This window comes from Kitasatospora sp. NPDC101155 (assembly GCF_044768305.1).
Taxonomy (GTDB): domain Bacteria; phylum Actinomycetota; class Actinomycetes; order Streptomycetales; family Streptomycetaceae; genus Kitasatospora.
Window position 1 is genome coordinate 202758 of sequence record NZ_JBIWPN010000002.1, and the last position, 55516, is coordinate 258273.

A 55516-nucleotide genomic window follows, 5' to 3' on the forward strand; every position below is an offset into this window, starting at 1 on the left:
GGGATCCGCACTCTCGCGGAGGCCGGCATGGAGTCCAACTCCAACACCATCCTGGTGTCGGTCTCGCTCGGGGTCGGCATCGTCCCGATCGCCGTGCCGGCCTTCTACGACTCCTTCCCGGAGGCCGTCCGGACCCTGATGCACTCGGGGATCTCGGCCGGCTGCGTGATGGCCGTCCTGCTCAACCTGCTCTTCCACCACGTCGGAGCCGCCCGCCGGACCAGGTCCGGCCAGACCTCCGGCACGACGGTGCCGACGGCGACACCGTCCTGACCGGTCCGGGCAGGGGCGCGTACCAGCAGGTGCGCGCCCCTCCTGGCCCTCCCCCATAGGAGTGACACCATGGCAGTCCAGCCCCCACCCGCCGACCAGCGGATCGTGATCGAGAACGTCGCGATCGCCACCGTCGACGCGGCCGACACCGAGTACGCCCGAGGCCATGTGGTCATCCTCGGCAACACGATCGAATCCGTCGGCAACGGCCCCGCCCCGGCGTGGCTGGACAACGTGGTGCGCCGGATCAACGGCGAGGGCCACCTGCTCACCCCGGGCCTGGTCAACACCCACCACCACTTCTACCAGTGGATCACCCGCGGCCTCGCCCAGGACGACATCCTGTTCGACTGGCTGGTCGCCCTCTACCCGACCTGGGCGCGGATCGACGAGAAGCTCGTGCACGCCGCCAGCCAGGGCTCGGCCGCCGCCCTGCTCAAGTCCGGCTGCACCACCGCCTCGGACCACCACTACGTCTTCCCCAAGGACGGCGGCGACGTCCTCGGCGCCTCCATCGAGGCCGTCCAGGAGCTCGGCATGCGCTTCACCGCGCTGCGCGGCTCGATGGACCGCAGCAAGAAGGACGGCGGGCTGCCGCCGGACCACGCGGTCGAGGAGCTGGACGACATCCTGGCCGCCTCCGAGGCCGCCGTGGACCGCTACCACGACACCTCCTTCGGCTCGATGCTGCACATCGCGCTGGCGCCGTGCTCGCCGTTCTCGGTCTCCACCGACCTGCTGCGCCAGTCCGCCGAACTCGCCCGCCGCAAGGGCGTACGGCTGCACACCCACGGCTCGGAGACGGCCGAGGAGGAGCAGTTCTGCAAGGAGCTGTTCGGCATGGGGCCGACCGACTACTTCGAGTCGGTGGGCTGGCTCGGTGAGGACGTCTGGATGGCGCACTGCGTCCACATGAACGACTCCGACATCGCCAAGTTCGCCGAGACCGGCACCGGCGTCGCGCACTGCCCCTCCTCCAACGCCCGCCTGGCCGCCGGGATCGCCCGGGTACCCGACATGCTCAAGGCCGGCGTGCCGGTCGGGCTCGGTGTGGACGGCACCGCCTCCAACGAGTCCGGCGAGCTGGGCACGGAGCTGCGCAACGCGCTGCTGATCAACCGGCTGCACGGCTACCCGACCGCCCTCACCGGGCGCCAGGCGCTGCGACTGGGCACCATGGGCGGCGCCCGGGTGCTCGGGCGTCAGAACGAGATCGGCTCGATCGAGGTCGGCAAGCTCGCCGACCTGGCGCTGTGGAAGATCGACGGGATCATGCACTCCTCGATCGCCGACCCGGTCGCGGCCCTGACCTTCGGCGCGTTGCCGCCGCTGGCGGTGCTGTTCGTCAACGGCAACGCCGTGGTCGAGAAGGGCGAGCTGACCACCGTCAACGAGGACCGGATCGCCCGCGCCTGCGCCCGCGCGGCCAAGGAGCTCGCCTCCCGGCCGCTCTGACGCGACGGCGTCCCGATTCCCTGCCCGCTCCCTGTACTCCGGGCCGCCCAGGGACGGTGCGTGACCCGGACTCCGCGCGCCTCCGGGCGGCGGACAGCTGGCAGCTGACAGATTTCGTCATCTGTCATCTGTTCGCTGCCATCGGTGCGCGGACCGCAGCCCCGGACCCACGGCGAGGGTCCGGGGCTGCGGGCGCGCCCGGGAACCGACCCTCACGCGGCCGAGCGCCGGACGGCCAGGGGCGCCAGGCGGCCAGAGGCGCCGGGCGGCCGGCAGACGACGGCGAACAGCCGACGGATAACAGATAGCAGATGACGAAAGTTGTCAGCTGTCATCTGTCATCTGTCGACTGCCAGTCAGGCCCTCGACCGTCAGGCCGTGCGCCCGAGCGTCGCCAGGTAGGCGCGCCAGCCGCCGTGGTGGGTGATCTCGCGGTGCACACCGCGCTCCAGCTCGCCCCGGGCGAGCAGCATGGACAGGCACGCCGAGCCGTCCTCCAGCTTGATCACGCCCAGCTCCAGCTCGCGCGGCTCGCCGGGCAGGACGACGTCCCGCAGGCGCTCCAGGCTGATGTCGTACAGCTCGCCCTCGATCGCGGTGTCCACCGCCGGGTCGGCCAGCAGCCCCGGGCAGACGTCCGTCCCGCCGCTGTGGTCGATGGAGAAGAAGCGGTAGCCGGGGGCGGTGCGGGCCGGGCCGATCAGGGCGTCGGCGACCTTGGCGTGGAACGGTCCGCCGACCATCGCCTGACCGTTGAAGAAGATGCGCGCCATGGATGGACTCCTCACAGATTCAAAGACCGTGACAAAAAGACCGTTCCGCACGGCGACGAGAGGACAGGTGGATTTCGTCGCCGTACGGAACGGAGCAAAGGAGCGGCGGAACTGCTACAGCCCGGCAGGCGGCAGCGGCGGCGCCGGCGGATAGATTGGTGCTCAGCCCAGCAGGGGAAGCGCGGGAAGGGTCAGGAAGTCCGCGAAGTCCTCGGCCAGGGAGACCTGTTCGAAGAGCTGGGCAGCCTCGCGCCAGCGGCCGGCGGCGTAGGCCTCGGCCCCCAGCTCGGCGCGGAGTTCGGCCAACTCCGCGGCGACCAGGGTGCGGACCAGCTCGGCGGTGGCCTTCTCGCCGGTGTCGGACAGCACGACCCCGTTGTGGATCCACTGCCAGATCTGCGAGCGGGAGATCTCGGCGGTGGCGGCGTCCTCCATCATGTTGAAGATGCCGACCGCGCCGAGCCCGCGCAGCCACGCCTCGATGTAGCGGATGCCGACCTGGACGGCGTTGTGCAGCCCGGCGTGGGTGCAGGTGCCGCCGGCGCAGGCGATGTCGAGCAGTTCGGCCGCGGTGACCGGCTCGGACGGCCCCGGGTTGTCCTTCTGGTTGGGGCGCTCGCCGAGCACCGCGTCGAAGCAGGCGCGGGCGACCGGCACCAGGTCCGGGTGGGCGACCCAGGAGCCGTCGAAGCCGTTGCCGGCCTCGCGGTCCTTGTCCGCCTTGACCTTCTCCAGCGCGGCGGCGTTGACCTCCGGGTCCTTGCGGCTGGGGATGAACGCGGCCATGCCGCCGATCGCATGGGCCCCGCGCTTGTGGCAGGTCTGCACCAGCAGCCGGGTGTACGCGGCCATGAACGGCGAGGCCATGGTGACGCTGTTGCGGTCCGGCAGGATGTACTGCTCGCCGGCGTCCCGGAAGTTCTTGACGATCGAGAACAGGTAGTCCCAGCGCCCGGCGTTGAGGCCGGCCGCGTGGTCGCGCAGCTCGTAGAGGATCTCGTCCATCTCGAAGGCGGCGGTGATGGTCTCGATCAGCACGGTGGCGCGGACGGTGCCGTGCGGAATGCCGAGTTCGGCCTGGGCGTGGGTGAACACGTCGTTCCACAGCCGGGCTTCGAGGTGGCTCTCGGTCTTCGGCAGGTAGAAGTACGGACCGGAGTTGGGGTCCTCGGCGCCCTTGGCGAGCAGCCTGGCGGCGTTGTGGAAGAAGTACAGGCCGAAGTCGACGAACGCGCCGGCCACCGGGACGCCGTCGACCAGCAGGTGGTTCTCGTCCAGGTGCCAGCCGCGCGGGCGGACCACGACCGTGGCGAGTTCGGCGGCGGGCTTGAGGGTGTAGGCCTTGCCGGCGGCGCTGGTGAAGTCGATCCGGCCCTCGAAGGCGTCGATCAGGTTGACCTGGCCGCTGACCACGTTCTCCCAGGTCGGGGAGGTGGCGTCCTCGAAGTCGGCGAGCCAGATCTTCGCCCCGGAGTTGAGCGCGTTGATGACCATCTTGCGGTCGGTGGGGCCGGTGATCTCGACCCTGCGGTCCTGGAGGGCGCGCGGCGCCTCGGCGACCTTCCAGTCACCGGCCCGGACGTCGGCGGCCTCCGGGAGGAAGTCCAGCGTGCCGGTACGGGCGATCTCGGCGCGGCGGGTCTTCCGCCTGGCCAGGAGCTCCTGCCGGCGTCCCTCGAAGGCGCGATGGAGGCCGACGACGAAGGCGACCGCCTCCGGAGTGAGCACCTCCTCCGCCCGGTGGACGCGCGGACCGGCGACAGTGACGACCGGAGCGGCGGGGGAGGCGCCGACGGGCCCCTGATCTGCAGCCATGAGCAGGACACTCCTAAGACGGTTGAGCCTGGCGAAGGGAGCTCCGATGGGAGCCCCCTCGGGAACTTCCTCGATCGTTACCCGCCTGTCGGCGAGTTCGATTCTGTAAGGTGGAGACTAGTTTCCGCGATACAGAATTTCAACGGTTTGTTGAAGAGGTCGCCGGGACTCTACTCCCCCCGACAGCGAAGGGAACGCCGGTGGTTGCGACCCCCGACACAGCATCGACGACAGGCGCCGACCGCGCGAGCGGCGGCGTGCAGTCCGTCGAACGCGCCTTCCAACTCCTGGAGGCGCTGGCCGACTCCGGCGGCGTGGCCACCCTCAGCGAGCTCTCCACCAGCTCCGGCCTCCCGATGCCGACCATCCACCGACTGGTTCGTACCCTCGTCCAGCAGGGCTATGTCCGCCAGGACACCGCGCGCCGCTACACCCTCGGCCCCCGGCTGATCCGCCTCGGCGAGACGGCCGGCCGCCTGCTCGGCAGCTGGGCCCGCCCCTACCTGGCCGAGCTCATGGAGGCCACCGGCGAGACCGCCAACCTGGCGGTGCTGGAGGGCGGCGAGGTGGTCTACGTCGGGCAGGTGCAGTCGCGGCGCTCGATGCGGATGTTCACCGAGGTCGGACGGCGGGTGCAGCCGCACTGCACCGGCGTCGGCAAGGCACTGCTCGCCCAGCTCCCCGAGGAGGAGGCGCGCGCGATCCTGGGCCCCAACCCGCTGCCGGCACACACCGAGTACACCGTCACCGACCCGCAGGAGCTGATGGACCAGCTCGCCGAGGCGCGCGAGCGCGGCTACGTGGTCGACGACCAGGAGCAGGAGATCGGCGTCCGCTGCATCGCGCTCGCGGTCCCCGGCGCGCCGACGCCCACCGCGCTCTCGGTGTCCGGCCCGGAGGCCCGGATCCGGGCGCTGGAGGAGCAGGCCGGCGCCTCCTCGCTGGTGCCGGTGATGCGCCAGATCGCGACCCGACTGGGGCAGGTCCTCGCTCCCTGACATCTCCTCAATAAGCGTACTGAGCGTGGGAGATGGATCCAACCTTCCGCCCCGCTCTCGACCTGCCCGCGTCCTGCGGGCCCCGTTCGACGTCCCTCGTTCGACGGACGGGCGGGCGGGTTGCACCGTGTCGGCGGCCGCCGCTGCGCCACCCTGGTGCGGATGTGGCCCGCGACGGCGCGGGCGGCCGCAGCGCGAGGAAACGGTGAGCGGCGATGGAGCGCAGGCAGGGCAGGCGTACGGGGCTTCGGGGCGGATCCGGCGGTGCGGCCCGCAGGTCCGACCGGGCCGCTGGGTTCACGGCGGTCATGGCGGCGGGTTGCGCGCTCGCGGTGCTGACCGCCGGACCGTCCTGGGCCCTGTGGCCCGATCCCCGGCCCGATCCCCGGCCCGATCCCCGGTCCGCGCCCCGGCCGGACCTACGGGTCGCGCCGCTGAGCCCGGCCGCCGTGCCGTCCGACTCCGACCTGGAGGTGGTCCGGCTCGACCCGGAGGCCGCCCGGCCCGGCGGCACCACCACGATCCACGCCTTCGTCGCGAACCGCGGCCCGGACCCCACGGCCTCGCCGTTCACCGTGATCGTCACCCTGCCGGACGGCGTGACACCGGAAGGCCCGTACTTCCCCGCGAACTGCGAGGAGCTGGGGGGCGGCCAGCGGGTGCAATGCGTCTTCGAGCCCGGACTGAAGGAGCGGCGCAGCGCGACCGCGCTCGTCCCGGTGCGGCTCTCCCCCGGCCTGCCGACGGGCTCGCCCCCGCCACCATGGCACCGCTGATGGCGAGCGCCCCGGTGGCGGCGAGGGCCGCGTTGCGGCCGCGGTGGGACGGGCGTGGCGCGGCGCGCGGCGGCGGCGGCGGGCAGGCTGGTGCATGGGAGTCCTCTGCGACGCCTGCGAGGTGAGCTGTCGGATTCGGGCTGCAGTTGCCCGGCCGCCTGTGGAGCGGCTTCACCCCTAGCCGCGGCCCGCGCGCGAGAACGCACGGGCCGGGCGCTGACCTTGGTTCCCCCGCTCCCGTCCGCTGTGGTGCTCGGTTACCCGCCGGCGGGTGGACAGGACTCGGCGTCCCGGCGGCGGGGTCCGCAAGGGCGGACGACCGTTGCAGGCTAGGCAGGCCGTCCCTGAACGGCCAACTCCGTCGGGCCGGTTGTCGCACAGCTCACAGTGGTGTCGATCAACGACGGTGTGTGGTGGCCAAGTTGATCAAAAGTGCCGGTCAGACACGGCGATCAAGCACGGCGATCGAGCGCGCCGAACAAGCGCGGCGATCAGCCGGAGTAGAGCTCGCCGCTGCCGAAGCGGGTGCGCGGGCGACGCCCATGTGCCGGTCACACACCGCGACGGGTGGCGCGGTGGCGGACAGTGCTGTGGCGCGGGGCCGCCCAAGTCGGCCGGGTCGGATAAATTGGAACCCTGACGTTTTCCGCCGTGCACAAGTACCCGAGCCCGATCCACACGACCCGTACGACCTGCACCGCCTGTACGACCTGCACGCCCCGCACGGTCCGCCCCACGCTCTCGAAAAGAGGTCCCGCCCCACCATGACCGCGTCCCTGCCCGCCTTCGCCGGCCGTACCTACGTCTTCCGGGCCGACAACGGCGCGGCCTTCCGCAACACCTACTCGGCCGACGGTAAGCGGCTGCGCTGGGAGGGCCTCGGCGAGTCGGCGGGCCAGTGGGAGGACGTGCTGCTGCACGTCGCCGAGGTCGCACCGGAGATCTACTTCGTCAGCTGGACGGAGCAGAGCGGGATCACCGTCAGCCACGTCATGGACCTCAACAAGCTGACCGTGCGGGCCTTCTGGACCTTCGAGGGTGAGGGCGGCCGGGTCGGGCAGCTGCACGCCGGGACGCTGGAGCGGGTGGCCTGAGCCCGGCCGAGCCTGAAATTGAACCCCCGGAGCCGGCGGCTCCGGGGGTTCAATTTCAGGCTCAGGTTCTCTCCGTCCGGCGTCAGACGGCCTGGTTCGGCACCTTGAGGTGGTCGGACAGCCACTCCAGCGAGGACGGCAGCAACGCGCTCCAGGTCTCGAAGTTGTGACCGCCGTTCTCCAGCATGCTGTAGGAGACCTTCATCGGGCTGTGCGCCGCGTCGATGAAGGCCTCGGTGTCCTGCCGGTAGTTCCCGTCGCCCTTCTTGGTACCGGCCAGCAGCACGGAGACCTTCGGCTGGGGCATGTTCTTCAGCCGCCACATCAGGTTGGCCTCGTCGCGGCGCTGCTTGCTGCCGCCGAAGAGGTCGCCGGTGGTCGGGTCGTCGGCGGCGTCGTAGTAGGCGGACAGAGCGACGGCGGTCGGGAAGATGTCCGGGTGGCGCATGGCCAGCTTGAGCGCGCAGTAGCCACCGGTCGAGTTGCCCATGAAGGCCCAGGCCTGTGGGTCGACCGAGACCCGGAAGCTCGCCTGGATCGCCGAGGGGACGTCCTTGCTGAAGTAGGTGTCGGACTGGGCACCGTTCGGGATGTCCTCGCACTCGGTGTCCTGCGGCAGGGCGGGTGAGGGGCGCATCAGGACCATGACCGTCGGCTGCATCCGGCCCTCCTGCAGCAGCTTGAGCGCGGCACCAGGGTAGTTGAACCGGGTGATCAGGTTCTCGGCGATCCCGGGGAAACCGGTGCTGACGATCACGGCAGGGAACTGCTTCTGCGCGTACTCGGGCTGGAAGTACTGGGGCGGCAGGTAGACGTAGCCCTCGGTGGACAGCTTGCTGGCCTTGCCGTCGATCCGGACCTTGCGGATCTCACCGGACTGGCTGGGCTCGCGGCCCAGCGCTCCCCCGCCCTGCACCGAGGCGTGGCCGATGGTCTCGACCATGAGGCGGCCGGCGGCGTCCGCCTTGTTGTGGATCACCACCGGGCCGGTGCTGCCGGTGCCCAGCAGGTCGTCCCAGCTGCTGTAGAAGGCGAAGTAGTTGTTCGCCACCAGACCGAGCGCGGCGAGCACGGTGAACTGGGTGGCGAGCAGCGCTCCGATCCGGCCGAAAACCGCCTGCCAGGACTTCTTGGCGAGTCTGGGCCACAGCCAGACCGTGCCGGCCATCATCACGACGGCGATCAATATGGCCAGCGCCAGCACCTTGTGGCTCGTCAGACCCATGTCCTACTTGCTCCCACGCCTCGAACTCCCCGCCCCCTCCGTCCAGGACATCCGAGGAGGTCACCCCGGTTCCCCCGCCGGGGTGCGCGATCACCAACCCTAGCGGGAGCTGGGAGAAAGCTGACCGCTGCCCGACAGTCAGCGGGGAGCGGGCGGGGAGTCGGCTGGGAACACCGGCGGGGAACAGATGACAGCGTTCAGATTTCAAACAACAGATGACAGATGACAGATGACAGATTTCGAAATCTGTCATCTGAACGCCGAACGCTGAACGCTGAACCCCGTCGGCCGCCAGCCGAGCCCCCGCTACTCCCCACCCATCCGCACCCAGAGCCCCAGCCCCGCCGTGAGCTCGCGCATGCAGCGGGCGCCGAGCTCCTGCGGGGAGCCCGGGCCGGCCACAGGGGCGTCCGAGGAGGCCCACTGCTCCAGGGCCACCCGGATCGCCGCCGTCGCCGCAGCGGCGGCCAGTCGGAGCTCCAGCGGGTCGGTGTCGGCCGGGCAGCGGTCGGCCAGGACCGTCCGCAGCCGCTCCTCCGAGCCCGCATGGACCCGCTGCCAGGTGCCGTCCAGCCTCGGGTCGCGCAGCAGACTGCGGGTCCAGTGCATTGCCTCGACCGCCGCGTCGTCGGCCGGGGTCAGCGACGCGACCGCCGAGCGCTCCAGCGCCTCGTGCAGCGACAGGTCCGCCGCGCTCTCCGCCAGCAGGTCCACCCAGCGCTGCCCGCCGGCCGCCAGCAGCGGCGCGACGGCGTCCTCCTTGACCGAGAAGTAGCGGTAGAAGGTGCGCAGCGAGATGCCCGCGGCGAGGGCGATCTCCTCCGCGGTGGTCGCCTCGGCACCCTGCTCGGCGAAGAGCGCGGCGGCGGTGCGGGCGATCTCCAGCCGGGTGGCTTCACGGCGGCGCTGGGTCAGGGAGGGGCGTCCGGTCACAAGGGCCAGCGTACGCAGTCGCCCCAGTTGATGACACATCGCGACGGAAAGTCGCATCGAGACTTGTTGGCATGTCGTGCCACATGGGCGTACCGTGTCGCTTGAGGTCGAGAGACCACGAACGAACGGAGTACCACCTTGGAGCGCTTCAGCGGACGGAACGTCCTGATCACCGGCGGCGGCTCTGGCATCGGCCAGGCGACCGTGCACCGGATCCTCGCCGAGGGCGGGAGGGTCGTCGCCGTCGACGTCAACGAGGACGGCCTGAAGAAGACCCTGGACCGCGCGACCGCCGACGGCACCGCGGACCGTCTGACCATCCAGGTCCTGGACATCTCGGACGAGGCCGCGGTCGTATCCGGCGTGGCCGAGGCGATCGCGGCGCTCGGCGGCGGCCTGGACGTGCTGGTCAACGCGGCCGGCATCCTCCGCTCCTCGCACACCCACGAGACCACCCTGGAGTTCTGGAACAAGCTCCTCGCGGTGAATCTGACCGGCACCTTCCTGATGACCCGCGAGGCGCTCCCCGCGTTGCTCACGACCGGCAAGGGCGTGGTGGTCAACTTCAGCTCCACCTCCGCGAGCTTCGCCCACCCCTACATGGCCGCGTACGCCGCGACGAAGGGCGGCATCCAGTCCTTCACCCATGCGATCGCCTCGGAGTACTCGAAGCAGGGCCTGCGCGCGGTCTGCGTCGCGCCGGGCAGCATCGACAGCGGCATGACCAACAACCCCGGTCTGCCCGGCGACGCCGACTTCAGCCTGCTCGCCAAGCTCTCCCCCGCCATCGGCCAGGGCTTCGCGGGTCCGGAGACGGTGGCCGGCGTGATCGCCATGCTGGCCTCCGACGACGGCGCCTTCGTCACCGGCACCGAGCTGCGGATCGACGGCGGCACCCACATGTGACCCGCCGGTCCGGCGGACGACACGACGGGGCCTGTGCCTTCCCCCGTACGGCACAGGCCCCGTCGCGCGTACGCCGGCCAGTCAGGCCGGCGGCTTCGCCGTCAGGCGGCTTCACCGTCAGCAGTTCGCGGCCGCCCCGTCGGCCGGCGGTTCGCCGGGCTCCGCGAGCGCGGCGAAGTCGTGGCGGCGGTGGAGCGCGAGGGCGGGTTCGTCGCTTCGGAGCACGGCGAGGCGCAGCACCCGGCCAGGGCGTACGGCGGCCACCGCAGGGACGCGCGGCGCCGCCGTCAGTCTCCGTCAGTCTCCGTCAACCTCCGTCAGCCGGTGCGGGCCGGGCCTGACCGCCGGGCGGCAGCGCGCCCTGCCGGGCGTCGCGGTGGGCGGCGAGGGCGTTGCCCACCGCGGCGACGGCGGACCCGACCAGCAGGAAGGCCACCGTCATCAGGAAGCACGCCCCCGCGACCCGGCGGTAGCCGCCGTGCCGGGCGGGGTCGAGGAAGGAGTACGGGTACCAGTCGACGGCGTGGCCGCGGATCAGCACGTACACCAGGTAGACCAGCGGGAACGCCAGCCAGCTGAGCACCACCGTCGGGCGGATGCGCTGGACGGGCGGGTCGATCAGCCAGTCGGCGAGCACCACGAGCGGTATCGCGCGGTGGACCACGTCGTCCACCCACGGGATCACCAGCACCGCGGGGTACTTCGCCAGCAGCGTGCCGTAGGCCAGGCCGGTGATCGCCAGGTAGAGCACCACCGCCCCGCGCACCGCGTCCGGCACGGGCCGACGGCCGGTCAGTCCGGCCCAGCCGCCGTAGCCCAGGACTGCCATCCCGGAGAGGTTGCTGAGGTTGGTGAAGTAGCTGAAGAAGTTCACCACCCCGGTGACGGCGGTCGCCGCGTGGTAGCCGAAGAAGCAGAGCGCGACGGCGAGGAAGGCCGCGACAGCGAGCCGGGCGGGAGCGAGCCACGGGTGCATCGTCGGGACCGCCTCTCTGGGGCGTGGTCCGGCAGGGCTTACTCGGATTCAAACCCCACCGAGCGGACTCGGCCACAGGAGGGAGCGCCCCGCAGGCCTCGGACGGTCTCGGAGGGCCCCGGACGGTCTCAAGAAGTGCGCCAGTCGACGGCCAGGGCCGCGGCCGGGTTGGCGACCAGCAATCGCTCGGGCAGCTCGGGCCCGAAACCGCGGGCCAGCCGCGGGGCCAGGTCGGTGAGCAGCCGGGCGGGGCCGCCGGCCTCGCGGGCCGTCCGGGTGGTGGTGTCGGCGCCGAGCAGCAGCTGGTCGGCGTGGCCCGTCTCGACCAGGTCGGCGATCACGTCGAAGGCCTGGAGGTCGGCGGGGTGGCCGATCCGGGAGGGGCTGTCCAGGGCGAGGAAGACACCCTCTGCGGCCAGGCTGCGGTGCAGCGTCCGGTCGGTGAAGCGGGTGAGGTGGCCGAGGATGATCCGGTCGGGGCGGACTCCGTACCGTCCGTGGAGCTGGCGCAGGACACCGTGCGGGTCGCCGTCGGGTTCGAGGTGGACGGCGATCGGGGCGCCGGTGGCGTGGTGCGCCTCGGCGGCCGCGGCCATCGTCCGCCGGGTGTGCCCGGTCCGGGGGCCCGCATCGTCGGCGATCTTGATCAGGCCGGGCCGGACGCCCTCGGGCGCGCCGGGGAGTCCGGTGGTGAGCTCGGTGACGAAGCGCTCGGCGAGGTCGGCGTACGGGGCGGTGCGGTCGCCCGCGTCGTCGCCGGGGGCGGGGAAGCAGCCCGGGGGGTAGTGGGCCGTCTGGTGCGCGCCGGTGGCGGCGACGATGTGGACGCCGGTCGTGCGGGACAGCCCGGCGAGGGCGTCCGCGCCGCGGCCCATGCCCCACGGGGTCCACTGGACGAGGGTGCGGCCGCCGGCGGCGGCGTAGGCGCGCAGGACGTCCTCGGCGGCGGCCGGGTCGTCCAGCTCCTGGCCGGGGAACCGGGGGCTGCGGATGAACAGGTGGTCGTGGGCGTCGGTGACGCCCAGCTCGGCGGGGACGAGGTCGCCCAGGACGGTCCGGACCGTGCGGGTGGTGCCGGCTGTGGTGGTCATCGCCGACCCTCTGAACCGTCTGTGCCCTCGGTGCCCTCCGCGTTCGCTGCGGGAGCGTCGGCCGGGGTGTCCGCCGGGCTGTCGACCGCCGCGAAGGTGGCGGTGGCGACCCGGAGGCCCGCCAGGGTCTTGGGAACGCCGACGTAGGGGGCCAGGTGCACCAGGACCTCGGTGATCTCCTCCCTCGTCATCCCGATCCGCAGGCTGTTGCGCACGTGGTCGGCGAGCTGCGGCTCGACGCCGCCGAGGGCGGTGAGCGCGGCCAGGTTGGCGATCTGGCGGTCGCGCAGGGCGAGGCCGGGGCGCTGGTAGGTGCCGCCGAAGAGGCTGGTGACGATCCAGTCGGGGAAGCCGGGGGCGAGACCGTCCAGACCGCCGAGAGTGGCCGCGGCGACCGGGCCGGCGAGCTCGGCGAGCAGGGCGTAGCCGGCTTCGCGGTCGAGCGGGGCGGGCGTGAGGTCGGCGGGTGCGAGCTCGGTGGGGGTCATAACGGTGGCCTGGGCAGTGGGCACGGCACTGGGCATGGCAGTGGGCATCGCGGTGGGCATGGCAGTGGGCATGGCGGTGGTGGGTCCTTTCACCAGTGGCGGCCGGTCGGCAGCCGGTCGAGTTCGGGGCGGGACAGGTGCAGCACCTGGTAGCGGGTACCGGGCTCGTCCTCGGGGGCCGGGCCGTGCCAGAGGGCGAACCGGAGCAGCTCCCAGCGGCTCGGATCCACGGCGACGGCGGCGGTGTGCAGGGCGGGGTGGGCGGGCAGTTCGGCGAGGGCCCGCTCGACGGCCGCGGCCGGGTCGGCGGTCTCCGGGAGTCGTACGGTCACGCGGGTGGCGCTGGTCGGGGCGGCAGTACGGGAGCCCTCGGCGAGTCCCGCGCCGAGCCAGTGGTGGACGGCGGGGCGGCCGAAGTCGGCACTCAGTCCGCGGAAGCCAGGGCCCCAGAGGAAGCTGTTCATGCCCTCGGCGGTGTGCCAGAGGTAGAACGGCGCGTACTGGTTGACCGGCGAGCCGTCCCGGCCGCGCTCGCGGACCAGGTAGGCCTTGAGGCCGAGGCCGGAGTGGGCGTCGAGCAGGTGGCCCTTGTCCGCGACGCGTTTGCGGATGACGCCCATGTCGTAGTCGGCGGGGAGGGTGATCTCGTACTGCATGGCGTGCACGGCGGGGCTCCTCGGGGTGGTCTTCGGGCGGACCTCGGGCGATACGACTCCGGCTTGTGCGGCCGGTTCGTCGTGGCTCTCCGGTGTCAGGCCCGGCGGTACGCACCGAGCAGGCCGAGGGCGCCTCGGATGGCCTGCTCGAAGGGCTCGGCACTGTTCGAGGCGCGGGCCAGTACGTAGCCGCCCTGGACGACGGCGACCACGGCGGCGGCGGTGTCCGCCGGGTGGAGGCCGGGGGCGAACTCGCCGTTCGCCTGGCCCTCGGCGACCAGGTCGGCGATCCGGCCTCGAAGCCAGTCGAAGGTCTCCTCGACCGGGGCGCGCAGCTGCGGGTCGGCGATGACGTCCGGGTCCTGCGCCATCCGGCCGATCCGGCAGCCGCGCAGCACCTCGCGGTCGCGGTGCAGGTAGGCGGCGATGCGGTCGTAGGCGCCGCCGGGGACGGCGAGGTCCGCCTCGGCAATGCCGCGCATCTGCTCGGCGCTGCGGCGCAGGGCGGCGGCGGCGAGGTCGGGCTTGCCGGCGAAGTGGTGGTACATGCTGCCCTGGCCGACCCCGGAACGCTGCTGGATGGCCTTGGGGCTGGTGCCGACGTAGCCGCGCTCCCAGAGGAGGGACTGGGTGCTCTCGATGAGGCGGTCCTGAGTGCTCATGTGGATCACTGTACATACCAGTAGGTACAGAGCGCCAGGGATTTCCCGCCCGGGGACTCCGCATGCCGGAAATGATTGAGGGCCGTGCGCCGCCCCCCGGCGGCCACGGCCCCTCGACCGTTCGTCATCCCCCGTGCCGGCAACGGGCATTCCGCCACGGCCGGTGGCGCGCGTCACGTCACGCACGGTGGCAGACGCCACCCCGGGTAGGGGTGCGCGGCGCGTGCGCGGGCGGGTGGGCGCTCGGAGGCGGCTCGGGGGCGGCTCGGGGGCGGCTCGGGGGCGGCTCGCGGCAGGCCGGGGCGGGATTACCCGGCGTCAGTCACACCAAGGGCGGCCTGGCAAAGCGCAGTTCGCGGCGGGCCTCGGGGCGAGGGCTTGATCGGCCGCTGACGGCTGGCAAGATGTCCGGCATGAGCTACCTCGCCTCGGATGACCGCTATGCCTCGATGACCTACCGGAAGGCCGGCCGCAGCGGTGTGCAGTTGCCCGCCGTCTCGCTCGGACTCTGGCACAACTTCGGAGACGCCCAGCCGCTGGAAGTGCAGCGGGCGGTGCTGCGCCGGGCCTTCGACCGGGGCGTCACCCACTTCGACCTGGCGAACAACTACGGCCCGCCGTACGGCAGCGCGGAGCGCAACTTCGGCTACCTGTTCGCACAGGACTTCCGGCCGTACCGGGACGAGATGTTCATCGCGACCAAGGCCGGCTGGGACATGTGGCCCGGCCCGTACGGCAACGGCAGCAGCCGCAAGTACCTGCTGGCCAGCCTGGACCAGTCGCTGGGACGGATGGGGCTGGACTACGTCGACGTCTTCTACTCGCACCGCTACGACCCGGACACCCCGATCGAGGAGACGATGGGGGCACTGGACAGCGCGGTGCGCTCGGGCAAGGCGCTGTACGCGGCGATCTCCAACTACCCGGCGGAGCAGCACCGGGAGGCGGTGGCGATCCTGCGCGAGCTGGGGACGCCGGTGCTGATGAACCAGTCGGCGTACTCGATCCTCAACCGGTACGTGGAGGAGGCCGGCGTCCTGGACGCGGTGGGCGACACCCAGACCAGCCTGATCGCCTATTCGCCGCTCGCCCAGGGGCTGTTGACCGATCGCTACCTCTCCGGCGAGGTGCCGGCCGGGTCCCGGATGTCGGTCGGGAAGTTCCTGACCGAGGAGGTGCTGACCGGGCCGAAGCTGGAGCAGCTGCGAGCCCTGAACAAGGTCGCCGAGGGGCGTGGGCAGACCCTGGCACAGCTGGCGCTGTGCTGGGTACTGCGGGACCCGCGGGTGGTCTCGGTGATCATCGGGGCGAGCAGCGTGGCCCAGCTGGACCAGAACCTCGACGCACTGGCCGGCGGGCCGCTGACGGAGGCGGAGCTGGCGGAGATCGACCGGCTGAGCCGCTGAGGCGGACGGCGGCGAGTGGCCGACAGCTAACAGCTGACAGGTTTCGAAATCTGTCAGCTGTTAGCTGTTAGCTGTCATCTGCAATCCGTCGACTGCCCGACGCCGCCCACGGACCGGATCAGCCGGCCGGGGTGTACTTGTAGCCGACCCGACGGACCGTCACGATCGTGTCCCGGTAGGCCGGTCCGAGCTTTCGGCGCAGCCGGGCGACATGCACGTCGACCGTGCGTCCATCCCCGACGTGGCCGTAGCCCCAAACCGCCGAGACCAGGTGGTCCCGGGTGTGCACCCGCTGCGGGTGCTCGGTGAGGTGGGCCAGCAGCTCGAACTCCAGGTAGGTGAGGTCGAGCGGCCGCCCGTCGACGTAGGCGTTGCGCCGCTCGGTGTCGACGGTGATCCCGCGTCCGGCCGAACGGACCGGCCGTCCGGCATTCGAGACGCCGCCCGGGACGGCGGGCCCGGAAGCCCCCGAGGGCGGAGCCACCGGGCTCTCGGTCGGCACCAGAACCAGGTACCCGACCATCGGGTGACCCGCCGCACCGCCGGCCGGCGGCCCGTACTGGGCGAGCAGCCCCTGCGGCAGCACGCCCTGCGGCAGGGCGGCGACGACGGTCGCCCCCTCCGGCAGCGCGGCCAGCAGCGAGGCGGGCACCGGCGGGACGACCGCCCCGGGCTTCGGTACGGCGGCGGGGGCGACCGAGGGAACGGACGCGACAGGCGGAACCGCGGGAACGGGCGAGAGGGAGGGAACGGAGCGGACCGCGCGCAGATGCGGGGTCGCGGTGTGCAGGGGCAGGGTGGCCGTGGAGGAAGAAGACATGGTGTGCCGCTCATTTCGCGCGTGACGGACGGGGTGGAGTCGTCTGCGCGTCGACCGGGCGTACTGCCGTTGCTGGACCGGACCGAACTGGGTTCAGCGGGCGGAGAGCCGGGACGCGCTGGGCGAGCCCGGACACGTCTGATCGAACAGGTGCGGCTGCCGGGACGGCCAGAACGGCTCAAGGTCGAGGCGACCCTGTCGGCTGTCCACGGCGCGACGCGCGCGCCCGTTCCACCGTCCGGTCTGCGGACCCGCGCACGTCGCGGGAGCCGGCCCGGTCGGACGAGGACGGCCGGCGACGCCGGGGGCAGGGCTGGGGCAGACGATGTTCACTGGTTTCTCCGCGGGGTGGGGCCGGTTGGTCGAACGCGGGCACGCCGGAGGGGCGGTCCGCTACGGCCTGGTCGACGGGGGTCGGCGGTGCGTCGGGCGGCGGCCGGGTGGGCCGGAGCTGCCGGGGGACGTACCGGGGCGGGGTGAGGCCGTCAGCGACAACAGGCGCTGCAGATCAGCGCGTGGTCGATGTAACGGCGGACGGTGAGCACCGGCATGACGGGTCCGGGCACGGCGGTGGTTCGTCGCTGACCGACAGTCATCCCCGGTGCCCTCCCCCTTCGTTCTGTCCGGCGACGCACCGATGCTGGTGCGCGCCGACGGTGCCGCATCGGATCGTCGAAGGCCTGGTCGCCGGTCGGTAACACCCGTGCGAACGGGGCGTTTCCGACCTTCCCGACGGCATGGCCGGGGCGGCCTTCGTCCACAGAGCCTTCCACGCCCGAGCCGGTCTAGGCAACCTCCGGTACGTCGACCGTCCGGAATGTGGACAACCGGATGAGACAGCGCGTGGGCTATGGAGCCTTGACCAGCAGTGTTTGGCGGACGGTCAAGCCCTGCCGGTCAGGCCCCGGACGGTGGGGCCGGGGCTGTCAGGCCCGCGAGGGAGCCCGGCGGCGGAGGGCGGCCGCATGCTCGACCAGGGCGACCAGCAGCTCCTTCCCGTCCTCCCGCAGCCGCGCGTCGCACAGCAGCACCGGGGTCTCCGGGTCGAGGTCGAGGGCGTCCCGGACCTCGTCGGGGGTGAAGCGTTCGGTGCCCTCGAAGCAGTTGACCGCGACGACGAACGGGATGCCGCGCTGCTCGAAGAAGTCGACCGAGGGGAAGCAGTCGGCCAGCCGCCGGGTGTCGGCGAGCACCACGGCGCCGAGCGCGCCGCGCGCCAACTCGTCCCAGACGAACCAGAACCGGTCCTGCCCTGGGGTGCCGAACAGGTAGAGCGCGAGGCCGGGCCGCAGGTCGATCCGGCCGAAGTCCATGGCCACCGTGGTGGTGTTCTTCTGCTCGACGCCCGAGGTGTCGTCCACCGGGCGGCCCAGCTCGCTGAGCTCCTCCTCGGTGCGCAGTGGCCGGATCTCGCTGACCGCGCCGACCAGGGTGGTCTTGCCCGCGCCGAACCCGCCCGCGACCAGGATCTTCACCGCGACGGCCGGACCGCCGCGCCACTGCGGGTCGTTGGCGTTCCCGCGCGGCGTCGAGGACGGGTCCGCAGGGGTGTGGTCAGAGCGCACGGAGTCCATTGATCACGTCTCGCAGCAGGCGCTCGTCCGGCAGCTCGGCGAGCGGAACGGGTCGGGTGACGCTGATCAGGTCGGCGTCGTAGAGGTCGCCGAGCAGGACGCGCACGACGCTGACCGGCAGGTCGGTGTAGGAGCCGAGCTCCGCGACGGACAGCGGATCGTGGCGGCACCAGGCCAGCAGGGTCTGGTGCTCCGGGTCGAGGACGTGCGCGGGCACGGCCCCCGCGTCCGGCCCGGGGTCCTTGGCGGTGATCAGCGAGATCAGGTCGAACAGACCCTCCTCGACCGGCCGGGTGCGGCCCCGGGTCATCGAGTAGAGCCGCACCACGGGGCCGGCCTCGTCGTCGAACCAGCGGTCGTCGGCCGGGGTGCGCGGCCGGAACAGGTCGACCTCGGGTCCGCCCGGGGTCGCCTGCTCCTCGTCGGTGGGCTCGGCCGAGTCCACCGACACCTGGGGCCCGTCGAGCGCCTCCGGCCCGTCGAGCGCCTCGGGGCCGTCAAGCACCCCGGGGCGCTCCGACCCGTCCGCCTTCGGATCCGCCATCGGACCCCTCAGCTCCTCGGCGCGGCGGCTTCGGTGCGCGGCTCGGCGGCCATGTGCTCGCCGACCCGCTTGACCAGCAGGGCCATCTCGTAGGCGATCTGGCCGATGTCCGCCTCGGCCTCGCTCAGCACGGCCAGGCAACTGCCGTCGCCGGCGGCCGTGATGAACAGGAAGGCCTCGTCCAGCTCGACCATGGTCTGCCGGACCCCGCCGACCTTGAAGTGCCCGCCGGCGCCCTTGGCCAGGCTGTGGAACCCGGCAGCGACGGCGGCGAGGTGCTCGGCGTCCTCCCGGTCGAGGTCGCGGGAGGCGCCGGTGGCCAGACCGTCGCTGGAGAGGATCACCGCGTGCCGCAGGGCCGCGACGCGCCCCACCAGGTCGTCCAGGAGCCAGTTGAGGTCTCCGGACGGCTGCGTCGAAGTGGTCATGAATCAGTTCCTTCCGCTGGAGCGGGTGGTGCAGGCGATGCGGGTGTTACAGGTGTTACGGGTGATGCCGGTACTGCGGATGCTTCGGGCGCCTTGGGTACTGCGGGTACTGCGGGTACTGCGGGTGCCACTGGTGTTACGGGCGAGGCGGGCGCAGGGTTCCGCCGCACCGGCTGCCCGGCCGGCACCCGGCGGGCGAGCGGCGCCCGGCCGGCGTCCTCAGGGGCGGGCGCGGGCAGCGCCGCCGGGGCGGGTGCCGGGCTGATCGCCCGTCGGGACAGGTCCGGCGGCTGCCAGGCGGGTACGGCCGTGGGCCGGGCACCTGACGCGGTGGAACGATCCTGCGCACTGCGGTCCTGGACGGTACGGTCCTGGGCGGCGCGATCGGCCGGCCCGCCGGCGCCGCGCCCGCGGGTGAAGCCACGCTGGAACGACGCGAAGGTGGCCCGGGCCTCCTCCGGCGAGCGCTCCCGCGACTCCCGGAGCTCCCGGACGTCACCCGAGGCACCGGCCGACCCGGCCTCCCGAGCCGCGCCGTCCTCGGGCGCGGCCTCGGATCGGAGCCGCTCCTTCGCCTGTTCCCTGAGCTGCGGCGCGAGGTTCGCCTGCCGGACCCTTCGCGGCAGACCGCCCGGCGTCCGCGGCGCGGCAGCCACCGGGGCAGCGGCTACCGTCACGGCACCCGCGGACGCGGCGTCCATCGGCACGGCATCCGCCGGCACGGCCGTCGGAGCGTCGGCGACCGTCAGCACGTCCTCGGCCGCCGCCACGTCCCGCCGGTGCCGCCCCGTGGCCGGCGCGCCCTCGACGTCCGGCGCCGGCGCGGGCACCAGCACCGGCCCGGACTTGGACCGCGCCGCCCGGCGCGGCAGCCCGTTGGCCGTACGCCCCGCCTCGGGCGCCGACGGGCGCGGCCCGCCACTCACCCGGTGCCGCCCGCCCGCAGCGGCCGGAGGCTCAGCGGCGGACGCCGAGGCGTCGCCCGGCACTGCGACCAGGTCGCGCTGCCCGCGCCGCCCCGCCACCGTCCGTCCCGCCACCGTCCGTCCCGCCGCCGCCCGCTTCGGCGCACGGACGGCCGCGGCCCCGGCGGCTCCCTGGGCGGGCGGTTCCGGCAGCCCGTCCGGTGCCTCCGCCAGCAGCTCGCGCGGGATCAGCACCACCGCCGTCGTCCCCCCGTAGGGCGAGGGCCGCAGGTGGACCCGGATGCCGTGCCGCCGGGCGAGCCGGCTGACCACGAACAGTCCCAGCCGGTCGGTGTCGGCGAGATCGAACTCCTGCTCCACTGCGAGGCGTTCGTTGATCTCGGCGAGCAGCTGCTCGCTCAGTCCGAGTCCGCGGTCGTCGATCTCCAGCGCGAAGCCGTGCGCCACCACCTCGCCCTGGACGGTGACTTGGGTGGCCGGCGGGGAGAACACCGCGGCGTTCTCGACGAGTTCGGCGATCAGGTGGGTCACGTCGGCGACGGTACTGCCGAGCAGGCCGGTGCCGGGGAAGGGCCGGACGATCACCCGGGCGTAGTCCTCGACCTCGCCGACCGCCGCGCGGACCACGTCCACCATCCGGACCGGCTTGCGCCAGGCGCGCCCGGGCGAGCCGCCGGCCAGGATGATCAGGCCTTCGGCGTGCCGGCGCATGCGGGTGGTGAGGTGGTCGACCTTGAAGAGGTCCTCCAGCTCCGCCGGGTCCTCGGTGCGGCGTTCCATGGTGTCGAGCAGGGTGAGCTGCCGGTGCAGCAGCACCTGGCTGCGCCGGGCCAGGTTGACGAACACCGCCGAGACGCCGCGCCGCAGTTCGGCCTGTTCCACGGCGGCTTCCACGGCGGCCCGCTGGACCGCGTTGATGGCCTGGCCGACCTGCCCGATCTCGGCCTGACCGAAGTGCAGTTCGGGCGCCTCGACGGCCACGTCCACCGGCTCGCCGCGGCGCAGCCGCAGCATGACGGACGGCAGTCGGGTGGTCGCCAGTTCGTTGGCGGCGTTGCGCAGGCCGATCAGCTCGCGGGCGAGGCCCCGGCCGATCCGGAAGGAGATCAGGATGGTCAGGACGACCGCGACCAGGCCGATCGCGCCGGCGATGCCGCCGCTCCAGAGCGCCGCGATCGCGGTGGACCGCCCGTGCTCGTCCAGGCCCGCGGCGATCCGGGAGTTGATCGAGGCGAGGTCGCCGAGCGAACGGTCGGCGGTCTGCCGCCAGTTGTCGCCGTTGAGCGCCCAGGCCACCCGGTCGGGGCCGCCGGCACCGACGAAGTCCGCCTCGGCGCGGGCCAGCGCTCCCCAGGCCTCGCCGCCGCGCAGGGCGATGTAGTCGGACTGGTCGGCGGGTTCGAGTTCGGCGATGTAGACGGTGAAGAGCGCCTGCTGGTTGTGCAGGGCGTCCAGCGCTACCTGGTACTGCTCGGCGGTGGGCTTGGAGGCGCCGGAGCGCAGGCCCTCCATGGCCGCGTCCTCCTGCGAGAGGTACTCGCGGGCACGCACCAGCTCGATCAGGATGGTTCCCTGGCGCGGGAGTTGGCCGCTCTGCCGGGCGACGTAGGCGGACCGGAAGCCGAACACCGGCCGGACCAGGTCGCTGTACTGCCCGAGCGCGAACTCCCAGTTGAGCGCGAGGCGGCCGATCTGGGCGCGCAGCGGGGCGATCTGGTCGGCGGCGGCGATGATCTGCACCAGGCGGGCCCGCTGGGCGGCGGAGAGTTCGCCGTGGGCGCCGTCCTTCTTCTGCCGCAGTACGGTGAGGCTGCGGTCGGTGGCGGCCGTGGCGTGCTCGAAGGCGTCCCGGGCGACCGGCGAGTTCGGGTCGGCCAGGCGCTGGACCGCGGCCCGGCGCTCGTCCTGCAGGTCGCTCGCGTACTGGTCGACCGCGGCACCGTAGTCCTTGTACGTACGGCTGATCGTCAGCTGGTTCCAGGCGTCCCCGGTGGTGGCGAGCGTCGCGTACACCCACAGGGCGGCAAGCGCGACGATGGGCACCAGGAGCAGCGCGATGATCTTCGCGCGGATCGAGCTGCTGCGCAAACGCATGGAGTCCTCGGTCGGGAAGTGCCAGGCGCGGACGGGGAGCGGGGAAGCGGTGTGAGCGGGGTGCGGAGGGTTCGGCGGGCTCGGGCGGGTTCGGCGGACGTGCGACGTAGGGCTCGGACGGACTTTGCGGAGGCATGGGAAGGAAGCTGCGGAGGGCTCCCGGCCTCGGGCCTGCGAGACTCTACTACGCCGTGACCACACGTTCGAGGGCCGAACCACTCCACTTCCCCACCTTGCCCAGGACACGTCAGAAGCCGCCCGCGCTCGCGCCCGTCCCACACCCGGATCTCGAACGGATCCCGGACGGATCCCGGACGTTTCCGACCCGGATCGCGCCCGGATCGTCCACCGGCACCCCGAATGCCCAGGTCACACCGTGCGCGCATCAGCTCCCCGAATCCTCCCCCTCACCTCCCCGATCACGACACCATCCGAGCGGACCCGTGGCGATCTCGTCGCGTCACCGCCACAACCCTGGGCAGTGACAGGACGATCCGATAGTTTCGCTCCACCCCGGTGCCCGTCTGCCGGGCCCGAAGGACAGCGCCGCGAGACGCGAACTGGGGAGGACTGTGCGCGAGTTCACCACGCCCGCCCCGCCCGGGCGCGAGGCCAGCGGAGGACTCGCCGACTCCCTGTACGACACCGCCGAACGCACGCCCGAGCTGCTCCAGCTGTCCTGGCGGACCGGCGACGGGCGGTGGCAGGACGTCACCGCGCGGGAGTTCCGGGACCAGGTGCTCGCCCTCGCGAAGGGCCTGCTGACCCGCGGCGTGCGCTACGGCGACCGGGTCGCCCTGATGTCCCGCACCCGCTACGAGTGGACACTGTTCGACTACGCGCTCTGGTCGATCGGCGCGATCACCGTCCCGGTCTACCCCACCGCCGCAGCCGAGCAGGTGCGCTGGATCCTCGCCGAGACCCAGGCGGTGGCCTGCCTGGTCGAGGACGAGGACGCCGCGATGACCGTCGGCGCGGTCTGCGACGCGCTGCCCGACCTGAACGGCATCTGGCAGCTCGACCGCGACTGTGTCGCCGCGATCACCGAGGACGGCCTGGACGTACCCGACGCGCTGGTGCACCGCCAGCGGCTCGGCGTCGCCGCCGCCAACATCGCCACCGTCGTCTACACCTCGGGCACCACCGGTCGGCCCAAGGGCTGCCTGATCACCCACGGCAACCTGGCCGCCGAGGCCGACGCGCTGCTCGACGGCTGGGGAGACGTCTTCCGCGACACCGGCGGCGGCCAGCCCTCGACCCTGCTGTTCCTGCCGCTCGCGCACGTCTACGGGCGGGCCGTGCAGATCGCGGCGGTCCGCGGCGGCTTCCGGATCGGCCACATCCCCGAGGTCTCCACCAACGCGCTGCTGCCCGCCCTGGAGACCTTCCTGCCGACCTTCCTGCACGCCGTGCCGTACGTCTTCGAGAAGATCTTCCAGCAGGCCAGACGCGCCGCCGAGGAGGGCGGGCGGGGCGAACTCTTCGAGCAGGCCCGGCAGGTGGCCGTCGACTGGGCGGCCGCCCGGGAGCAGAAGGCCTTCGGCCGCGGCCCCGGCCCGGGCGCCGCGCTGCGGCTGCGCCACCTCGCCTACGAGCGGACCGTCTACCCCAAGCTGCGCGCCGCGCTCGGCGGCCGGGTACGCAGCGTGATGTGCGGCGGGTCCTCGCTGCGGCGCGAGTTGGGCCTGTTCTTCACCGGCGCGGGGCTCCAACTGTACGAGGGCTACGGGCTGACCGAGACCACCGCCGCGATCACCGCAAACCCGGCCGGACGGCAGAAGCTCGGCACGGTCGGCCAGCCGGTGCCGGGCGCCTCGGTGGCGATCGCCGACGACGGCGAGGTGTGGGTGCGCGGCGGCTCGGTGTTCGGCGGCTACCTCAACCACCCGCAGTGCACGGCGGAATCGCTGGTGGACGGCTGGTTCGCCACCGGCGACCTGGGCCGGCTGGACGGCGACGGCTACCTCACCATCACCGGGCGCAAGAAAGACCTGATCGTCACCAGCAGCGGCAAGAACCTCGCCCCGACCGCGCTGGAGGAGCGAGTCGAGGCACACCCGCTGGTCTCTCAGTGCCTGGTGGTGGGTGACGACCGCCCGTACGTGGCCGCGCTGATCACCCTCGACCCGGCCGCACTGGCGCACTGGTTGAAGACCCGCGGGCGGGAGCAGCTGGACCCGTGGACGGCGCTCGCGGACGAGCAGTTGCACGTCGAGCTCCAGCGCGCGGTGGCGGCGGCGAACACGGCGGTCTCGCGGGCCGAGTCGATCCGCGCCTTCCGGCTGCTGCCACGGGAGTTCAGTCTGGAACAGGGGCTGCTGACGCCCTCGCTCAAGCTACGGCGGGCGGCGATCGCAGAGCACTACGCGGAGGACATCGAGGAGTTGTACCACTCCTGAACCGCGCTGGCGCACAACATCGCTGACGTACCGTCGTGTCCCTTATGGCACTGGCGTGTTCCGCCCACGATTCACCGGCCGCTCCCTTGACGGGCCGATTGGTCCAGTCCATTGTTGCTCTTCGGTCCGCGTGCGGCGCACCGGCACGGCCCGCTCCCGCCCCCTCCGGGAACGCCCCCGCTCCACAGCCGAGCTCTACGACTCCGAGCTCCACCGCCCCGAGTTCCACGGTCCTGATTCCGCTCACGCCCTCCCCACGGGCGTGCCCCCACCCGTTGGAGTCCTCACGTGTCGATGTCCACGCGCCTGTCCGCACTGGCCACCTCCGTCGCGCTGCTCGCCGGCTTCGCGCTACCGGCGGCCTCCGCCGACACCGTCGGTTCCGCCGGGCCGACCGTCAACCTGGCCACCAACCCCGGCTTCGAGCTGCCCTCCCCCAACCTCGCGGACTGGGGCAGCATCCCCGGCTGGAACTGCACCGGCGGCCCGGCCGAGGCGGCCGTCACCGCCACCGCCCCGCACTCCGGGAACTCCGCGCTCACCGTGACCCCGGCGGACGCCGACTCCACCGGCGAATGCGCGCAGACCGTCGCCGTCCAACCCGACACCACGTACACCGCGTCGGCCTGGGTGCGCGGCAACTTCGTCTACCTGGGTGCCACGGGCACCGGCCGGGACGCCGCCCCCGCCTGGACCGAGACCACCGGCGGCGGCTGGCAGCAGCTGACCACCCGCTTCACCACCGGCCCGAACGCCCGCAGCATCCGGCTGTACGTGCACGGCTGGTACCAGCAGGGGCCGTTCTCGGTGGACGACGTGCGGGTCGACGGCCCGGCGCCCGCCCCGGCGGTGGCGCGGGGCTCGATCCCGACCAGCGACAAGGTCGTCTTCTTCACCGTGGACGACGGCTGGCAGCGCACCCCCGAGGCGGAGCGGTTCATCGCCGACCACCACCTGCCGATCACCGCCTTCCCGCTGCCGATGCCGGCCGGCGCCGACCCGGACTTCTTCAAGCGGGTCACCGCCGTACCCGGCTCCTCGATCCAGGACCACAGCGTCTCGCACTCCGACCTCAGCAAGCTTCCGCTGGAGCAGCAGCAGGTCGAGATCTGCGACGCCCGCGACGCGATGACCCGCCTGTTCGGCACCGCGCCCGTGGTGTTCCGTCCGCCGTCCTTCGCCTGGAACGCCGACACCCTGCAGACCGCGGCCAATTGCGGCATCCGCACCGTGCTGACCGCCGACGCCGACTTCAGCTGGGGCGCCTCCAACATCTGGCACCCGGGCCCACTGCAGCCGGGTGACATCGTGCTGATGCACTGGACCGACACCCTCGCCACCGACCTGCCGCGCGCCCTCGCCGCCGCGGACGCCGCCGGGCTGAAGCCGGCGGCGCTGGTGGACTACCTGCGCTGACGTGGCGTCGGGTCGGGTCGGGTCCGGTCGGCGGGGCAATGGGCCGGCGAGCTGCCGGGTTCCGGGGTTCCCGGGCCGACAGATGACGGATGACAGCGGACAGATTTCATCATCTGAAATCTGTCCGCTGTCATCCGACCGCCGGCCGCCGTCCGCAGCTCGCCCTCACCCGTTCGCCGCACCCGCTCGCGCCGAGGTCGACGGCGCGGTCCACGGTGGCGCCCGCTCCCCTCCGGGCAGCGATCTTGCTCGTTGACAGGGTGTCCGCGGCATGGCTCTAATGGGGGCGTGCAGCGCGGCGTCGGCCACAGAGCAGTGGGCCGGCCGGCAGCCGAGCCAGCACCTGATGCCCAAGGGGACGATGCGCGATGAGTACTTTCTCCGCTGCCCTGATCTGACGTAGGCGGTCGCCGCGGTGTCCGCCCGTTCTCGCGTGGTACCGCGTGTGGCCGCGACTCCCTCGAAGTCTCCGGAGACTCCACCACACACGTATGCCTGATTTCTCCAACCCTGCCAATTCCTTCAATCTGAGCGTCATCGACGAGTTCCGCGCCAACGGCGGCCGGGCCGGCGGCCCCTTCGAGGGCGGCAACCTGCTGTTGCTGACCACCACCGGGGCCCTCACCCGGCGGCCGCACACCGTCCCGCTCGGGTACGTCCGGGCCGAGGGGCTGCTGCTGGTCATCGCCTCGGCGGCCGGGGCGCCGGAACACCCGCAGTGGTACCGCAATCTGCTGGCCCACCCGGTGGTCCGGGTCGAGCTCGGCACCGACACCTTCGACGCGATCGCCGTACCCACCGAAGGCGCCCCCCGGGAGCGGCTGTTCGCCGCAGTCGTCCGGTCGGCACCCGGGTACGGCGACTACCAGGCGCACACCGAGCGCGAGTTGCCGGTGGTCGTCCTGGAGCGACCCGAGGCACCGGCCGATGCCCCCCGCGAGGTGCACAGCCTCGCCGACAAGCTGCTGGAAGCGCACACCTGGCTGCGCGCGCAGCTACGTCACATCCGGGACGAGGCGCAGGCCCACTCCCCCGGCCGCCCGGTCGGGCTCGGCCTGCAACTGCGGCAGCACTGCCTGGCGTTCTGCCAGGGGCTGACGCACCACCACACCGGCGAGGGCGCCGCGATCTTCCCGGCTCTCGCCCGCAGTCACCCGGAGCTCGCCGAGGTGCTGGAGCGGCTCGGCGAGCAGCACCGGGAGATCAAGCGGATCAAGGAGCAGCTGGTGGCGCTACTGGCCGGGATCACGGTCGCCGAGCCCGAGCTGCTCCGAGCCGAGTTGGACCGGATGTCGGCCGAGCTGGAGGCGCACCTCGACTACGAAGAGGCCGAGTTGCTGCCCGCTCTCGCCGGGATCCCCTTCCCACCGGTCCGGCCCGCCCCGGCCGGCTGACGCGGCGGTGCCGCCGTCCCCTCCCGAGCTGTGGGAGGGGACGGCGGCACCGCCGCTGCGTCGCGCACCTGACGGGGCGTCGGAGCCGGGCCTCAGGACTGGCTGAAGACCGGCAGGTAGCCGTTGGCCTGGCCGTCCGCGTTCGGGTGGTAGCTCTCGTCGATCGGCAGCGTGGTGCTGTGCAGCCAGGTGTCCAGCGAGCCGCAGATCTCGTGCCCGGAGAAGATGTCACGCACGTCACCGAAGGTGAAGCCGGCATTGGCGACCTGCTTGGCGATGACGCCGTCCAGCGTGTCGGCGGCCTCGTTGATGGCGGCGCGCTTGGTGTCACCGATGCCGAAGATGCAGGAGCCGTCGAGCTGGTACAGGTGCGGGTAGCCCATCACCACGACGTGGGCGTTCGGCGCCTTGGCCCGGATCGCGGAGTAGACCTGGTCCAGCTGGCCGGGCAGGGTGTTGACGGCGTAGCTCTCGGCCGTGCTGACGGCGTTGAGGCAGTCGCTGTCGCTCCCCAGCACACAGGTCTGCATGGTGCTGGAGAACCCGGCGTCGTTGCCGCCGATCGTGAGGCTGACCAGCGTGGTGCCGGAGTTCACCGCGGAGATCTGGCTGTTGAGGACGTCGCCGGTTCTGGCGCCCGAACAGGCCACGAAGGAGAAGGAGGACGGGGAGTTCGCGTTGGTCCACAGGTAGGCGTAGGCGTTGGTGCTGCGCTTGCAGCTACCGCTGTCGCTCAGGTAGCTGCCGGCACCGACACCGGCCGAGTAGGAGTCGCCGAGGGCCACGTAGTTGACACCAGCCGCGTTGGCGGAGGACGCCGTGAAGAGCGTCGTCAGCGTGAGGAGAGCGGCTGTCGCGGCGACGGACAGGGCACGAACAGGGCGGAGCATTGGACCTCCTGGTGATGGCGTGGGTCATCGATCGGATGCCGGGCGGCAGCCGAGCACCGGACGACGGGACCGGTGTCCCGCTGGATCGCCTGGCGGAACGTCACGGCGGTACGGCTCAGGAGCGGCTGAAGACCGGCAGGTAGCCGCCGGACTGGCCGGCCGAGTTGGGGTGGTAGCTCTCGTCGATCGGCAGCGTGGTGCTGTGCAGCCAGGTGCTCAGCGAGCCGCAGATCTCGTGGTCGGTGAAGATGCTCCGCACGTCGCCGAAGGTGAAGCCCGCGTTGGCGACCCGCTTGGCGATGACGCCGTCCAGCGTGTCGGCGGCGCCGTTGATCGCGGCGCGCTTGGTGTCACCGATGCCGAAGATGCAGGAGCCGCCCACCTTGTACAGGTGCGGGTAGCCCATCACCACGACGTGGGCGTGCGGCGCCTTGGCGTGGATCGCGGAGTACACCCGGTCCAGTTGGGCGGGCAGGGTGTTGAGGGCGTAGCTCTTGGCCGTGTTGACGGCGTTCAGGCAGTCGCTGTCGGAGCCCAGCACACAGGTCTTCATGGTGTCGGCGAAGCCCGCGTCGTTACCGCCGATCGTGAGACTGACCAGCGTGGTGCCGGAGTTCACCGAGGAGATCTGGCTGTTGAGGACGTCGCCGGTTCTCGCCCCCGAACAGGCCACGAAGGAGAAGGAGGACGGCTTGTGCGCGTTCTTCCACAGGTAGGCGTAGGCGCTGGTGCTGCGCTTGCAGCTACCGCTGTCGCTCAGGTAGCTGCCGGCACCGACACCGGCTGAGTAGGAGTCCCCCAGGGCGACGTAGTTCACACCGGCCGCGCTGGCGGAAGTCGCCGCGAAGAGCGTCGTCATGGAGAGGAGAGCCGCTATCGCGGCCACGGACAGAGCACGAGCAGGGCGGGGCATCGCACCTCCTGGTATGACGTGGGTCACAGGAAGGGATACCAGGCAGTAGCCAACCACGGAAGCGCTCATGCCAAGGACATTGACGGTCCGTCTGATAGCGCAGGAGTGAACTGCCCTGAACGGAGCGTGAGTTCACGCTGGTTGGTGCGGGTATACGTCGATGCGCGTCGGTCATCGCGTGTAGATGAGAAATTCCGGGGAAGTCGGCGCAGCGTCAGCCGCTGGTCAGCGCACGGCCACCGCCGCGCCAGTTCGGCGGCGAGGCCCCGTCAGCCCGCCCCGCCCGAAGGTACCCCACGGCATCGGCACGCCGCCCGAGGGCGCGCCCCGGCCCCGTCGAACCCTGCCCATCCGAAGGCGCGCCACGGCCCCGCCGACCCACCCGCCCCAGGAGCGCGGCTCAGTTCCCCGCCAGCCGGTCGCCCCCCGCGTGCACCGCCCCCGGGAAGACCGTGCAGCCCTCGACCGGCAGCTCCTCGATCGTCTCGTTCGCGGCGGCGGGCACGCCGAGCCGGCGGACGGCCGTGGCGACCGCCGCCCGGGCCTGGCGCAGCCCGGGCGCGCCCCAGCCCAGCAGCTCGACCGCGAGCCCCGGCGCGACCAGCAGCCGCCGGTAGTGTCGGCCCGAAGCCGGGTCGGCCACGCTCGGGCCGACCGCTCGCAGCGCCGCCGTCATCCGGACCCGCGCGCACTCGTGCCCGCCGTTGGCCGAACCGACCCGGTCGTAGAGGTAGCCGAGGTAGTACGGACGGCCGATCACGGCCTGGGCCTCCTCGCCCGCCTCCCGGGCCAGGGCCGCGGCCGGGTCTCCGTCGTCCTCCGGCTCCAGCGAGCCGCCGGGCAGCGAGCAGATCCCGTCCCGAGGGTTCACCAGGGTCAGCACCCGCCCGTCCGGGGCGAACAGCCATCCCCAGGACTGCTTCACCGGCAACCCGTCCGGCACCTGCTCGCCCGGCCGCCACGGCCAGCCCGCCGTGGGACGCCGCCGCACCTTCCCGAGCAGCTCGGCGACTTCCGCCGTGAACTCGATCCGGCCCATGCCGTACGTCCCCCCTCTCGGTGTCGGGCTCGCCGGACCTGCGGAGCACGGTTCGGAGCGGAGCGGAGCGGCCGGAGCGGCGGCGTGGGGTACCGCACGCTCCTGCTGTTGATCTTCTCCGATCTTCCCCGAACAGGCGGTCGATGAACAGTCCCCAGCGCCGCATGGTGGATGCGGAGACCGCGAACGACCAGATCACCCCAGCGGCCCGCCGCCTTCCCCGACCCCCGGGAAGCCGACCCCCGGGAAGCCCGGCAGCGGGAATCCCGGCCGCGGGACCACCCCGGGTGGGAACGGCAGCCCGCGCGCCGCGTCGTCGGCCAGTTCGTCGAACACCTCGTGGGCAGTCATCGGCCGCAGCCGTCCGTCGGCCAGCGCCCATCCGCGCACCGGCGGCCCGGGCGGCCGGTCGGCCAACGGCCCGCTCGAAGCCCCGTCCGGCGGCCCGCTCGTCGGGTCGCCATGCAGCAGCAGCGCCCCCTCCCCGTCCGAGGCCACGCCCGCCGCGAGCGTGACGCAGAACGCCTCCGTGTCCCGCCCGGAGGGGTGCAGGCGCCCCGCCGCCACGCAGACGTCCACCGCCGAGGTGAGCTCTTCGCCGTCCTCGGGGCCGTGGCATCGCAGCGTCAGCAGGTGGCAGCCCTCCCCCGCGCCCTCGGCCAGCGCCACGTAGACCGAGGTCACGTACCGCATGACCGCCGCCATCCGTCGTTGCCCGGCCGGGTCGTCGCCGACCGCCTCCAGCAGTGCCGCGCAGGCGACGGACATCCGCACCCGGGCCCGGTGGTCGTCCAGCAGCACCGGGAGCAGCTCGACCAGCCGCTCCCCCGCGTAGACGAACGGCTCCCCGGCCAGCTCCGGATCGCCCGCGTACGCGACCCGGGCGGCGGGCGACCGGGGATCGAGCCCGAGCGCCGCGCAGTAGTCCTCGAAGTCGCCCGCCTCGAGGACCCGCAGGTGCACCTCCAGCCCCTGTCCGTGCAGGCCCCTCAGCTGCTCCTCCGCCCGCCGCAGGTACTCCTGGTACCCGAGGGCACCGAACAGCCCGTACTTCGCCAGCCCGGCGAAGTCGGCCGCCTCCGCGGCGAGCGCGACCGCCACCGGCTGCGGCGGCGCGCCCCGGGCCCGGCCACCGCGCCGCCCGCGGGTCCCGGCTCCACCGGCCCGCCCGCCCGGCGGCCCTCCACCCCCTGGCGGCGGCGCCCCTCCGGGACCACCGGTGGGCACCCCGCCGACCCCGGCCCCGGGCCTGCGCCCGCCGAGCACCAGCACCTGACGGCCCCGCACCGGGCCGCCCCGCACCACCGCGGTGCCCGACACCTCGTACGCCGAATCGCGCACAGCCATGGGTTACCTCCCACTCACTCGGCACCGGCCGGCACAGGGCAGCACCGTCCGGCACCAACCACTCCGGCCCTCGGAGTCGCCGACGCCACGGAACATACACAGAGCCACTGACAATCCACCCCAAGTAATCGAACAAGGTCAGGCAGCCCCGGCTCCGCCGCCATTCATCGATCAGTCCTGGCGATTTCCATCCATATTTCGGCCACCATCGATCGAATTCGCTCGCCAACGACCCCGAACGACTCGATCCCGGAGCTCCGACGATGGACGGGTCACGGCTGCGGCCACGGGTGAGAGGACTGAACGAAGCCGGACGGTCCACCCGTCGGGGATGCCGAACGACGCCGCCCGGCACGCGACCGTCATCCGGTGCGCCGGGGTCGCCGATGTGGTGGCGGGCGACGCCCCGCGGCCCCTGGGGCGCCCGTGACAACTGATCCGGGCGGGATTGTCAGTGCCGGGCGCTATCGTCGGGGACCATGCGACTCCTGCATACCTCCGACTGGCATCTCGGGCGTTCGTTCCACCGGGAGAGCCTGCACGACGCCCAGCGCGCCTTCCTGGACCACCTGGTGGCGGTGGTCCGGTCCGAGGGCGTGGACGCCGTGCTGGTCGCCGGGGATGTGTACGACCGGGCACTGCCGGGCCTGGAGGCGGTCGCGCTGTTCGACGACGTGCTGCACCGGCTGGCGGACCTCGGGGTACCGACGGTCTTCATCAGCGGGAACCACGACTCGGCCCGCCGCCTCGGGGTCGGCGCCGGGCTGATCGGGCGGGCCGGGATCCACCTGCGGACCGACCCGGGCGAGTGCGCCGAGCCGGTGCTGCTGGCGGACGAGCACGGGCCGGTCGCGGTGTACGGGCTGCCGTACCTGGAGCCCACGCTGGTGCGCGAGCGGTTCGGGCTGGCCAAGGGCGGGCACGCGGCGGTGCTCGGCGCGGCGATGGACCAGGTCCGAACCGATCTGGCGGCTCGCCCCGACGGGACCAGGGCCGTGGTGCTGGCGCACGCCTTCGTCACCGGCGGCGCGCCCAGCGACAGCGAACGGGACATCGCGGTCGGCGGGGTCGCCTCCGTGCCCGCCACGGTGTTCGACGGGGTGCACTACGCCGCGCTCGGCCACCTGCACGGCTGCCAGACCCTCGCCCCGCACCTGCGCTACAGCGGCTCCCCGCTCGCCTACTCCTTCTCCGAGGTGCGCCAGCGCAAGACCATGTGGCTGGTCGACCTCGCGGCCGACGGCTCGGTGACGGCCGAGCGGGTCGACTGCCCGCAACCACGCCCGCTCGCCACCCTGCGCGACACGCTGGACGCGCTGCTCACCGACGAGAAGTACGCCGAGCACGAGCAGTCCTGGGTGCAGGCCACGCTCACCGACGCGGCCCGCCCCAGCGAGCCGATGGAGAAGCTGCGCCGCCGATTCCCGCACACCCTCCAGCTGCTGTTCGACCCCGAGGAGAGCGGGGCCGGGCCGTCCGAGTCGTACGCGGCCAGGGTCAGCGGCCGGGACGACCTGGAGATCGCCGAGGGCTTCCTGCGGCACGTCCGCCCCGGCGCCGAGCCGGAGCCGGACGAGCTCGGCTGGCTGCGCGAAGGCTTCGAGCGCGTCCGGGAGACCACCGACCGGAAGGCGGACCTGCCCCGATGAGGCTGCACAAGCTCACCGTCACCGCCTTCGGCCCGTTCGCGGGCAGCGAGACGGTGGACTTCGACGCGCTCGCCGCCGGCGGGCTGTTCCTGCTGCGCGGCGCGACGGGCGCGGGCAAGAGCAGCGTGCTGGACGCGGTCTGCTTCGCCCTCTACGGCGAGACGCCGAACGCCCGCCGAGCCAACCGGCTGCGCAGCGACCACGCCGACCCGAAGCGGCTGACCCAGGTGCAGCTGGAGCTGACGCTCGGCGGCCGGCGGCTGCAGATCACCCGGCTGCCCGAGCAGCGCCGACCGAAGAAGGTCGGCACCGGCACCACGGTCGAGCGTCCGCAGACCCTGCTGCGCGAGTGGACGGCCGACGCGGGCGACGGTTCGCCCGGCTGGCGGCCGCTCAGCAAGTCGCACCAGGAGGCCGGGGAGGAGATCCACCGGCTGATCGGCATGAGCCGGGAGCAGTTCTGCCAGGTGGTGCTGCTGCCGCAGGGCGACTTCGCCCGCTTCCTCAAGGGCGACTCGGAGGAGCGCGGCAAGCTGCTGCGGCGACTGTTCGACACCGAGCGGTACGGGCTGGTCGAGACCTGGCTGGCCGACCAGCGGCGCGCCCAGGAGGCCGCCGTCCAGGCCGGTCGGCGCCGACTGCGCGACCTCGCCAGCAAGGCCGAGCAGGCGGCAGGCCCCGACGCCGAGCCGGCCGACGGCTGGGTGCCGGCCGAGGACGGCGACGCCGACCTGACCGCCGGGGTGCTCGGCTGGGCAGCGGTCCTGCGCAGCGGCGCCGCCGAACAGCTCGCCGTCGCCGAGGCCGCGCTCGCGGGCGCGGAGGCGGCGCAGCGGGAGGCCCAGCGGGGCCGGGAGTCCGCCGAGGAGCTGGCCGGGCGGCAGCGCCGGCACCGGGAGGCGGTGGCCGAGGCCGAGCGGCTGGCCGGGTTCGAGCCGGCCGCGGCTCGGGACCGGCAGCGGCTGGCGGCCGCGCAGGAGGCCGTCGGGGTGGAGTCCGCGCTGCGGCTGCGGGAGAGCGCGGCCGAGGCGCTCGGGCGCGCACGGGAGGCGGAGCAGCGGCGCCGGGAGGCGCTGGCCCGCTCCGGCCCCGAGGGCCGCAGGCTCGCCCGAGCCGGGAGCCGGACCGAATCCGGAGCCGAAGCCGGGAGCGGGACCGAGGCCGGAACCGACACCGGTGCCGCCGAGCTGGCCGAGGCCGAGCTGCGGCTGCGGGCCGAGGTGGTCCGGCTGGAGGCGGCCCGGGCCGATGAGCGGCGCTGCGCCGAACTCGCTCGCGAGCAGCGCTCCTTGAGGCAGGAACGGAGCGCTGCCGAGGGGCTGGCCGAGGAGGCCGAGGACTGGCTGGCCGAATTCGACGGTGAGCTGGGCCGGTTGGAGGAGCAGCAGTCCCGGGCCCAGGCGTCGAGCGCCAGGGTCGAGCAACTGGACCGGCAGCGCACCGAGTCGGCCGCCCGGCTGAGCGCGGCTCGGGAGCGCGACGGACTGCGGGCCGAGATCGCGGGCGCCGAGCCGCGGGTCGCCGAGCTGCGCACCGCCGCGTTGGACGCCCGGGAACACAGCCTGGACCTACGGGACCGGCGGCTGGCGGGCATGGCCGCCGAGCTGGCCGAGCAGCTGCGGGCGGGCAAGGCCTGTCGGGTCTGCGGCTCGCCCGAGCACCCGGCGCCCGCCGAGGCCGCCGAGGGCAGCCGCGTGAGCGCCGAGGACGAGGAACGGGCCCGGCAGACCCAGGCCGCCGCCGAGCAGGCCTGGACGGCGGCCGACCAGGCCCTGACCGCGCTGCGGGTGCGTGAGGCGACCGCCGCCGGGGCGGCCGGGCCACACGGTGCGGACGCGCTCGCGCAGTCCCTGGCCGGACTGGAGCGCGAGCACCGCGAGGCGCTGCACGAGGCGGAGGCGCTCGGCCGGGTCGAGCGGGAGATCGGCCGACTGGCGCAGGACCGCACCCGCCGACTGGACGAACTGCACGAGGCCAAGGAGCGCGCCGCCGTCCTCACCGACCGGCTGCAGGCGCTGGACGCCGAGCAACGGGATCTGACCGCCAAGGTGGCGGCCGCCCGGGGCGAGGCGGCCTCGGTCGCCGACCGGACCGCTGCGCTGACCCTGCTCACCGAGGAGGTGGCCTCCACCGCTTCCGCCGCCCGGGCCTGCGCGGAGGCGCGGGCCCGGCTGGGCGAGGCCGAGGAGGAGCTCGGCAAGGCCGCCGTCGCGGCGGGCTTCCCGGACACCGCGGCGGCGCTCGCGGTACTGCTGCCGCGCGAGGAGCGCGAGCGGCTGGCGGCCCGGCTGGAGAGGCACCGCGCGGAGTCGGCGGCCGTGCAGCACGAGCTGGCGCTGCCCGAACTGGCCGAGGCCGCGGCCCGTCCGCCGGTCGACCTGCCCACCGCCGCGGCCGCGCTCAGCAGGGCCACCGACCGGCTCGGCCAGGCGCACGCCGCCCGGTCGGCGGCCCGGGAGCGCTGCGCGGCGCTGACCGCGATCGGGCGGCAGCTGACCGAACTGACCGGGGACCTGGCCCCGGCGCTGGAGCGGTACGGGCGGATCAACCGCCTCGCCGCACTGGCCGCCGGCACCTCCACCGAGAACCGGCTGCGGATGCGCCTGGAGTCGTACGTCCTGGCGGCCCGGCTGGAGCAGGTCGCGGCGGCGGCCAGCGACCGGCTGGTCCGGATGTCCGGCGGCCGCTACACCCTGGTGCACAGCGACGACCGGGGCGCCGGCAACAAGCGCTCCGGCCTGGCCCTACGGGTGGTCGACGCCTGGACGGGCACCGAGCGGGACACCGCGACCCTCTCCGGTGGCGAGAGCTTCTTCGCCTCGCTCTCGCTCGCCCTCGGACTGGCCGACGTGGTCACCGACGAGGCGGGCGGCATGCCGCTGGACACGCTGTTCATCGACGAGGGCTTCGGCACCCTGGACGAGCAGTCCCTGGAGGAGGTGATGGACGTCCTCGACGGCCTGCGCGAGCGGGACCGCGCGGTCGGCATCGTCAGCCACGTGGCCGACCTGCGCAGCCGCATCCCCGCCCAGCTCATGGTCCGCAAGGGCCGCCACGGCTCCACCCTCGCGCTGGCCACCCGGGAGGACGCCTAGGAACGGCCGGTCAGCCCGAACACGCCACCCGCTGCGCCTGCTGCCAGGCACACACCGGGCACAGGGTGCTGCCCGGCCGGTCGGCCGGCAGTTCGGTCGGCTCCCCGCACAGCACACAGTCCGCCCGCGGGCCGGTCGCCTCCGGGTCGTGCCGCAGCGCGGCCTCCGCCGAGCCGTCCGGCGCCGGCTCGCACACCGCCGCGCCCTCGGTCACCACCGCATCGTCCGTCGCGCCGTCACTCATGCCGCCTTCCTACTCCCCGCCCCCGCCCTGCGGCAAGACGCCCCCGCAGACGACCCCGGCCCGGGCCCGGGCCGCCTCGATCATCGCCCCGACTCCGTCGAGCATCGGCCCCAGACCGAACGCGAACAGCGAGTCCAGGTCCAGGTCGTAGCCGTCCCCGACGCTCCCGACGGTCCGTGCGAACACTGGGTGCCGCTCCCCCGCGACCAGCGCCGCGAGTGCCGGGCCCTGGTGGTCCATCCACTCGCCCTCGGTCAGGCCGGTACCGGCCTCGGCCTGGGCCTCCCGTTCCAGGTGGACGGCGACGCCCTGGACGTAGCAGTAGAGCAGGACGTGCAGGTCGAGCATGGTCGCGGCGTCCAGACCGTGGCCGTCCAGCGCGGCGAGTGCCCACTCGGCGTGGTCCATCAGCGCGGGCAGCATCAGCGGCCGGGTGAGCGCGCCGACCTGCGCGAGCCACGGGTGGCGGCGGTAGATCCGCCACAGGGTGTGCGCGCCGAGCTCCAGGCGTGCCCGCCAGTCCCCCGTCGGCTCAACCGGGTACGTCCCCTCGCCGAAGGCCGCGTCCGCCATCAGCAGCACCAGGTCGTCCTTGCTCGGCACGTACCGGTACGGGGACATCGCCGCCACGCCCAGTCGGGCGGCGACGGTGCGCATGGAGAGCGCGGCGAGGCCTTCGTGGTCGGCGATCTCCAGGGCGGCCCGGACGATCGTGTCCCGACTCAGCTCGACGGCCGCCCCCGGGACCGCCGAACCGGTGGTCGGCGAAGTCTCCGTTGAAGGAGCGCTCGGACGACGCCGAGGTGCCTGGCGAGCCGCCACCACCGTGCCCACCCGGGGCAAGGTCTCGACCAGGCCTTCCAGCCGCAGGGTGGTGAGCGCCTTGGTGGCCGTGGCGAGGGCGACGTTCCACTCCCGGGCGATCCGCCGCGTCGAGGGCACCCGCTCGCCCGGTGCGAGCGTGCCGTCCGTGATCCGCCGGGCGATCTGGTCGACGATGCGTCGGTAGGGCGGGACGGGCTCGGGCGTGGAGACCATGCGGCCGGCTCCCTCACGTGATGCGGATCTCTTTCCGCGACGACCGGTGCTGTACTAGCTCAGACCCTACCAGCGATGCCCCCTCGAATCCGCCGACTGCACTAGCTCAGTAGCCGCAAAACAGCCTTGGCAGCCCTGCACGTACGACGTACATTCAGGGCGCGTACACCGTACGAGCGCCACCGGCGCACCAAGGCAAGGAGCTGTCAATGAAGTCCGTGCTCATCTCCGGCGGCGGCATCGCGGGCCTCGCGCTCGCCGTCTCGCTGAACCGTCAAGGCTTCGCCCCCACGGTCGTGGAGCGGGCCGACGGGCTGCGCGGCGGCGGGCAGGCGGTGGACGTCCGGGGGGTCGCGCTGGAGGTGGTCGATCGGCTCGTGATGCTGGAGGAGGTCCGCGCCCACCGCACCCGGATGCGGGGCATGTCCGTACTGGACGGCGACGGCCGGGAGATCCACCGCTCCACCGAGAGCACCTTCAGCAGCGGACGACTCGACAACGAGGACATCGAACTGCTGCGCGAGGACCTCGTCCGCGTGCTGCACGACCGGGCGGCGGCGGAGGGCGTCGAGTTGGTCTTCGGGGACACCGTCACCGCGCTCGACCGGGGCGAGGACGAGGACGGCGCCTTCATCCGCTTCGAGCGCGCCGAAGCTCGACGCTTCGACCTGGTCGTGGGGGCCGACGGCCTGCACTCGACCGTGCGCCGGCTGGCCTTCGGGCCCGAGGAGCGCTTCGCCCGCCACCTAGGCATGCACCTGGCGATCTTCAGCGCGAACAACTTCCTCGCCTTGGAGGACTGGCAGCTCTGGCTGCGCGAGGGCGAGGCGGGTTACGGCGTCTACCCGGTGCGCGGCAACTCCGAGCTGCGGATCAGCTTCGGCTTCGCGGGCGAGCCGCTGCCGGCCGGACGGCGCGATCCGGAGGCCCAGAAGGCCTTCGTCGCCGAACGGATGACCGCGTTGCATTGGGAGACCCCGAGGCTGCTGAAGGCCCTGGCCGAGGCGCCGGACCTCTACTGCGACTCCATGGCACAGATCCACCTGAACCACTGGTCGCGGGGCCGGATCGTCCTGCTCGGCGACGCGGGCTACTGCGCCTCCCCACTGTCGGGCCAGGGCACCAGCCTCGCCCTGGTCGGCGCGTACGTGCTGGCCGACGCGCTCACCCGCTCCGGCGGGGAGCACCGCGCCGCCTACGCCGAGTACGAGCGGCGGCTGCGCCCGTTCGTCCGGCTCAATCAGGCGCTGGCCACCGACAACCCGGGCGGGCCGGCTTCCGAGGAGTCGGTGGAGCGGGCGAAGAACGCGATCGCACTGAACGGATGACGACTGACAGATGACCGCGAACAGATGACAGATGACGGATTTCGACATCTGCCATCCGTCATTTGTTCGCCGTCGCCCGAACCGCCCCACCCGCAGGGCTCCACCGCCCCGCCGACGACCCGCCCCCGGCCCCCGACTACCGTGGCCGCCATGGTCGCCGATCTCCAGCAACGCCTACAGGCCGCCCGGGCCGCCGCGCCTACGTACCCCGAGGTGGGAGCCACCCAGGGAGGGCCGCTGCCGGACGGGTACGCGCAGCTGCGGCGGCGGGTCCACCTGGGCCACGGGCCGGAGGTGCTGGAGCGGGCCGGGCGGTATGTGCTCGGCTGGGGCAGCCAGTTGGGGACGGGCTTCGCCGTGTGGCCGGGCGAGCCGGCCCGGGAAGGGGCCACCGTGCTGCTGCGGCTGAGTCTGCCGGGCAGCCGGTGGCCGCGGCTGGTGATCCCCTGCCGGGTGGTGTGGACGGTGGCGGAGCCCCACCGGATCGGTTTCGCGTACGGGACGCTGCCCGGGCATCCGGAGTGCGGCGAGGAGTCGTTCCTGGTATCGATGGACGCCGACGGCGAGGTGTGGTTCGAGGTCGCCGCGTTCTCCCGGCTGTCCGCCTGGTACGCCCGACTGGGCCGTCCGGTCGCGCTGCTCTGCCAGTACCTGGCGATCGAGCGCTACCTCGCCGCCGTGGCCGAGCACGTCGCCCGGGCCCGCTAGCCGAGGAAGGACAGCCGGACGGTGCGGCGCGGGTTGTCCCCGTTGGTGTCGATCAGCACCACGGACTGCCAGACGCCGAGCGCCAGTTGCCCGCCGATCACCGGCAGGGTGGCGTGCGGGGCGACCAGGCCGGGGACCACGTGGTCGCGACCGTGGCCGGGGCTGCCGTGCCGGTGGCGCCAGCGGTCGTCGGCCGGGAGCAGGTCGCGCAGGGTGGCGAGGAAGTCCTCGTCGCTGCCGGAGCCGGTCTCCAGGACGGCGATCCCGGCGGTGGCGTGCGGGACGAAGACGTTGAGCAGGCCGTCACGCCCGGCGGCCCGGTCGTTGAGGAACACGGCGCAGCGGTCCGTGATGTCGAGCGCGACCTCACGGTTGCCGGTGGTGATCTCCAGCGTGACGGTCTGGAAGGAGCCGGTTGACCCGGTGGACGTGGAGTGGTGGTTGTCGGCCATGGCGCCATCCTGACCCAGGTCAGCGGGCCGGACCTACTGCCCCGCCGCCTGCCCTTGCCAAGGAGGCAAACTCGCATAGGGTGAGAGGTTCAGACCAAAGCAGCGGGTGGATCCGCCCGTCAACGGACCTGCCCGGCAACAGGCCTGCTCGTCAACGGACCTGCCCGTCAACAGGCCTCCGGATACGACGAAGACCCGACGGACCGGTTGGTCCGCCGGGTCGAGTCGGGGCCGAGCCGACCGCGACCGGAGGCCGCTAGCCGCGCCCGCCGAAGAGGCTCCGCCGTAGCCGACGCAGCGGTGCCAGCAGCGAGACCCGGGTGTGGCGACGACGGGCCGCCGCCGGGGCGTCTGCGCCGCGCGGCGTCAGCTCCCTTATCAGCCCGAGCGCCTCGGCGGTGTCCACCGCCGAGAGTGCGGGCGCGCCGAGCACGGCCAGGTGTCGATCGATCCTGCGGCCGGTCGCGCCGACACCGCACTGGATCGCCGGCACACGGGGCCGAGTCCGCACTTGCATGTGTTCCATCAGTTTTCCCACCCCTACGAGGCGCCAGGGCCGTGAGGCGAAGACTATCCGTGACAGACGGCCTTCGCGCAACCGTCCTTGGTGTTGTGCCACCGTACCGTGCGACGTCAACTGACGATGCACCAGGGGCCACCCGTGCGGTCACGACTAGGCATCAATGGTGGTGCACGACCCGCCGTCCGCCAGGAGGGCCAGGAGGCACTGGCCCGGCGCCCGTTCGCGCGGTATGCGCCGGGCGCACGGGGGCGTCCGACGGGTGCCACGACCCGTGTCGACGAATCACCCCGGATGTCGATGGGCGCCCGCATATAGGGGACAGCCGCCAGGTCGACAAAACGATCACCGGCGGCGGGAGGCGGCGTCAGCGGTCAGGTTCATGAAGTGAACACATACGAGGGATTGACTCGCGTCGATCCTCCAAGCAATATCTGATGCACACGCCAGTGCCCGCACCGCACTCAAGCGTGTGTTCGAGTGATGAAATGACTCGATCAGCTCCGGTTCCCGCGAGCCACTGCCCGGTCACCTCGACGCTGCGGTGGCCAGGCTCACAGGGTGCCCGGACCGGCGGCCGGCCGTAGAGGGTCGGCCGGGCCGCCACCAGACTGCCGGTGCCGCCCCGCTCGGGGCCCGGCACCGGCGGTTCCGGGCCCGGCCCCCGCCTCCCACCGCCGACCGGACGTCCCCGCAGGTCGCGCCCGGTGGATCGGTAGACTCGGCCAGCGTGTCCCTCCTCCTCAGCATCGTGCTCCCGGTCCACGGCGTGGAGCGGTACCTCCCGCGCTGCCTCGACTCGATCCTCGGCGAGACCCACGCCGCGGAGACCCGCTTCGAGGTGATCGCGGTCGACGACCTCTCCCCCGACGGCTCCGGCGCGGTCCTGGACGCCTACGCGGCCCGCGACCCCCGGCTGCGGGTCCTGCACCTCACCGAGAACCAGGGCCTCGGCGGCGCCCGGACCGCCGCCCTGCCGCTGGTGCGCGGCGAGTACGTCTGGTTCGTGGACAGCGACGACTGGGTGCCCGAGCGGACCGTCGGCGTGATCCTGGACGAGCTGGAGCAGGAGCTCCGCCGGGAGACCCCCGTCGACGTGCTGCTCACCGACTTCACCCACGTCTACCCGGACGGCGAGACCGAGCCCAACCCCTGGCGGCACGTCCTGGTCGGCTCCCCGCTGGTCGAGGGCTGCACCCTGGCCGAGCACCCGGCGCTGTTCCAGACCGTGATGTCGGTGTGGAACAAGGTCTTCCGCCGCGCCTTCCTGGAGGGCCTGGACGTCGCCTTCGGCCGCGGCTACTACGAGGACATCTCGGTCACCTACCCCGCGCTGCTGGCCGCCGAGCGGCTGCGCTACCTCGACCGCCCCTGCTACTTCTACCGGCGCGGCCGGGACGGCGCGATCACCGCCACCGCCTCCCCCAAGCACGCCGACGTGTTCGCCCAGTACGACGCGATCTTCACCTTCCTGGACCGCCCGGACCGTCCCGGCCGGCCCGTCCCGGAGTCGCTGCGCACCCTGGTCTTCGACCGGACCCTGCGCCAGGCGCTGAACGTCTACGACACCCCGGGGCTCGTCCCCGCCGACCGGCGCAAGGACTTCTTCCACCGGATCTCCGACCACTTCGAGCGCCACCGCCCGGTCGGCTACCGCTTCCCCGGCGGGGTGCGCGGCGTGCAGTACCGGCTGGCCGCCCGCGGCGCCCGGATCGCGTACGCGGAGCTGCGCCGCACCGGCCGGCTGCCGCGCGGACTCAAGCGCGGGGCACGGGCGGTGGCGCCCGCGGTGAAGAAGGGCGTGCGCAGCGGCGCCCGGTTCACCGCGTACAACGCGTTCCGCCGCCTCCCGCTGGACGAGCACCTGGCGGTCTACGCCGCGTACTGGCACCGGGGTTACGCCTGCAGCCCGGCGGCGATCTACGAGAAGGCGAAGGAACTCGCCCCGCAGATCCGGGGCGTGTGGGTGGTGGAGAACCGCACGCAGGCCGCCGCCATGCCGCCCGGGGTGCCGTACGTGATCGTCAACACCCCCGCCTACCTCAAGGCGATGGCGACCGCCAAGTACTTCGTGAACAACGTCAACTTCCCGCGGACGATGGTGAAGCGGCCGGGGACGGTGCACATCCAGACCCAGCACGGAACCCCGCTCAAGGCGATGGGCATGGACCTGCGCGACCGCCCGGAGGCGTCCGAGGGGATGGACTTCGACCGGCTCCAGGAGGCCGTCGACCGCTGGGACTTCCTGGTCTCCTCCAACCCGCACACCAGCGAGCACTTCGCCCGGGCCTTCCCCGGCCGGTACGAGATGCTGGACACCGGCTACCCGCGCAACGACCGGCTGGCCAACACCACCCCGGAGGAAGTCCGGGCGATGCGCGAGCGGTTCGGGCTGCGGCCCGGCACCACGGCCGTGCTGTACGCGCCGACCCACCGCGGCGGCAAGGGCGGCTACGTGCCGCTGGTGGACGTGGCGGAGCTGGCCCGGCGCCTGGGCCCGCGGTTCACGCTGCTGGTGCGCACCCACTACTTCCACGTCGGCGGCCCGGGCGACCTGACGGCCGGTGAGGACGCGGCGGAGATCGTGGACGTCTCGGCGCACCCGACGGTGGAGGACCTCTACCTGGCGGCGGACGCGCTGGTGACGGACTACTCGTCGATGATGTTCGACTACGCGGTGCTGGACCGGCCGGTGGTCGTCTTCGCGCCGGACTGGGAGGAGTACCGGCGCGAGCGCGGCGTGTACTTCGACCTGTTCGAGGAACCGCCCGGCGCGGTCACGGTGGACGTGGACGGGCTGGCGAGGGCGCTGCGGGCGGGCGATCCGGAGCCGGCGGCGCGGGCGCGGTTCCGGGCCAAGTTCTGCGTCTGGGACGACGGCGGTGCGGCGGAGCGGGTGGTGCGCCGGGTGTTCCCGGTCAAGGGCTGACCTGCGGGGAGCGGGCCCGGCAGGGCTGACCGGCGGGGCCGACCGGCGGGGAGCCGGCCCGGGAAGGCCTGCGAAGCTCCGGGCGGGGCCGGTGCCGCCGGTACGACGACCGGCCCCGTCGGTGCGACTTCAGCGCTGGCGGGCGGCCAGGAACTCCTCGAAGTCCAGGTAGCCCTGGTGACGGGTGTCCATCGCGTGGATCAGCGCCTCCGCCATCGAGAGCGTGACGCTGTGGTCGCCCATCTCGTTGGCGGCCAGCGCGTACTCGGCCGGGGTGATCTTGCCGTCGCCGTTCTGGTCGATACGGTCGAACATCTCCTTGATGGCCTCGATGCTCTCCATCGTTTCCTCCTGGGTACTGCGGGGTTGTGCTCGGTTCGGACGGCCGTACACTACCCGGCCGTGGTGGCCGCCACGGTGGCCGGGAGTGGACGGGCGCGGGGGTCGGTGTCGTAGTCTGCGGGTCTGATTGCTGGCCCGGGCTCCTCCCGGGCGGTCGTTCGTCCAGGGAGGGAACATGCTCGATCTCGTCACCAGGCTGGTGCTGAAACCCGTGTCACGGGGGATCTGGCGCCCGGTCATCGAGGGTGCCGAGAACGTGCCGCGCAAGGGCGGGGTGATCCTGGCCAGCAACCACCTGTCCTTCATCGACAGCGTGGTGATCCCGCTGACCGCCCCGCGCCGGGTGCACTTCCTCGCCAAGGCCGAGTACTGGAACGCACCGGGACTCAAGGGCCGCCTCTCCAAGGGCTTCTTCGAGTCGATCGGCGCGGTGCCGGTCGAGCGCGGCACCTACCGCTCCGCTCAGGCCTCGCTGGAGTCGGCGCTGGAGATCCTGGAGGACGGCAAGGCCTTCGGCATCTACCCCGAGGGCACCCGGTCGCTGGACGGCCGGCTCTACCGGGGCAAGACGGGCGTCGCCTGGCTCGCGCTGACTGCAGGCGTGCCGGTCGTGCCGGTGGCCCTGGAGGGCCCGGAGCAGATCCTGCCGGTGGGCAAGCGGGTCCCGCGGATCAAGAAGGTGACGGTCCGCTTCGGCGAGCCGCTGCACTTCGACGAGCTGCACGGGCAGGCCCGCTCGCTGAAGGCCCGTCGGCAGGTGACCGACGAGGTGATGGCGGCGATCCAGCGGCTGTCCGGCCAGGAGGTCGTGGAGAGCTACAACGAGGTACCGAAGGCGGCCTGACCGCCGCCCACTCGCCTCACGCGTGCCCGAGGGCGGCGTCCGACAGGGCCGCCGCCTCCGGCGCCTCCCGGCGCAGCAGCGCCGCGTACCGGCCGTCCAGTTCCACCAGCTCCTCGTGGCTGCCGAGTTCGACCACCTCGCCGTGGTCGAGCACGGCGATCTGGTCGGCGGAGCGGACGGTGGAGAGCCGGTGCGCGATGGTGATGGTGGTGCGGCCGGCGGCCAGGGTGTCGACGGCCTGCTGGACGGCGCGTTCGGTGCGGTTGTCGAGCGCGCTGGTGGCCTCGTCCAGGATCAGCACCGGCGGATTGCGCAGGATGGTGCGGGCGAGCGCGAGGCGCTGCTTCTCCCCGCCGGAGAAGCGGTAGCCGCGCTCGCCGACCAGGGTGTCGTAACCGTCCGGGAGGGCGGCGATGGTCTCGTGGATCTGCGCGGCCCGGGCGGCCTCGACCAGCTCGGCGTCGCTGGCCCCGGGCTTGGCGAAGCGCAGGTTCTCGGCGACCGAGGCGTGGAAGAGGTAGGTCTCCTGGGAGACCACGCCGACCGCGCGGGCCAGGGTGTCGAAGGACAGCTCGCGCACGTCCACGCCGTCCAGGGTGACCCGGCCGCCGGTGACGTCGTAGAGCCGCGGCACGAGGTAGCTGAGGGTGGTCTTGCCCGAGCCGGTCTCACCGACCACGGCCAGGGAGCTTCCGGCCGGGACCTTGAGCTCGACGCCGACCAGGGTCGGGCGCTCCTGCCCGGGGTCGTAGCGGAAGTCGACGGCCTCGAAGCGGACCTCGCCGCGGATGTCGGTCAGGGTGACCGGGTGCGCCGGCTCGTCGATCTCCACCGGCAGGTCGAGGTACTCGAAGATGCGCTGGAAGAGCGCGAGCGAGGTCTGCACGTCCACGCCGGTGGAGAGCAGGCTGACGGTCGGGCGGAACAGGCCCTGCTGGAGGGTGACGAAGGCGACCAGGGTGCCGACCGAGACGATCGGCGCACCGGCGGCGGAGGTCAGTCCGGCCGCCCAGTAGATCAGCGCGGGCATCGCGGCCATCACGATCTGGATGGTGTTCATCCGCCAGCGCCCGGCCATGCTGGCCCGCACCTCCAGGTCGGCGAGCTGGTCGGACTGCCCGGTGAACTCCCGGGCGAGCGAGTCGGAACGGCCCATGGTGCGGCCGAGCAGGATGCCGCTGACCGACAGCGACTCCTGGACCGCCGAGCTCATCGCGGCCAGCTGCTTCTGCCGCTCGGTGGTGATCTTCTTGCGTTCCTGGCCGACCCGTCGGCTGATCCAGACGAACAGCGGGAGCAGGAGCAGCGAGACGACGGTCAGCCGCCAGTCCAGGGCGACCATGGCGACGATCGAGGCGATCACCGCGGTGAGGTTGGAGACCAGGCTGGTCGCGGTGGAGGTCACCGTGGACTGCATGCCGCCGATGTCGTTGGCGATCCGGGACTGCACCTCACCGGTGCGGGTGCGGGTGAAGAAGGCGAGCGACTGCCGCTGCAGGTGGCCGTAGACGGAGGTGCGCAGGTCGTGCATGACGCGTTGGCCGACGGTGGTGGAGATCAGGGTCTGCAGCACGTTGAAGACGCTGTTCACCACGGCCGTGAGGATCATCCCGAGCGCGAGCAGGCTGAGCAGCCCGGTGCGGCCCTGCGGGATGGCGGTGTCCAGGACGGCCCTGAGCAGGAACGGCGAGACGACGGAGACCACGGCGGAGGCGGCCACCAGCAGCCCGACGGCGGCGAGGCGGCCGCGGTAGGGGCGGAACAGCGCGAGGATCCGCCGCCACTCGGCGGGCGGGCGGGACTCGCCCTCGGCGCGCTCGGGCGGGGTCCAGTCGATGGCGGCGGGCCTCAAGGACGGGCCTCCCTGGGTCGGACGCGCGACGGGCGCGGCGGCGGGCATGGCGATCGGCTGATGCCAGCATAGCGAGAGTAGCTCATAGTTAGGCAAGCTAATAGTGAGGGTGACTCTATTCCCCGCCCGTCGGCCCGTCGGCCCGCCACCGCACCCCGCCCGACCGCCGCGCGCCTCAGTTCGTCCGGTAGGTGCGTGCCGCCTTCGAGGACAGGCCGCCGAGCTTGCCGGAGGGCAGCATCCGGGCGATGGCCACCGCCGCCTTGTAGCGCTTGCCCGGCACGGACAACGACTTGCCGCGCGCCAGGTCGCGCATCGCCTCCGCCACCACCCGCTCGGCCGAGAGCCAGGACCAGGACGGGATGTTGCCGGTGCCCATGCCGGCCCGCTCGTGGAACTCCGTCCGGGTGAAGCCCGGGCACAGCGCCATCATCCGCACGCCCGTACCGCCGAGGTCGCGCAGCACGCCCTGGGTGAAGCTCACCACCCACGCCTTGCTCGCCCCGTACGTGCCGCGCGGCAGGAAGGCCGCCACCGAGGCGACGTTGACGATCGCGCCCCGGCCGCGCTCGCGCATCCCCGGCAGGGCCGCCGTGGTCAGCCGCAGGATCGCCTCGATGTGCACCTTCACCATGTCCAGCTCGGCCTGGAGCGGGACGGCGCCGAAGGCGCCCTTGTTGCCGAATCCGGCGTTGTTGATCAGCAGGTCCACCGGACGCTCGGCATCGCCGAGCCGGGCCTCGACGGCGGCGATGCCCTCGTCGGTCGCGAGGTCGGCGCGCAGCACCTCCGCCTCGATGCCGTACTCGGCGTGCAGGTCGGCGCTCGCGCGCTCCAGGCGCTCGGCGTCCCGGGCCACCAGGACGAGCCGGTAGCCGCTGCGGGCGAGCCGGCGGGCGAAGGCGGCTCCGATGCCGGCGGTAGCGCCGGTGATCAAGGCTGTTGTCATACCCCCGACCGTACCGACTCGCCGCAGCCGAGCCCACACCTAGGGCTACGGCCCTGCTCGGCGGGCCGCGGCCGCAGGCGGGAGGCCCTCCCCGCCCCCCAACGGTCGGGACGTGCCCACGTTCCTCACCTTGATCCGCAACACGTCCCCCGCCACCACCGCGGGCCTGCCGTCGGTGACGCTCCCCCTCCCGGTCACCGGGTCGGCGCCCGTCGGCGTCCAGCTCATCGGAGCGCGGATGGCCGACCGGGACCTGCTGGCCGTGGCCGCGCGGGTCGACGCCCTGCTGCGCCCCGCGGAGGCGGGTCAGGCCGCGACGGCCTTGGCGCGGTCGGCGGCGATGTGGACGGCGAGGCCGCCGAGGACGGTGCCCATGGCGTAGCGCTGGACCCGCAGCCAGGTCGGACGGCGGTTGAGGAAGTTGGCGATGCTGCCCGCGCTCATCGCGATCAGGCCGTTGACGGTGATGGCGATCGCGATCTGGATCAGGCCCAGCACCAGGCTCTGCAGCGCCACGTGGCCGCGCTCGGGCGCCACGAACTGGGGCAGCAGAGATATGTACATGACGGCGATCTTGGGGTTGAGCAGGCAGGTCAGGAAGCCCATCGCGAACAGGCGGCGCGGCGGGTCCGGGGGCAGCTGCTGCGGGGCGAAGACCGCCGTGCCACCCGGCTTGACCGCCTTCCAGGCCAGCCAGAGCAGGTAGCCGGCGCCGGCCAGCTTGATCGCGGTGTACAGCGCGGGCACCACCGAGAAGACGGCGGCCACCCCGGCCGTCACCGCGACCAGGTAGACCAGGAAGCCGGTCGCGACGCCGGCCAGCGACACCAGCCCGGCGCGGCGGCCCTGCGCGATCGATCGCGAGACCAGGTAGATCATGTTCGGCCCCGGCGACAGCACCATGCCCAGTGCCACGGCGGCGATCCCGAGCACGGCGTGGCCGTCCACGGCGGATATCAACGCGTCCAACTCGCTCATGGGGGGAGGCTATGGCGTGGAGCGACCTCGATGCAATGATGTCTTTGCGCTCGGTGCAATGTGCCGCGCCCCGGGACGAAGGGCTGGACGCCGATGGACGACTACCGCCTGATCGCGGACGGGATCGCCGCCGAGATCGCGGACGGACGGCTGCGGCCCGGCCAGCAACTGCCCACCCAGCGCGCCTTCGCCCGCGCCCACGGCATCGCCAACTCGACGGCGACCCGGGTCTACCGCGAGCTGGTCCGGCGCGGGCTGACCGTCGGGGAGGTCGGCCGGGGCACCTTCGTACGGGCCTGGCGGGGTGCGGACGACGGACGGGTCGCGCTCGCCGAACCCGCCGCCGCGCCCGTCGACCTGGAACTCAACTACCCCACCGCGCCCGGGCAGGCCGAGCTGCTGGCCGAGGGGCTGGCACCGCTGCTGCGGGTGGACGCGCTGGGCGAGGCGCTGCGGCCGGTCGGCGCGGCCGGGACGGGCGCGGCGCGGCGGGCCTTCGCGGGGCTGCTGACGTCGGGCACCTGGGAGGTCGACCCGGAGCACCTGCTGTTCGCGGGCAACGGGCGGCAGGTCACGGCGGGGGCGCTGTCCGCCCTGGTACCGCCGGGGCAGCGGCTGGGCGTCGAGGCGCTGACCTATCCGGTGGTCAAGGCAGTGGCGGAGCGGCTGGGCATCCGGCTGGTGCCGCTGGCGGTGGACGAGCACGGGCTGCTGCCCGACGCCGTGGCAGCCGCCCACCGCACGACGCCGCTTCGCGCGGTGTACGTCCAGCCGCGGCTGCAGAACCCGACCGGGGCGAGCCTGCCGCACGAGCGGGCGGTCACGCTGGCCGGCGAGCTGCGCCGGCTGGACCTGCCGGTGGTGGAGGACTCGATCTGGTCCTTCCTGCGGCCCGAGCTGGCGCCGCTCGCCGCGCTGGCTCCGGAGCGGACCGTCCTGGTCGACAGCCTGTCGAAGCGGCTCGCCCCGGGACTGACCAGCGGGTTCGCGGTCGTCCCGGACGGGCTGCGTGAGCAGGTGGCGGGCGCGTTGCGGGCGGGCGGTTGGGCACCGAGCGGCTTCGCGCTGGAGGCGGCCGTGCGGTGGATCGGGGACGGGACGCTGGCGGCGGTCGAGGCGGCGAAGCGCGCGGACGCGGCCGCGCGGCAGGAGCTTGCGCGGGAGGTGCTCGCGGGGCATCGGCTGCGGGCGGACCCGTGCTCGTACTACCTGTGGTGGGAGCTGCCCGGGGCCTGGCGGGCGGAGACCTTCGTCGCGGCGGCGGCGCGGGCGGGGATCTCGGTGACGCCCGCGGCCGCGTTCGCGGTCGACCCGCGGAGCACGCCGTCGGCGGTCCGGGTCGGGCTGGCCTCGCCGCCGCTGCCGGTGCTGGTGCGGGCGTTGGGGGTGCTGGCGGGGATTGCGGCCGATGGATGACGGATGACCGGTAACGGATAGCAGGCGACAACTGACAGATGACAGATTTTGAAATCTGTCATCTGTCAGTTGCCAGCAGTCGCCTGTCAGCCGTCAGCCGTCACTGGTCAGCCGTCCGCCCCTGCCCTGTTCCCCCGCGTCGCCGTGTCCGCGGCGCCACCGGCCCCGACGGCGCGCAGGCGGGAGGCAGCGGTGGCGGCGAGCTGCGGGGCGAGCTTGGCCACGTCGCGGGAGCCGACCACCGCGATCAGGCTCGGCAGCAGCCAGCGCACCGGCTGCATGCCGCGCAGCCAGGCCTGGGCGTAGACGTGGGCGGAACGGCGGGCGATCCCGGCGACGATCCGGTCCACCGCGGGCTCCAGCGGGTACGTCTTGTTGGCCGGCCACGGCAGTTGGCCGCGCATCTGCTTCAGCACGGCGTCCTGGTCGGCGCCGCGCACCATGTCGGTGTCGGTCCAACTCAGGTACCCCACACCGACCTTGACGCCCCGATAGGCAACCTCGGCGCGGAGCGAGTGGGCGAAGGCCTCCACCCCGGACTTGCTGGCACAGTACGCGCTCATCAGTGGCGCGGGCGTCAGCGCGGCGAGCGAGGCGATCTGCAGCAGGTAGCCGCGGCTCTCGGTCAGCGCCGGCAGGAAGGCCCGCGCGGTGGCGACGCTGCCGAGCAGGTTGACCTCGATGACCCGGCTGAAGGCCCGGTGGTCGCTGTCGGCCAGCGGTCCGCCGATGGCGATGCCGGCGTTGGCCACCACGGTGTCGATCCGCCCGTAGTGCTCCTTGATCCGGCGGGCGGTGTCGTTGAGCGCCTCCAGATCGGTGACGTCCACCTCCCACGAGGTGGCGGCCGCGCCGCACTGCGCCGCGACGGCCTTCAGCTCCTCCGGCTCCAGCCCGAGCAGCGCGACCTTGGCGCCGCGCCGGGCGAGCTTGCGGGCCAGTGAGGCGCCGACCCCGCGGGCGGCCCCGGTGACCACCACGACCTGCGCGGACAACGGCGGGATGGCGTTCATGCGACGGTGGTCCTCTCGGCAGTGGAAGCGGCCGAAGCGGCCGAAGCGTCGGCGGCAACGGCAGCGGGGCCCTCGGCGGCCAGGTGCGTGGCGGCCATCCGGTGGATCTCGGCGGCGACCTCCACCGGCCGCTCCAGCGGCGACATGTGCCCGACCCCGGGAAGCAGCAACAGCCCCTGCGGGTCGGCGAGTTCGGCGATCATCCGGTGGGCGTGCACCGGCGGGGTCAGTCGGTCCGCAGTGCCGACCACCACGGCGGTGGGCGCGGCGATCCGGCCGAGTCCGGCTCGCACGTCCAGCCGGCCGAGCACACCGGCCCAGTTGGCGCGGACCGCGGTCGGACAGGCGTGCACGATCCGGGCCGTCGCCTCGACCTGCCCCGCCGGCGAACCCGGCCCCATGGTGGCGTACTTGAGCGCGGCGCGGCTGACCGGCGTGACCGGCCCGAGCGGCATCCGGGAGAGCAGCAGCCGCCGGTGCAGGAAGCGCCGCAGGCCCGGGGAACGTACGGCCCCCGGGAGGACGGTGAGTTCGGCGACCAGTTCGGCCGGGCCGGTGGAGATCAGCACGTTGGCGGCGGTGCGCTCGGCGACGTCGGGCCGACCGCCGGCGGCCATGATGGTCATCCCGCCCATGCTGTGCCCTGCCACCACCGCCCGCTCCCCCGCCGGAACGGTCCGCGCGAGCACGGCGGCGAGGTCCTCGGCGAGCGCCCGGGTCGAGTAGCGGACCCGGCTCGGCGGGATCTCGCTGTGCCCGTGGCCACGCTGGTCGTAGGCCACCACCCGGTAGCGGTCGGAGAGTTCGCGGATCACCGGGGCCCAGAAGGCGGTCGAGCAGGTCCAGCCGTGGGAGAGCACCACGGTGGGCGCGCCCGGCTGGCCGTGCACCTCGACGTGCAGCCGGATGCCGTCGGCCGAGCGGACGCTCAGCTCCTCGACGGGCACGGGCGGCAGGTACTCGGCGGGCAACTCGACGGAACTCATGCGCCCACCTCGCATCGCTCGACAGGCGCTTCGCACAACGCGCGCCTCTTCATGATTCTCCCCCAGCCTTCGGCCGGGGGGACCCCCATGCTTCGCTCGCTCATGCGGAAACCTCCTGGGTGGTGGCGGTACGGGCGTTGGCGGACGCGGCGCGCATGATCAGCTCGTACTCGCCGAGGTCGACCTTGCGGGTGGCCCGACGGAAGGACGTCGTGGAGCCGGGCCAGAGCACGGTGTTCTTGCCGCTCGGGTCCAGGTACCAGCTGCGGCAGCCGCCGGTGGTCCAGACCGTGCGGTCCATCCGGTGCTGCAGTTCGAGGTTCCACTGTCGCTGGGCCCGGACGGTGGGCTGCATCGCGGTGGCACCGACCGACTTGAGCGTGGTCAACGCATCGATCAGGTAGTTCAGTTGGGACTCGATCATGAGGATCATCGAGCTGTTGCCGAGACCGGTGTTGGGGCCGATCACGAAGAACAGGTTGGGGAAGCCGCGCACGGTGGAGCCGCGCAGCGCCTCCATGCCGCCCTTCCACTCCTCCGCGAGGCTGGTCCCGTTCACGCCGAACACCCGGGAGCCGATGGGCATGTCGGTGACGTGGAAGCCGGTGCCGAAGACGATCGCGTCCACCTCGTGCGCGCTGCCGTCGGCGGCCACCAGGGTGGAGCCGCGCACTTCGCGCAGGCCGGAGGAGACGACCTCGGTGTTGGCGGCGGCGAGCGCCGGGTAGTAGGTGTTGCTCAGCAGGATGCGCTTGCAGCCGATCCGGTAGTCCGGGGTGAGCTTGGCGCGCAGTGCCGGGTCGGCGACGCCCTGGGCGATGTGGCGTTCGGCGAGCTGCTGGACCGCGCGCAGCAGTCCGGGGCGGCGTACGAAGGCGTCCACCTGGAGTTCGCGCAGGGCGAAGAGCGTGCCCCGGCGGATCTTGGCGGTGACCGGAAGGCGGCCGTGCAGCCACTTCTCCAGTTGGCTGATCTCCCGGTCGCGGCGCGGCAGCACCCAGGCCGGGGTGCGCTGGAAGACGGTGAGCTTGCCAACCTCGGGCTGGATCGACGGGATGATCTGGGCGGCCGAGGCGCCGGTGCCGACCATCGCGACGCGCTTGCCGGTCAGGTCGTAGTCGTGGTCCCAGCGGGAGGAGTGGAACACCTTGCCGGGGAAGCCGCTGAGGCCGGGCAGGTCGGGGATCTGCGGGTCGGCGAGCGGTCCGGCGGCGGAGACGACGGCGTCGGCGGTCCACTGGCCGGCCGAGGTGGTGATCCGCCAGTGGGTCTGCTCGCTCTCCCAACGCGCCTCCAGCACCTCGGTGTTGAAGCGCAGGTGCGGGCGGAGACCGAAGACGGTGGCGACCTTCTCCAGGTAGGCGCGGATGTCCGGCTGGCCGGAGAAGCTGCGCGGCCAGTCGGGGTTGGGCGCGAAGGAGAAGGAGTAGAGGTGCGAGGGCACGTCGCAGGCGCAGCCGGGGTAGCTGTTGTCGCGCCAGGTACCACCGACGGAGTCCGCGCGCTCCAGGACGACGAAGTCGGTGATCCCGGCGCGGCGCAGCCGGACCGCGGCGCCGAGGCCGCCGAATCCGGAGCCGATCACCGCCACCCGGACGTGCGGGACGGTCTCCCGCGCAGCAGTGGTGTCGGTCGCTGCGGACGCGCCGGAGCGGGGGCGCTTGCTGCTGGATGCCATGCGGCAACCTCCTGGGGGTGGGGCGGTGATCGTCGCGCTTTCCCGGGGCCGTCCGCCCCGGAACCTCCCGGGGGCTCACCTCCGGGACCCTGCCAATAACGCCAGTAATCACTGGCATGGTTGGCAGGGTAGTCCTTGCTGACACCGGATGGAAGAAGCACGACGGCCCCGATTCACCGGAAGTTCCCGAGGGCACCCCAGCCGACGTCACGGACCTATGCTGATCGCCGTGGACAAGGTCAGAGCTGCTGCGGACGACAAAAAGCGCGAGTACCGGGTGGAGGAACTGGCCGAGGCGGCCGGGATCACCACCCGCACCCTGCGCTTCTACCGCGAGCGCAAACTGCTCCAACCGCCCCGCAAGGAGGGCCGGATCGCCTGGTACGGCGAGGAGCACCTGGCCCGGCTGCGGATGATCGGCGAACTGCTCGACCGCGGCCACACCCTGGGCGGGATCGCCGAACTGATCGGCGCCGGGGAGAGCGGGCAGGACGTCGCGGAGCTGATCGGGCTGGAGGCGGCGATCGTCGCGCCCTGGTCGGACGAGACCCCGGTGCGACTGGACTGGGACGAGCTGAAGACCGCCTTCGGGGACCAGCTCACCGAGGAGAACACCGCCGAGTCCATCGCTCAGGGCTACATCACGGTCGAGGAGGACGGGATCACCCACGTCAGCCGTCGACTGATGGACGCCACCACCGAACTGGTCGCCGAGGGCGTGCCGCTCTCGGCGGTACTGGACGCCAGCCGGCGCACCCAGGAGCACATCGACGCCATCGCCGAGATCTTCATCGAGGTGGTCAGCGACCACCTGCTCAGCGCGCTCTCCGACGAGACGCCGCTGGCGCCCGGCGAGGCGGCCCGGCTCACCGAGCGCATCCTGCGGGTCCGGCCGCTCGCCCGCACCGTCGCCGACGCGCAGTTCACGCTCGCGATGGACCGCCGGGTGCGGGCCGAGTACGCCGAACTGCTGCGCCAGCGACGGGAGTACGGCTCCGAGGCGTAGCGGGCCTGCCGGGCGGGCAGGGATTCCCGCGCTTCGTCCGCCCGTCGGACGGGGCGCAGTGGAGCAGCCCGTCCGCCGGAGGAGCCGCCGATGACCCGCCCCCTCAGCCGCCGCGCCGCACTCGGCCTCGCCGTCGGACTCGCCCCGGGCCTGGCGCTCGTCGCCTGCGGGTCCGGCTCCCCCGCACCGGGCGACGGCTCGTCCGCCTCGGGCGGCACCCGGACCGTCAAGCACGCACGCGGGGAGAGCACCGTACCGGCCCGGGCGAGCCGGGTGGTGGCACTGGACACCGACGCGCTGGACTCGCTGGTCACCCTCGGGCTCAGCCCGGTCGGCGCCACCACGGTCAGCGAGGGCGCGCACTTCCCGGCCTATCTGCCCGCCGAACGGCTGGCCGGCACAAAGGCGGTCGGCACGATCGGCCAGCCCAACCTGGAGGCGATCGCCGCGCTGCGGCCGGACCTCATCCTCAGCAACCAGGTCCGCGACGACAAGCGGTACGAGCAACTGTCCAAGATCGCGCCGACCGTGCTGTCCAAGACCACCGGGCCGACCTGGAAGGAGAACGCCAGGCTGCACGCCGAGGCGACGGGCCGCCAACCGGAGGCCGAGGCGGCGGACGCCGCCTACCGGTCCAAGCTGCGGGACCTGGTCACCGCGCTCGGCGGACCGGCCAAGGCGGCGGCCATCCGGGTCGAGATGGCCCGCTTCCTGGCCGGTGCGCCCACCCGGCTCTACCTCAACGACACCTTCGTCGGCTCGCTGTTCAAGGATCTCGGGCTGGGCCGCCCGGCCAACCAGGACAAGTCCGGCTTCTCCCTGGAGATCAGCCCCGAGCAGGTGGACCAGGCGGCGGCCGACGTCATCTTCTACTCGGTGTACGGGGACGCGGCCAGGTCCGACCAGGCCAAGATCACCGAGGGTGCGTTGTGGAAGAACCTGGACGCCGTGCGCAACGGCCGGGTGTTCCGGGTGGACGACAACCTGTGGATGCTCGGAATCGGGTACACGGGGGCGGGGCTGATCCTGGACCAGATGCGGGGGGATCTGGCGTGACAGCTAACAGATGACAGATGACAGATGATGAAATCTGTCATCTGTTAGCTGTTCGCTGTTCGCTGTCGATTGTTCGCCGCCAACCGCGCGCCGCCGCCCACCTGCCCGCCCCTACTCGACAT

Annotated in this window: 50 protein-coding genes and 1 riboswitch (2 of these 51 only partly in view); of the genes, 19 read left to right on the forward strand and 31 right to left on the reverse strand. The window is 72.8% G+C overall.

All coding sequences use genetic code 11. The annotated features are described in order from the left end of the window. Both ACIRYZ_RS03430 and ACIRYZ_RS03435 read left to right on the forward strand, forming a co-directional pair. On the forward strand, positions 1–273 hold the 3' end of the coding sequence (locus tag ACIRYZ_RS03430) for a nucleobase:cation symporter-2 family protein (RefSeq protein WP_402938902.1). Its footprint begins 1206 nt before the window's first position; only the last 273 of its 1479 coding nucleotides appear in the window; its start codon lies beyond the left edge, outside the window; its stop codon occupies positions 271–273. A 69-nt stretch (positions 274–342) separates the two neighbouring features. Next, positions 343–1728 (forward strand): 8-oxoguanine deaminase, encoded by a 1386-nt coding sequence (locus ACIRYZ_RS03435; protein ID WP_402938905.1) that lies wholly within the window; start codon positions 343–345, stop codon positions 1726–1728. Between the two features lie 371 nt (positions 1729–2099). On the opposite strand, the gene ACIRYZ_RS03440 is transcribed toward ACIRYZ_RS03435, so the two are convergent. Then, positions 2100–2501, reverse strand: coding sequence for a gamma-glutamylcyclotransferase (locus ACIRYZ_RS03440; protein ID WP_402938908.1), 402 nt, complete (start codon positions 2499–2501; stop codon positions 2100–2102). Positions 2502–2663: 162 nt separating this feature from the next. Beyond that, entirely contained in the window at positions 2664–4316 is a 1653-nt protein-coding gene (gene aceB, locus ACIRYZ_RS03445) for a malate synthase A (RefSeq protein WP_402938911.1), read from the reverse strand. A 257-nt stretch (positions 4317–4573) separates the two neighbouring features. Between aceB and ACIRYZ_RS03450 the strand changes: the two genes are divergently transcribed. From ACIRYZ_RS03450 to ACIRYZ_RS03460, 3 genes are all read left to right on the forward strand, one after another. Then, complete coding sequence (locus ACIRYZ_RS03450) at positions 4574–5314, forward strand: IclR family transcriptional regulator (RefSeq protein WP_402938913.1); 741 nt, start codon at positions 4574–4576, stop codon at positions 5312–5314. 308 nt (positions 5315–5622) lie between these two features. After that, positions 5623–6090: a hypothetical protein gene (locus tag ACIRYZ_RS03455; RefSeq protein WP_402938916.1), complete on the forward strand. Its 468-nt coding sequence runs from the start codon at positions 5623–5625 to the stop codon at positions 6088–6090. A 98-nt stretch (positions 6091–6188) separates the two neighbouring features. After that, positions 6189–6352: riboswitch (cyclic di-AMP (ydaO/yuaA leader) on the reverse strand. A gap of 502 nt (positions 6353–6854) precedes the next feature. Then, the gene (locus ACIRYZ_RS03460; protein WP_387626166.1) at positions 6855–7184 is read left to right on the forward strand and encodes a MoaF-related domain-containing protein; all 330 of its coding nucleotides are present in this window, start codon (positions 6855–6857) and stop codon (positions 7182–7184) included. A gap of 82 nt (positions 7185–7266) precedes the next feature. Here ACIRYZ_RS03460 and ACIRYZ_RS03465 read toward each other — a convergent pair whose 3' ends face one another. Beyond that, a complete protein-coding gene (locus ACIRYZ_RS03465; RefSeq protein WP_402938920.1) occupies positions 7267–8409 on the reverse strand; it encodes an alpha/beta hydrolase in 1143 nt (380 codons plus the stop codon). Between the two features lie 306 nt (positions 8410–8715). Beyond that, entirely contained in the window at positions 8716–9342 is a 627-nt protein-coding gene (locus ACIRYZ_RS03470; protein WP_402938923.1) for a TetR family transcriptional regulator, read from the reverse strand. 138 nt (positions 9343–9480) lie between these two features. On the opposite strand from ACIRYZ_RS03470, the gene ACIRYZ_RS03475 reads away from it, so the two are divergent. Then, a complete protein-coding gene (locus tag ACIRYZ_RS03475) occupies positions 9481–10248 on the forward strand; it encodes an SDR family NAD(P)-dependent oxidoreductase (protein WP_402938926.1) in 768 nt (255 codons plus the stop codon). Between the two features lie 117 nt (positions 10249–10365). Here the strand turns inward: ACIRYZ_RS03475 and ACIRYZ_RS03480 are convergent, their stop codons facing one another. The 6 genes from ACIRYZ_RS03480 to ACIRYZ_RS03505 all read right to left on the reverse strand — a co-directional run bounded on the left by ACIRYZ_RS03480 (position 10366) and on the right by ACIRYZ_RS03505 (position 14121). Continuing rightward, complete coding sequence (locus tag ACIRYZ_RS03480; RefSeq protein ID WP_402938929.1) at positions 10366–10512, reverse strand: hypothetical protein; 147 nt, start codon at positions 10510–10512, stop codon at positions 10366–10368. 43 nt (positions 10513–10555) lie between these two features. Next, positions 10556–11224, reverse strand: a complete 669-nt coding sequence (locus ACIRYZ_RS03485; protein WP_402938932.1) for a Pr6Pr family membrane protein — start codon at positions 11222–11224, stop codon at positions 10556–10558. A 128-nt stretch (positions 11225–11352) separates the two neighbouring features. Beyond that, positions 11353–12315, reverse strand: a complete 963-nt coding sequence (locus tag ACIRYZ_RS03490) for a phosphotriesterase (RefSeq protein WP_402938934.1) — start codon at positions 12313–12315, stop codon at positions 11353–11355. Continuing rightward, a complete protein-coding gene (locus tag ACIRYZ_RS03495; RefSeq protein WP_402938937.1) occupies positions 12312–12875 on the reverse strand; it encodes a carboxymuconolactone decarboxylase family protein in 564 nt (187 codons plus the stop codon). Before ACIRYZ_RS03495 ends, ACIRYZ_RS03490 begins: the two co-directional genes overlap by 4 nt. Positions 12876–12892: 17 nt before the next feature. Continuing rightward, positions 12893–13468 carry a DUF4865 family protein gene (locus tag ACIRYZ_RS03500; protein ID WP_402938940.1) on the reverse strand — a complete coding sequence of 192 codons (576 nt, stop codon included), beginning with the start codon at positions 13466–13468 and terminating at the stop codon, positions 12893–12895. 86 nt (positions 13469–13554) lie between these two features. Beyond that, positions 13555–14121: a TetR/AcrR family transcriptional regulator gene (locus ACIRYZ_RS03505; protein WP_402938943.1), complete on the reverse strand. Its 567-nt coding sequence runs from the start codon at positions 14119–14121 to the stop codon at positions 13555–13557. 413 nt (positions 14122–14534) lie between these two features. Between ACIRYZ_RS03505 and ACIRYZ_RS03510 the strand changes: the two genes are divergently transcribed. Beyond that, positions 14535–15527, forward strand: a complete 993-nt coding sequence (locus ACIRYZ_RS03510) for an aldo/keto reductase (RefSeq protein WP_402938946.1) — start codon at positions 14535–14537, stop codon at positions 15525–15527. A 118-nt stretch (positions 15528–15645) separates the two neighbouring features. Here ACIRYZ_RS03510 and ACIRYZ_RS03515 read toward each other — a convergent pair whose 3' ends face one another. From ACIRYZ_RS03515 to ACIRYZ_RS03535, 5 genes are all read right to left on the reverse strand, one after another. Further along, a complete protein-coding gene (locus ACIRYZ_RS03515) occupies positions 15646–16347 on the reverse strand; it encodes a winged helix-turn-helix domain-containing protein (RefSeq protein WP_402938949.1) in 702 nt (233 codons plus the stop codon). A gap of 926 nt (positions 16348–17273) precedes the next feature. Further along, a complete protein-coding gene (locus ACIRYZ_RS03520) occupies positions 17274–17822 on the reverse strand; it encodes a GTP-binding protein (RefSeq protein WP_402939512.1) in 549 nt (182 codons plus the stop codon). A 79-nt stretch (positions 17823–17901) separates the two neighbouring features. After that, on the reverse strand, positions 17902–18231 hold the full coding sequence (locus ACIRYZ_RS03525; RefSeq protein WP_380609671.1) for a DUF742 domain-containing protein: 330 nt from the start codon (positions 18229–18231) through the stop codon (positions 17902–17904). Positions 18232–18473: 242 nt separating this feature from the next. Continuing rightward, positions 18474–18893, reverse strand: a complete 420-nt coding sequence (locus tag ACIRYZ_RS03530) for a roadblock/LC7 domain-containing protein (RefSeq protein ID WP_380609434.1) — start codon at positions 18891–18893, stop codon at positions 18474–18476. Further along, positions 18890–21913: a nitrate- and nitrite sensing domain-containing protein gene (locus ACIRYZ_RS03535; protein ID WP_402938952.1), complete on the reverse strand. Its 3024-nt coding sequence runs from the start codon at positions 21911–21913 to the stop codon at positions 18890–18892. The genes ACIRYZ_RS03530 and ACIRYZ_RS03535 overlap by 4 nt, the downstream gene beginning before the upstream one ends. A gap of 572 nt (positions 21914–22485) precedes the next feature. Here ACIRYZ_RS03535 and ACIRYZ_RS03540 point away from each other — a divergent pair. From ACIRYZ_RS03540 to ACIRYZ_RS03550, 3 genes are all read left to right on the forward strand, one after another. Next, positions 22486–24312 carry an AMP-dependent synthetase/ligase gene (locus tag ACIRYZ_RS03540; RefSeq protein WP_402938955.1) on the forward strand — a complete coding sequence of 609 codons (1827 nt, stop codon included), beginning with the start codon at positions 22486–22488 and terminating at the stop codon, positions 24310–24312. Between the two features lie 294 nt (positions 24313–24606). Beyond that, on the forward strand, positions 24607–25728 hold the full coding sequence (locus ACIRYZ_RS03545) for a polysaccharide deacetylase family protein (RefSeq protein WP_402939516.1): 1122 nt from the start codon (positions 24607–24609) through the stop codon (positions 25726–25728). A gap of 491 nt (positions 25729–26219) precedes the next feature. Beyond that, the gene (locus ACIRYZ_RS03550) at positions 26220–27122 is read left to right on the forward strand and encodes a nitroreductase/quinone reductase family protein (RefSeq protein ID WP_402938957.1); all 903 of its coding nucleotides are present in this window, start codon (positions 26220–26222) and stop codon (positions 27120–27122) included. A gap of 92 nt (positions 27123–27214) precedes the next feature. Here the strand turns inward: ACIRYZ_RS03550 and ACIRYZ_RS03555 are convergent, their stop codons facing one another. The 4 genes from ACIRYZ_RS03555 to ACIRYZ_RS03570 form a co-directional block, all read right to left on the reverse strand. Beyond that, on the reverse strand, positions 27215–28012 hold the full coding sequence (locus ACIRYZ_RS03555; protein WP_402938959.1) for an SGNH/GDSL hydrolase family protein: 798 nt from the start codon (positions 28010–28012) through the stop codon (positions 27215–27217). 115 nt (positions 28013–28127) lie between these two features. After that, positions 28128–28925 carry an SGNH/GDSL hydrolase family protein gene (locus ACIRYZ_RS03560; protein WP_402938962.1) on the reverse strand — a complete coding sequence of 266 codons (798 nt, stop codon included), beginning with the start codon at positions 28923–28925 and terminating at the stop codon, positions 28128–28130. Between the two features lie 400 nt (positions 28926–29325). Next, positions 29326–29964, reverse strand: coding sequence for a hypothetical protein (locus tag ACIRYZ_RS03565; RefSeq protein ID WP_402938965.1), 639 nt, complete (start codon positions 29962–29964; stop codon positions 29326–29328). Between the two features lie 195 nt (positions 29965–30159). Further along, positions 30160–31311 carry a hypothetical protein gene (locus ACIRYZ_RS03570; RefSeq protein ID WP_402938967.1) on the reverse strand — a complete coding sequence of 384 codons (1152 nt, stop codon included), beginning with the start codon at positions 31309–31311 and terminating at the stop codon, positions 30160–30162. Positions 31312–31790: 479 nt separating this feature from the next. Between ACIRYZ_RS03570 and ACIRYZ_RS03575 the strand changes: the two genes are divergently transcribed. Then, a complete protein-coding gene (locus ACIRYZ_RS03575) occupies positions 31791–32960 on the forward strand; it encodes an exonuclease SbcCD subunit D (RefSeq protein WP_402938969.1) in 1170 nt (389 codons plus the stop codon). Then, the gene (locus tag ACIRYZ_RS03580; RefSeq protein WP_402938971.1) at positions 32957–36055 is read left to right on the forward strand and encodes an AAA family ATPase; all 3099 of its coding nucleotides are present in this window, start codon (positions 32957–32959) and stop codon (positions 36053–36055) included. Before ACIRYZ_RS03575 ends, ACIRYZ_RS03580 begins: the two co-directional genes overlap by 4 nt. A 10-nt stretch (positions 36056–36065) precedes the next feature. Here ACIRYZ_RS03580 and ACIRYZ_RS03585 read toward each other — a convergent pair whose 3' ends face one another. Beyond that, a complete protein-coding gene (locus tag ACIRYZ_RS03585) occupies positions 36066–36299 on the reverse strand; it encodes a hypothetical protein (protein WP_402938974.1) in 234 nt (77 codons plus the stop codon). Between the two features lie 9 nt (positions 36300–36308). Further along, positions 36309–37337 (reverse strand): TetR/AcrR family transcriptional regulator C-terminal domain-containing protein, encoded by a 1029-nt coding sequence (locus ACIRYZ_RS03590; protein WP_402938976.1) that lies wholly within the window; start codon positions 37335–37337, stop codon positions 36309–36311. Between the two features lie 209 nt (positions 37338–37546). On the opposite strand from ACIRYZ_RS03590, the gene ACIRYZ_RS03595 reads away from it, so the two are divergent. Together ACIRYZ_RS03595 and ACIRYZ_RS03600 are read left to right on the forward strand one after the other, a co-directional pair. Next, the gene (locus tag ACIRYZ_RS03595) at positions 37547–38665 is read left to right on the forward strand and encodes an FAD-dependent monooxygenase (protein ID WP_402938979.1); all 1119 of its coding nucleotides are present in this window, start codon (positions 37547–37549) and stop codon (positions 38663–38665) included. A 150-nt stretch (positions 38666–38815) separates the two neighbouring features. Continuing rightward, complete coding sequence (locus ACIRYZ_RS03600; protein WP_402938982.1) at positions 38816–39373, forward strand: DUF1990 family protein; 558 nt, start codon at positions 38816–38818, stop codon at positions 39371–39373. Here ACIRYZ_RS03600 and ACIRYZ_RS03605 read toward each other — a convergent pair. Both ACIRYZ_RS03605 and ACIRYZ_RS03610 read right to left on the reverse strand, forming a co-directional pair. Continuing rightward, complete coding sequence (locus tag ACIRYZ_RS03605) at positions 39370–39825, reverse strand: YjbQ family protein (RefSeq protein WP_393024326.1); 456 nt, start codon at positions 39823–39825, stop codon at positions 39370–39372. The genes ACIRYZ_RS03600 and ACIRYZ_RS03605 overlap by 4 nt on opposite strands. Positions 39826–40081: 256 nt before the next feature. Further along, on the reverse strand, positions 40082–40351 hold the full coding sequence (locus ACIRYZ_RS03610) for a hypothetical protein (protein WP_380609447.1): 270 nt from the start codon (positions 40349–40351) through the stop codon (positions 40082–40084). Positions 40352–41075: 724 nt separating this feature from the next. Here ACIRYZ_RS03610 and ACIRYZ_RS03615 point away from each other — a divergent pair. Then, positions 41076–43274 (forward strand): CDP-glycerol glycerophosphotransferase family protein, encoded by a 2199-nt coding sequence (locus ACIRYZ_RS03615; protein WP_402938985.1) that lies wholly within the window; start codon positions 41076–41078, stop codon positions 43272–43274. A gap of 129 nt (positions 43275–43403) precedes the next feature. On the opposite strand, the gene ACIRYZ_RS03620 is transcribed toward ACIRYZ_RS03615, so the two are convergent. Beyond that, complete coding sequence (locus ACIRYZ_RS03620) at positions 43404–43616, reverse strand: EF-hand domain-containing protein (RefSeq protein WP_402938987.1); 213 nt, start codon at positions 43614–43616, stop codon at positions 43404–43406. A 175-nt stretch (positions 43617–43791) separates the two neighbouring features. Here ACIRYZ_RS03620 and ACIRYZ_RS03625 point away from each other — a divergent pair, with 175 nt between their 5' ends. Then, the gene (locus ACIRYZ_RS03625) at positions 43792–44460 is read left to right on the forward strand and encodes a lysophospholipid acyltransferase family protein (RefSeq protein WP_402938990.1); all 669 of its coding nucleotides are present in this window, start codon (positions 43792–43794) and stop codon (positions 44458–44460) included. 16 nt (positions 44461–44476) lie between these two features. Here the strand turns inward: ACIRYZ_RS03625 and ACIRYZ_RS03630 are convergent, their stop codons facing one another. From ACIRYZ_RS03630 to ACIRYZ_RS03640, 3 genes are all read right to left on the reverse strand, one after another. Continuing rightward, positions 44477–46360 (reverse strand): ABC transporter ATP-binding protein, encoded by a 1884-nt coding sequence (locus tag ACIRYZ_RS03630; RefSeq protein WP_402938993.1) that lies wholly within the window; start codon positions 46358–46360, stop codon positions 44477–44479. 127 nt (positions 46361–46487) lie between these two features. Continuing rightward, the gene (locus ACIRYZ_RS03635; protein ID WP_402938996.1) at positions 46488–47261 is read right to left on the reverse strand and encodes an SDR family NAD(P)-dependent oxidoreductase; all 774 of its coding nucleotides are present in this window, start codon (positions 47259–47261) and stop codon (positions 46488–46490) included. Positions 47262–47567: 306 nt separating this feature from the next. After that, positions 47568–48239, reverse strand: coding sequence for a LysE family translocator (locus ACIRYZ_RS03640; RefSeq protein WP_402938998.1), 672 nt, complete (start codon positions 48237–48239; stop codon positions 47568–47570). 93 nt (positions 48240–48332) lie between these two features. On the opposite strand from ACIRYZ_RS03640, the gene ACIRYZ_RS03645 reads away from it, so the two are divergent. Beyond that, positions 48333–49655, forward strand: a complete 1323-nt coding sequence (locus ACIRYZ_RS03645; protein ID WP_402939001.1) for a PLP-dependent aminotransferase family protein — start codon at positions 48333–48335, stop codon at positions 49653–49655. 107 nt (positions 49656–49762) lie between these two features. Here the strand turns inward: ACIRYZ_RS03645 and ACIRYZ_RS03650 are convergent, their stop codons facing one another. The 3 genes from ACIRYZ_RS03650 to ACIRYZ_RS03660 form a co-directional block, all read right to left on the reverse strand. Then, on the reverse strand, positions 49763–50668 hold the full coding sequence (locus tag ACIRYZ_RS03650) for an SDR family oxidoreductase (RefSeq protein WP_402939003.1): 906 nt from the start codon (positions 50666–50668) through the stop codon (positions 49763–49765). Then, positions 50665–51654, reverse strand: a complete 990-nt coding sequence (locus tag ACIRYZ_RS03655) for an alpha/beta fold hydrolase (protein WP_402939006.1) — start codon at positions 51652–51654, stop codon at positions 50665–50667. Before ACIRYZ_RS03655 ends, ACIRYZ_RS03650 begins: the two co-directional genes overlap by 4 nt. A 100-nt stretch (positions 51655–51754) precedes the next feature. Beyond that, a complete protein-coding gene (locus ACIRYZ_RS03660; RefSeq protein WP_402939009.1) occupies positions 51755–53332 on the reverse strand; it encodes a flavin-containing monooxygenase in 1578 nt (525 codons plus the stop codon). 229 nt (positions 53333–53561) lie between these two features. Here ACIRYZ_RS03660 and ACIRYZ_RS03665 point away from each other — a divergent pair, with 229 nt between their 5' ends. Further along, positions 53562–54338, forward strand: coding sequence for a MerR family transcriptional regulator (locus ACIRYZ_RS03665; protein WP_393024298.1), 777 nt, complete (start codon positions 53562–53564; stop codon positions 54336–54338). A gap of 90 nt (positions 54339–54428) precedes the next feature. Then, positions 54429–55394 (forward strand): ABC transporter substrate-binding protein, encoded by a 966-nt coding sequence (locus ACIRYZ_RS03670; RefSeq protein ID WP_402939013.1) that lies wholly within the window; start codon positions 54429–54431, stop codon positions 55392–55394. Between the two features lie 111 nt (positions 55395–55505). Here ACIRYZ_RS03670 and ACIRYZ_RS03675 read toward each other — a convergent pair whose 3' ends face one another. Continuing rightward, positions 55506–55516 carry the end of an NADPH-dependent F420 reductase gene (locus ACIRYZ_RS03675; RefSeq protein ID WP_402939016.1) on the reverse strand. The gene runs 655 nt beyond the window's last position, so only the last 11 of its 666 coding nucleotides appear in the window; the start codon falls outside the window, past its right edge — the gene reads right to left on this strand; it ends in the stop codon at positions 55506–55508.

Coding starts and splice junctions, on each gene's coding strand:
- ACIRYZ_RS03435 (WP_402938905.1), top strand. CDS start 343: ATGGCAGTCCAGCCCCCACCCGCCGACCAGCGGATCGTGATCGAGAAC.
- ACIRYZ_RS03440 (WP_402938908.1), bottom strand. CDS start 2,501: ATGGCGCGCATCTTCTTCAACGGTCAGGCGATGGTCGGCGGACCGTTC.
- aceB (WP_402938911.1), bottom strand. CDS start 4,316: ATGGCTGCAGATCAGGGGCCCGTCGGCGCCTCCCCCGCCGCTCCGGTC.
- ACIRYZ_RS03455 (WP_402938916.1), top strand. CDS start 5,623: ATGGCGGCGGGTTGCGCGCTCGCGGTGCTGACCGCCGGACCGTCCTGG.
- ACIRYZ_RS03460 (WP_387626166.1), top strand. CDS start 6,855: ATGACCGCGTCCCTGCCCGCCTTCGCCGGCCGTACCTACGTCTTCCGG.
- ACIRYZ_RS03465 (WP_402938920.1), bottom strand. CDS start 8,409: ATGGGTCTGACGAGCCACAAGGTGCTGGCGCTGGCCATATTGATCGCC.
- ACIRYZ_RS03485 (WP_402938932.1), bottom strand. CDS start 11,224: ATGCACCCGTGGCTCGCTCCCGCCCGGCTCGCTGTCGCGGCCTTCCTC.
- ACIRYZ_RS03490 (WP_402938934.1), bottom strand. CDS start 12,315: ATGACCACCACAGCCGGCACCACCCGCACGGTCCGGACCGTCCTGGGC.
- ACIRYZ_RS03495 (WP_402938937.1), bottom strand. CDS start 12,875: ATGCCCACTGCCATGCCCACCGCGATGCCCACTGCCATGCCCAGTGCC.
- ACIRYZ_RS03505 (WP_402938943.1), bottom strand. CDS start 14,121: ATGAGCACTCAGGACCGCCTCATCGAGAGCACCCAGTCCCTCCTCTGG.
- ACIRYZ_RS03510 (WP_402938946.1), top strand. CDS start 14,535: ATGAGCTACCTCGCCTCGGATGACCGCTATGCCTCGATGACCTACCGG.
- ACIRYZ_RS03515 (WP_402938949.1), bottom strand. CDS start 16,347: ATGTCTTCTTCCTCCACGGCCACCCTGCCCCTGCACACCGCGACCCCG.
- ACIRYZ_RS03525 (WP_380609671.1), bottom strand. CDS start 18,231: ATGACCCGGGGCCGCACCCGGCCGGTCGAGGAGGGTCTGTTCGACCTG.
- ACIRYZ_RS03530 (WP_380609434.1), bottom strand. CDS start 18,893: ATGACCACTTCGACGCAGCCGTCCGGAGACCTCAACTGGCTCCTGGAC.
- ACIRYZ_RS03535 (WP_402938952.1), bottom strand. CDS start 21,913: ATGCGTTTGCGCAGCAGCTCGATCCGCGCGAAGATCATCGCGCTGCTC.
- ACIRYZ_RS03545 (WP_402939516.1), top strand. CDS start 24,607: ATGTCCACGCGCCTGTCCGCACTGGCCACCTCCGTCGCGCTGCTCGCC.
- ACIRYZ_RS03550 (WP_402938957.1), top strand. CDS start 26,220: ATGCCTGATTTCTCCAACCCTGCCAATTCCTTCAATCTGAGCGTCATC.
- ACIRYZ_RS03555 (WP_402938959.1), bottom strand. CDS start 28,012: ATGCTCCGCCCTGTTCGTGCCCTGTCCGTCGCCGCGACAGCCGCTCTC.
- ACIRYZ_RS03560 (WP_402938962.1), bottom strand. CDS start 28,925: ATGCCCCGCCCTGCTCGTGCTCTGTCCGTGGCCGCGATAGCGGCTCTC.
- ACIRYZ_RS03565 (WP_402938965.1), bottom strand. CDS start 29,964: ATGGGCCGGATCGAGTTCACGGCGGAAGTCGCCGAGCTGCTCGGGAAG.
- ACIRYZ_RS03570 (WP_402938967.1), bottom strand. CDS start 31,311: ATGGCTGTGCGCGATTCGGCGTACGAGGTGTCGGGCACCGCGGTGGTG.
- ACIRYZ_RS03575 (WP_402938969.1), top strand. CDS start 31,791: ATGCGACTCCTGCATACCTCCGACTGGCATCTCGGGCGTTCGTTCCAC.
- ACIRYZ_RS03580 (WP_402938971.1), top strand. CDS start 32,957: ATGAGGCTGCACAAGCTCACCGTCACCGCCTTCGGCCCGTTCGCGGGC.
- ACIRYZ_RS03585 (WP_402938974.1), bottom strand. CDS start 36,299: ATGAGTGACGGCGCGACGGACGATGCGGTGGTGACCGAGGGCGCGGCG.
- ACIRYZ_RS03590 (WP_402938976.1), bottom strand. CDS start 37,337: ATGGTCTCCACGCCCGAGCCCGTCCCGCCCTACCGACGCATCGTCGAC.
- ACIRYZ_RS03595 (WP_402938979.1), top strand. CDS start 37,547: ATGAAGTCCGTGCTCATCTCCGGCGGCGGCATCGCGGGCCTCGCGCTC.
- ACIRYZ_RS03600 (WP_402938982.1), top strand. CDS start 38,816: ATGGTCGCCGATCTCCAGCAACGCCTACAGGCCGCCCGGGCCGCCGCG.
- ACIRYZ_RS03605 (WP_393024326.1), bottom strand. CDS start 39,825: ATGGCCGACAACCACCACTCCACGTCCACCGGGTCAACCGGCTCCTTC.
- ACIRYZ_RS03610 (WP_380609447.1), bottom strand. CDS start 40,351: ATGGAACACATGCAAGTGCGGACTCGGCCCCGTGTGCCGGCGATCCAG.
- ACIRYZ_RS03620 (WP_402938987.1), bottom strand. CDS start 43,616: ATGGAGAGCATCGAGGCCATCAAGGAGATGTTCGACCGTATCGACCAG.
- ACIRYZ_RS03625 (WP_402938990.1), top strand. CDS start 43,792: ATGCTCGATCTCGTCACCAGGCTGGTGCTGAAACCCGTGTCACGGGGG.
- ACIRYZ_RS03630 (WP_402938993.1), bottom strand. CDS start 46,360: ATGCCCGCCGCCGCGCCCGTCGCGCGTCCGACCCAGGGAGGCCCGTCC.
- ACIRYZ_RS03635 (WP_402938996.1), bottom strand. CDS start 47,261: ATGACAACAGCCTTGATCACCGGCGCTACCGCCGGCATCGGAGCCGCC.
- ACIRYZ_RS03640 (WP_402938998.1), bottom strand. CDS start 48,239: ATGAGCGAGTTGGACGCGTTGATATCCGCCGTGGACGGCCACGCCGTG.
- ACIRYZ_RS03645 (WP_402939001.1), top strand. CDS start 48,333: ATGGACGACTACCGCCTGATCGCGGACGGGATCGCCGCCGAGATCGCG.
- ACIRYZ_RS03650 (WP_402939003.1), bottom strand. CDS start 50,668: ATGAACGCCATCCCGCCGTTGTCCGCGCAGGTCGTGGTGGTCACCGGG.
- ACIRYZ_RS03655 (WP_402939006.1), bottom strand. CDS start 51,654: ATGAGTTCCGTCGAGTTGCCCGCCGAGTACCTGCCGCCCGTGCCCGTC.
- ACIRYZ_RS03660 (WP_402939009.1), bottom strand. CDS start 53,332: ATGGCATCCAGCAGCAAGCGCCCCCGCTCCGGCGCGTCCGCAGCGACC.
- ACIRYZ_RS03670 (WP_402939013.1), top strand. CDS start 54,429: ATGACCCGCCCCCTCAGCCGCCGCGCCGCACTCGGCCTCGCCGTCGGA.